39 protein-coding genes, 2 tRNA genes and 3 pseudogenes (1 of these 44 running past the window's edge) are annotated in these 57671 nt (G+C 64.0%); 33 read left to right on the top strand and 11 right to left on the bottom strand.

Features of this window, described 5'->3' with window-relative positions:
- The 8 genes and pseudogenes from AC6EUH_RS07470 to AC6EUH_RS07435 all read left to right on the top strand — a co-directional run.
- Positions 1–179: the end of a hypothetical protein gene (locus tag AC6EUH_RS07470; protein ID WP_499738250.1), read on the top strand. 724 nt of this gene lie to the left of the window's left edge; 179 of the gene's 903 nt are visible here — the last part of the coding sequence; its start codon lies beyond the left edge, outside the window; the stop codon is at positions 177–179.
- Between the two features lie 223 nt (positions 180–402).
- Positions 403–1680, top strand: a pseudogene (locus tag AC6EUH_RS07465) (ISL3 family transposase).
- A 633-nt stretch (positions 1681–2313) separates the two neighbouring features.
- Positions 2314–2385 (top strand) — tRNA-Gln (locus tag AC6EUH_RS07460).
- A 130-nt stretch (positions 2386–2515) separates the two neighbouring features.
- Positions 2516–2588 (top strand) — tRNA-Glu (locus AC6EUH_RS07455).
- Between the two features lie 351 nt (positions 2589–2939).
- Positions 2940–5807 (top strand): galactose oxidase family protein, encoded by a 2868-nt coding sequence (locus tag AC6EUH_RS07450; protein WP_499738249.1) that lies wholly within the window; start codon positions 2940–2942, stop codon positions 5805–5807.
- Between the two features lie 130 nt (positions 5808–5937).
- Entirely contained in the window at positions 5938–7722 is a 1785-nt protein-coding gene (locus tag AC6EUH_RS07445; RefSeq protein ID WP_499738248.1) for a dynamin family protein, read from the top strand.
- Positions 7719–9335: a GTPase gene (locus AC6EUH_RS07440; RefSeq protein ID WP_499738247.1), complete on the top strand. Its 1617-nt coding sequence runs from the start codon at positions 7719–7721 to the stop codon at positions 9333–9335. The genes AC6EUH_RS07445 and AC6EUH_RS07440 overlap by 4 nt, the downstream gene beginning before the upstream one ends.
- Before the next feature lie 173 nt (positions 9336–9508).
- On the top strand, positions 9509–11410 hold the full coding sequence (locus tag AC6EUH_RS07435) for a hypothetical protein (protein ID WP_499738323.1): 1902 nt from the start codon (positions 9509–9511) through the stop codon (positions 11408–11410).
- Positions 11411–11466: 56 nt separating this feature from the next.
- Here AC6EUH_RS07435 and AC6EUH_RS07430 read toward each other — a convergent pair.
- Positions 11467–11574: pseudogene (locus tag AC6EUH_RS07430) on the bottom strand (IS481 family transposase); the annotation flags it as partial.
- Between the two features lie 351 nt (positions 11575–11925).
- On the opposite strand from AC6EUH_RS07430, the gene AC6EUH_RS07425 reads away from it, so the two are divergent.
- Positions 11926–14706: a hypothetical protein gene (locus tag AC6EUH_RS07425; RefSeq protein WP_499738246.1), complete on the top strand. Its 2781-nt coding sequence runs from the start codon at positions 11926–11928 to the stop codon at positions 14704–14706.
- A 649-nt stretch (positions 14707–15355) separates the two neighbouring features.
- The gene (locus AC6EUH_RS07420) at positions 15356–18001 is read left to right on the top strand and encodes an FG-GAP-like repeat-containing protein (protein WP_499738245.1); all 2646 of its coding nucleotides are present in this window, start codon (positions 15356–15358) and stop codon (positions 17999–18001) included.
- A 27-nt stretch (positions 18002–18028) separates the two neighbouring features.
- Here AC6EUH_RS07420 and AC6EUH_RS07415 read toward each other — a convergent pair whose 3' ends face one another.
- Together AC6EUH_RS07415 and AC6EUH_RS07410 are read right to left on the bottom strand one after the other, a co-directional pair.
- The gene (locus tag AC6EUH_RS07415; RefSeq protein ID WP_499738244.1) at positions 18029–18565 is read right to left on the bottom strand and encodes a DUF1697 domain-containing protein; all 537 of its coding nucleotides are present in this window, start codon (positions 18563–18565) and stop codon (positions 18029–18031) included.
- A 17-nt stretch (positions 18566–18582) separates the two neighbouring features.
- Positions 18583–19302, bottom strand: a complete 720-nt coding sequence (locus tag AC6EUH_RS07410) for an IclR family transcriptional regulator (RefSeq protein ID WP_056426387.1) — start codon at positions 19300–19302, stop codon at positions 18583–18585.
- A 124-nt stretch (positions 19303–19426) separates the two neighbouring features.
- On the opposite strand from AC6EUH_RS07410, the gene leuC reads away from it, so the two are divergent.
- On the top strand, positions 19427–20881 hold the full coding sequence (gene leuC / locus AC6EUH_RS07405) for a 3-isopropylmalate dehydratase large subunit (RefSeq protein ID WP_499738243.1): 1455 nt from the start codon (positions 19427–19429) through the stop codon (positions 20879–20881).
- Positions 20882–20939: 58 nt separating this feature from the next.
- Positions 20940–21542, top strand: coding sequence for a 3-isopropylmalate dehydratase small subunit (gene leuD, locus AC6EUH_RS07400; RefSeq protein WP_499738242.1), 603 nt, complete (start codon positions 20940–20942; stop codon positions 21540–21542).
- A gap of 58 nt (positions 21543–21600) precedes the next feature.
- On the opposite strand, the gene AC6EUH_RS07395 is transcribed toward leuD, so the two are convergent.
- Entirely contained in the window at positions 21601–22512 is a 912-nt protein-coding gene (locus AC6EUH_RS07395; RefSeq protein ID WP_499738241.1) for a hypothetical protein, read from the bottom strand.
- A 200-nt stretch (positions 22513–22712) separates the two neighbouring features.
- On the opposite strand from AC6EUH_RS07395, the gene AC6EUH_RS07390 reads away from it, so the two are divergent.
- From AC6EUH_RS07390 to AC6EUH_RS07370, 5 genes are all read left to right on the top strand, one after another.
- Entirely contained in the window at positions 22713–23447 is a 735-nt protein-coding gene (locus tag AC6EUH_RS07390; protein ID WP_499738240.1) for a DUF6270 domain-containing protein, read from the top strand.
- Positions 23448–23574: 127 nt separating this feature from the next.
- Positions 23575–24900, top strand: coding sequence for a UDP-N-acetylglucosamine 1-carboxyvinyltransferase (murA, locus tag AC6EUH_RS07385; RefSeq protein ID WP_056426400.1), 1326 nt, complete (start codon positions 23575–23577; stop codon positions 24898–24900).
- 10 nt (positions 24901–24910) lie between these two features.
- Positions 24911–25735, top strand: a complete 825-nt coding sequence (locus AC6EUH_RS07380) for a lysophospholipid acyltransferase family protein (RefSeq protein WP_499738239.1) — start codon at positions 24911–24913, stop codon at positions 25733–25735.
- Entirely contained in the window at positions 25732–26784 is a 1053-nt protein-coding gene (locus AC6EUH_RS07375) for an NAD(P)H-dependent glycerol-3-phosphate dehydrogenase (protein ID WP_499738238.1), read from the top strand. The genes AC6EUH_RS07380 and AC6EUH_RS07375 overlap by 4 nt, the downstream gene beginning before the upstream one ends.
- Positions 26781–27926, top strand: a complete 1146-nt coding sequence (locus tag AC6EUH_RS07370; protein ID WP_499738317.1) for a D-alanine--D-alanine ligase family protein — start codon at positions 26781–26783, stop codon at positions 27924–27926. Before AC6EUH_RS07375 ends, AC6EUH_RS07370 begins: the two co-directional genes overlap by 4 nt.
- Positions 27927–27929: 3 nt before the next feature.
- Here the strand turns inward: AC6EUH_RS07370 and AC6EUH_RS07365 are convergent, their stop codons facing one another.
- Entirely contained in the window at positions 27930–28433 is a 504-nt protein-coding gene (locus AC6EUH_RS07365; protein ID WP_499738237.1) for a DUF3515 family protein, read from the bottom strand.
- Positions 28434–29167: 734 nt separating this feature from the next.
- Here AC6EUH_RS07365 and AC6EUH_RS07360 point away from each other — a divergent pair.
- From AC6EUH_RS07360 to AC6EUH_RS07325, 8 genes are all read left to right on the top strand, one after another.
- Positions 29168–29329 carry a hypothetical protein gene (locus tag AC6EUH_RS07360; protein WP_156367487.1) on the top strand — a complete coding sequence of 54 codons (162 nt, stop codon included), beginning with the start codon at positions 29168–29170 and terminating at the stop codon, positions 29327–29329.
- Between the two features lie 83 nt (positions 29330–29412).
- Positions 29413–31155 carry a glycosyltransferase family 4 protein gene (locus AC6EUH_RS07355; RefSeq protein ID WP_499738236.1) on the top strand — a complete coding sequence of 581 codons (1743 nt, stop codon included), beginning with the start codon at positions 29413–29415 and terminating at the stop codon, positions 31153–31155.
- A 44-nt stretch (positions 31156–31199) separates the two neighbouring features.
- Positions 31200–32048, top strand: a complete 849-nt coding sequence (locus AC6EUH_RS07350; RefSeq protein ID WP_499738235.1) for an ABC transporter permease — start codon at positions 31200–31202, stop codon at positions 32046–32048.
- Positions 32032–32922, top strand: a complete 891-nt coding sequence (locus AC6EUH_RS07345) for an ABC transporter ATP-binding protein (RefSeq protein ID WP_499738234.1) — start codon at positions 32032–32034, stop codon at positions 32920–32922. Before AC6EUH_RS07350 ends, AC6EUH_RS07345 begins: the two co-directional genes overlap by 17 nt.
- The gene (locus AC6EUH_RS07340) at positions 32919–34835 is read left to right on the top strand and encodes a CgeB family protein (protein ID WP_499738233.1); all 1917 of its coding nucleotides are present in this window, start codon (positions 32919–32921) and stop codon (positions 34833–34835) included. Before AC6EUH_RS07345 ends, AC6EUH_RS07340 begins: the two co-directional genes overlap by 4 nt.
- A gap of 13 nt (positions 34836–34848) precedes the next feature.
- Complete coding sequence (gene wecC / locus AC6EUH_RS07335; protein ID WP_499738232.1) at positions 34849–36096, top strand: UDP-N-acetyl-D-mannosamine dehydrogenase; 1248 nt, start codon at positions 34849–34851, stop codon at positions 36094–36096.
- 39 nt (positions 36097–36135) lie between these two features.
- Positions 36136–40539 (top strand): glycosyltransferase, encoded by a 4404-nt coding sequence (locus AC6EUH_RS07330; RefSeq protein ID WP_499738231.1) that lies wholly within the window; start codon positions 36136–36138, stop codon positions 40537–40539.
- Positions 40540–40798: 259 nt separating this feature from the next.
- Positions 40799–41932 carry a hypothetical protein gene (locus AC6EUH_RS07325; RefSeq protein WP_499738230.1) on the top strand — a complete coding sequence of 378 codons (1134 nt, stop codon included), beginning with the start codon at positions 40799–40801 and terminating at the stop codon, positions 41930–41932.
- Between the two features lie 448 nt (positions 41933–42380).
- Here the strand turns inward: AC6EUH_RS07325 and wecB are convergent, their stop codons facing one another.
- Positions 42381–43553 carry a non-hydrolyzing UDP-N-acetylglucosamine 2-epimerase gene (gene wecB, locus AC6EUH_RS07320; RefSeq protein ID WP_499738229.1) on the bottom strand — a complete coding sequence of 391 codons (1173 nt, stop codon included), beginning with the start codon at positions 43551–43553 and terminating at the stop codon, positions 42381–42383.
- A gap of 128 nt (positions 43554–43681) precedes the next feature.
- On the bottom strand, positions 43682–43954 hold the full coding sequence (locus AC6EUH_RS07315) for a hypothetical protein (protein ID WP_499738228.1): 273 nt from the start codon (positions 43952–43954) through the stop codon (positions 43682–43684).
- Between the two features lie 356 nt (positions 43955–44310).
- On the opposite strand from AC6EUH_RS07315, the gene AC6EUH_RS07310 reads away from it, so the two are divergent.
- Together AC6EUH_RS07310 and AC6EUH_RS07305 are read left to right on the top strand one after the other, a co-directional pair.
- Entirely contained in the window at positions 44311–45357 is a 1047-nt protein-coding gene (locus tag AC6EUH_RS07310; RefSeq protein ID WP_499738227.1) for an LCP family protein, read from the top strand.
- A 210-nt stretch (positions 45358–45567) separates the two neighbouring features.
- Entirely contained in the window at positions 45568–46770 is a 1203-nt protein-coding gene (locus AC6EUH_RS07305) for a glycosyltransferase family 4 protein (RefSeq protein WP_499738226.1), read from the top strand.
- On the opposite strand, the gene AC6EUH_RS07300 is transcribed toward AC6EUH_RS07305, so the two are convergent.
- The gene (locus tag AC6EUH_RS07300; protein WP_082492580.1) at positions 46761–47384 is read right to left on the bottom strand and encodes a YdcF family protein; all 624 of its coding nucleotides are present in this window, start codon (positions 47382–47384) and stop codon (positions 46761–46763) included. The two genes, AC6EUH_RS07305 and AC6EUH_RS07300, sit on opposite strands and share 10 nt — an antisense overlap.
- Positions 47385–47467: 83 nt before the next feature.
- Complete coding sequence (gene rfbA / locus AC6EUH_RS07295) at positions 47468–48325, bottom strand: glucose-1-phosphate thymidylyltransferase RfbA (RefSeq protein WP_499738225.1); 858 nt, start codon at positions 48323–48325, stop codon at positions 47468–47470.
- Positions 48326–48377: 52 nt separating this feature from the next.
- Between rfbA and rfbB the strand changes: the two genes are divergently transcribed.
- The 6 genes from rfbB (at position 48378) to rsmD (ending at position 55912) form a co-directional block, all read left to right on the top strand.
- Entirely contained in the window at positions 48378–49376 is a 999-nt protein-coding gene (gene rfbB, locus AC6EUH_RS07290; protein WP_499738224.1) for a dTDP-glucose 4,6-dehydratase, read from the top strand.
- Between the two features lie 3 nt (positions 49377–49379).
- On the top strand, positions 49380–50834 hold the full coding sequence (locus AC6EUH_RS07285) for a sugar nucleotide-binding protein (RefSeq protein ID WP_499738223.1): 1455 nt from the start codon (positions 49380–49382) through the stop codon (positions 50832–50834).
- Between the two features lie 81 nt (positions 50835–50915).
- Positions 50916–51926 (top strand): thiamine-phosphate kinase, encoded by a 1011-nt coding sequence (gene thiL / locus AC6EUH_RS07280; RefSeq protein ID WP_499738316.1) that lies wholly within the window; start codon positions 50916–50918, stop codon positions 51924–51926.
- Positions 51927–51948: 22 nt separating this feature from the next.
- Complete coding sequence (locus AC6EUH_RS07275; protein WP_499738315.1) at positions 51949–52968, top strand: DAK2 domain-containing protein; 1020 nt, start codon at positions 51949–51951, stop codon at positions 52966–52968.
- The gene (locus tag AC6EUH_RS07270) at positions 52958–55231 is read left to right on the top strand and encodes an ATP-dependent DNA helicase RecG (protein WP_499738222.1); all 2274 of its coding nucleotides are present in this window, start codon (positions 52958–52960) and stop codon (positions 55229–55231) included. Before AC6EUH_RS07275 ends, AC6EUH_RS07270 begins: the two co-directional genes overlap by 11 nt.
- A gap of 42 nt (positions 55232–55273) precedes the next feature.
- Positions 55274–55912: a 16S rRNA (guanine(966)-N(2))-methyltransferase RsmD gene (rsmD, locus tag AC6EUH_RS07265; protein WP_499738221.1), complete on the top strand. Its 639-nt coding sequence runs from the start codon at positions 55274–55276 to the stop codon at positions 55910–55912.
- Positions 55913–56015: 103 nt separating this feature from the next.
- Here rsmD and AC6EUH_RS07260 read toward each other — a convergent pair whose 3' ends face one another.
- On the bottom strand, positions 56016–57176 hold the full coding sequence (locus AC6EUH_RS07260) for a calcium:cation antiporter (RefSeq protein ID WP_056426810.1): 1161 nt from the start codon (positions 57174–57176) through the stop codon (positions 56016–56018).
- A gap of 206 nt (positions 57177–57382) precedes the next feature.
- A pseudogene (locus AC6EUH_RS07255) lies at positions 57383–57671 on the bottom strand (HNH endonuclease signature motif containing protein); the annotation flags it as partial.

Raw genomic sequence — 57671 nt, 5'->3', positions numbered from 1 at the left:
TGACCAGCCACTATGGACCTTTTAGAGAAGCCGCGGACTCCGGGCCTAACCGAACGAATATTCGTTACGAGTTCTATGAAGGACCACATGCCCATGTGGCCCAACCCGACGAGATCATCTCGAAGTCGTTGGTGGCCGCCGCGACCTGGGCAGCAACGGGCGAGTACACATACGAATAAGACCGCAACAGAGACCAAAATTCGAAGGGTGCTTTTCCTTGCCCTTTTAATTCTCGACCCACTTGGGAGCGCACACGATCGTAGCCTCGGCTGTCCGCCAACATATGGCTAAGACGGGTAACACGGCTCATCAATTTTAAGCGTGGTGTCCTTCAAATGAAGGGGCTCATAGCCCTGCGAGCATAGGTGTTGTCGAGACATCTATTGCTGAGGACTACGAGCCTTGTTACAGATTACGCAGACGTGCGATGCCGCGTCGATTCTGTTCAATTTGGAGGGCCATGTTGTGCTCTCCGCCGAGCGGGCCGGTGCTGGCCGGACGGTTGTTGTCGAGCCGGTCGAGCGAGAAGGGGCCTGTCCTGACTGCGGGGTGTTGTCGTCCCGGATCCAGGCCCGTCCTGTCCACCGCGTCCGGGATATCCAGTGCGGCGGAGAGCCCCTGGAAGTCAGGGTCCGGAAGCGGCGGCTGGCGTGTCTGGAACCGCAGTATCCGCGTCGGTCCTTCGTGCAGACCACCGATGAGATTCCGCTGCGTTCGAGGCTGACCAGCAGGCTCGTGGCCGGCATTGTCGCAGACCTGTCCGCGGAGCTTCGGGCCGTGTCCCGGGTTGCCGCGGCCTCGGGTGTGTCGTGGACGACCGCCATGCGTGTCATGGAGGACACTGCCGTCCTGGACGGCGGTGTGGACCGGCGCCTGGTCCGCCGGCTGGGCGTGGACGAACATCGCTTCCGACGGGTCCGCTACCTGAAAACCGAGGCCGGAAAAGTCACCAGGGTGGAGCCGTGGTCGATCGTTTTCACGGACCTGGACACCGGCGCGATCCTGGACATCGTGGACGGCCGCCGCGGCCAGGCGGTGCGTGACTGGATCGGCGCCAGACCGCGCTCGTGGCGTAACAAGGTGGAGATGGTGGCTATGGATATGTCCACCGAGTTCCGCCGGGCCATCCGCAAGGTCCTGCCCAAGGCAGCCATCACCGTGGACCACTGGCATGTGGTGGCCCGGGCGAACCAGATGGTCACCGAGGTCCGGCGGCGCCGCGCCCACGACCTCCACGGCAGGCGCGGCAGGGCCACTGATCCGGCCTGGAAGTACCGGAAATTGCTGACCTGCAACCAGGAAAACATGTCCTCCGCCCAGCGCGGACGGTTGCAGCAAATCATTGGCTCAGACCTTGAACTCGGTGTCGTCTGGGGCATCAAGGAACACGTCCGCCAGCTGCTGAAGACCGATCACATCGACGGTTTCCACCGAGCCTGGGCCGAGCTCGAGAATGCCGTGAAAGCCACCAGAATGCGCGAGGCGAAATCACTGTTCCTTACCCTGAAGATGTGGCGCAAGGAACTGCTCACGTTCTGACGGACCAGGGTCACGAACGCGCGCAGCGAAGCGGTGAACCTCAGCGCCAAGAACCTCAAACGAGCCGCCCGCGGATACTGGAATCATGAGCATTACAGGCTCCGGCTATTGTTGTACACGGCAGCCCGACAGGCATGCTGAAATCCCGCCGCCACGCTAAAAGTGGAAGAGCCGGTAACACCGGCCGCTCGACGGGCACGCACCTCCACGTCGTGATGCTCTCCAAACAGTCCAACTTCAACTCGGCCTCCTATGGCCGCAGTCACTCCACACATACTTCATTGAGGGCTCTGCTGCGCCGGGGTCTATGACACCTCAGCAGATGAATTGTCTGCAGCCGAAGTCAAGGACACCAAGGACATCATGTTGGTCAGACTGAACATGATGCTTGACCAGTTTCTTTGGTTTTGGGTTCTGATCCACCGGTAGCGCAGTCGTCGGTCGGGGCAGACTATCCGGCCTGATCTCCGGAGTCGCGCCCCTCCGCTAGACGCGCATCAGGTGGGAGGAAGTCCCATAGGACCTAAGGTAGTGCCAGCCGCATCGACCAGCGGTCCGCTGGGCTGCGTGATTCCTGTGTTCGTGAACGACCGTGGATCCGGAACGCCCGGGGACTGATCTGTCCGAACCCGCCCAGATAAGCGCCGATCGTGGAGCCGGTAGACCCGTCCCAACCCGATTTGTGCAGACGAAAACTCTCGGGTAAAGTAATTACTCGTGCTGAGGCGCCGGGAGCGAGGGTTTAGGCCCGCGGATCCGGCCCGAAAGTTCCATTGGGATATGGTGTAATTGGCAACACTACGGTTTCTGGTACCGTCATTCTAGGTTCGAGTCCTGGTATCCCAGCTCTGATAGTTCCGCGGATTTCCGCGGCTGGTCAGGGGTTTTGGATCGGTTCGCCGATTTGAAACACTTGCTGAGTGTATGAAACAATCGCTTAGCGCGAATGGCAGAAATGCTGTTCTGGAGAGTACGCGGCCCCATCGTATAGCGGCCTAGTACGCTGCCCTCTCACGGCGGTAACGCGGGTTCGAATCCCGCTGGGGTCACAGATGAAACGGTCCCGGGCATTAGCCCGGGGCCGTTTTGCGTTGCCCCGATCCGTGTCCAGGGTTGACCCTGTCCCGCCGTGCGCCTCCCGGACGGTGCGCCGTTCGCGCACCGCGAGTATTTCTGCTGGTCACCCAAGGTTTTCACAAGTCCCCCTCCCTAGTGTCGGTCCTATTACGACGGGTCGTGCCACGAGGGGGGCGCAGATGCATCGGTTTACTGGCACGGCGATCAGATTCCACGCGAGGCGGGAATCGGCCAGGGCTGTGCCGGCCGCGGTGCGGCGCCTTCGGTTTCGTCGATGGGTGGCTTTCCTGGTTGGATTCCTACTGGTCGCTGGATATGGGGCGGTGGTTCTGCCGAATTCCTTTGGCACGGCCGGTCTGCACGCGCATAACTCCGGGCAGGGCTCCTCGTCATCGGTCGGGCCGCACATTCACAACGCCGCGCTGCCCGCCGCGGCGACGGAGGCCGTTCCCGTTCTCCTGTCGCGGACCGGGTGGACGGCCACGGCCAGCGACGCCGAGACCGCCCGTATCAACGGCCGGGCCAGCAACGTGCTGGACGGAAAATCTTCCACGATGTGGCACAGCCGGTGGTCGCCGGCACCGGCGGCACCGCTGCCGCACAGCATCACGATCGACACCAAGGCCACGCGCAGCATCGGGGGTTTCCGTCTTCTCCCGCGGACGGACGGCGCGAACGGTCGCGTGGGCACCTTCGAAATCCGGGTGAGCACTACCGGCACTGACTGGACCGTCGTCTCAACCGGAACCATGCCGGACACCGCCTCCGAGAAGACGGTGTCCTTCACCGCGGTGAACGCCCGCTACGTCCGGCTGACCGCGAGGTCCGAGGCGGGAAACCGCGGCCCGTGGAGCAGCGCCGCCGAGATCAACTTGCTGGCCGGGCAGACGGCATCCCCGTCGGGGGTGCTGCCGCGCGCCGGATGGACTGCCACGGCCAGCGACGCCGAGACCTCCCGCATCAACGGCCGGGCCAGCAACGTGCTCGACGGCAGCACCGCCACGATCTGGCACAGCCGGTGGTCCCCGGCCCCGGCGGCACCGCTGCCGCACACCATCACCATCGACACCAAGGCCACACGCAGCATCGGGGGTCTCCGCTACCTTCCGCGCACGGATGGCGTGAACGGGCGCGTCGGCAACTACTCGATCAGGGTCAGCGCCGATGGCGCCAGCTGGAGCGACGTCGCCAGCGGCACCTGGCCGGACACCAGCGCGGAGAAGACGGTGTCATTCACGGCCGTGACTGCACGCTACGTCCGGCTGACCGCGAGCTCCGAGGCGGGGAAACGCGGTCCGTGGAGCAGCGCCGCCGAGATCAATCTGCTGGTAGGGCAAACTGTGTCCGCCTCGGGTGCATTGCCCCGCGTAGGGTGGACCGCGACGGCCAGCGACGCGGAGACCTCCCGCATCAACGGCAGGGCCAGCAATGTGCTCGACGGCAGTACCTCCACCATCTGGCACAGCAGGTGGTCCCCCGCCCCGGCCGCACCGCTGCCGCACACCATCACCATCGACACCAAGGCGGCGCGAACCATCGCGGGGCTCCGCTATCTCCCGCGAACGGACGGCACGAACGGGCGGGTCGGCACTTTCAAGATCGCGGTCAGCGACGACGGCACCACATGGAGCGACGCCGCGAGCGGCACCTGGCCGGACACCGGTGCGGAGAAGACGGTGAACTTCACCGCGGTCAGCGCCCGCTACGTCCGGCTGACCGCGACCACTGAGGCCGGCAACCGCGGTCCGTGGAGCAGCGCCGCCGAGATCAACCTCCTCGGTCCGTCCATTGGTTCCTGGGGTCCGACGATCAACTTCCCGCTGGTCCCGGCCGCGGCCGCGCTATTGCCGGGCAACCGGATGCTGACCTGGTCCGCGTATTCTCCCACCGCTTTTGGCGGCAGCAGGGGCTACACGCAGGCGTCCATCCTGAACCTGTCTACCGGTGTCGTGAGCCCGGCCCAGGTGGTCAACACCGGTCACGACATGTTCTGCCCCGGGACCTCGATGCTGCCGGACGGGAAAATCCTGATCAGCGGCGGCAGCAACAGCTCGAAAACCACTCTCTACAACCCTGCGACGAACGCCTGGTCCGCCGGGCCGGACATGATGATCCCCCGCGGCTACCAGAGCAATGTCACCACGTCCACCGGAGAGGTCTTTACCATCGGCGGTTCGTGGTCGGGCGGGTCGGGCAGCAAACACGGCGAGGTCTGGTCTGCGGAGGGCGGCTGGCGCCTCCTGCCGGACGTGCCGGTTGACAGCACCATGACCGCCGATCCCCGCGGCGCGTACCGGGCCGACAACCACACCTGGCTGTTTGCCGCCTCTGGCGGCCGGGTGTTCCAGGCCGGGCCCAGCCGCCAGATGAACTGGATCTCCACCACCGGCAACGGCAGCATCACCTCGGCCGGCAACCGCTCGGACAGCGCCGACGCCATGAACGGCGACGCCGTGATGTACGACGTCGGAAAGATCCTCACCGTGGGCGGGGCGCCGGCCTACGACGACTCTCCTGCCACGGCACGCGCCTACACCATCGACATCAACAACGGGGTCACCGCGGCCCGGACCGGCGACATGGCCGTCAGTCGGTCCTTCGCGAGCGGTGTCGCTCTGCCCGATGGGCAGGTTTTCGTCGCCGGCGGTCAGCCCATTCCGGTTCCGTTCAGCGATACCGACGCCAGGATGTCCCCGGAAATCTGGAACCCGGCCACGGGGGAGTGGACCACCCTGGCCCCCATGGCCATTCCCCGGACTTACCACAGCGTCGCACTGCTGCTCCCTGATGCCCGGATTTTCGTCGGCGGCGGCGGGCTCTGCGGCAACTGCACCACCAATCATCTGGACGGCGAGATTTTCACACCGCCCTACCTTCTGAACGACGACGGCAGCGAACGCTCCCGGCCGACGATCGTGACAGCACCGGCCACCGCGCCGGCCGGCAGCACGATTGCGGTGACCACCGGGGCGCCGGTCAGCAAGTTCTCCCTGATGCGGATGGGCACCGTCACCCACACCGTCAACACGGACCAGCGGCGGATCCCGGTCACCGCAACCGCGGCGTCCGGCAATACCGCAACGCTGAAACTGCCGGCCGACCGCGGCGTGCTGGTGCCGGGCACCTATCTGCTCTTCGCCATGGACTCCAAAGGCGTTCCCAGCGTCGCATCAACCATCACCATCAGCTGACGGTGATGACACATCCGGAGGCGGTCAGACCGGCCTCCCCGCAGCTGCAAAAGTCTGGGTGTTGCAACGACCGCTAGAACTCGCCCCAGCAGGCGGGGTCCTTTTGTATTGCCCGGCGATCGGCACTGCCATGAAATGGCATGATGATGCGGTGAGCTCCGAAGAAAACCACGGCCCGGCCGTTGACCTGCTGGAAGCCGTCCATCGCGACCTTGCGACGACTGCGCTGCCGCTGGCTCTGCCCGGCTCGGACGAGGCGCGGTTGGACATCCGCAACGCCCTGGCCCAGCTGGAGGACTATATCCTGCCGCGCTACCGGAGCCTGGACGCGCCGCTCCTCGCCGTCGTGGGCGGATCCACCGGCGCCGGGAAATCGACCCTGGTCAACGGCCTCGTGGGGCACGCCGTGACCCGCGCCGGGGCCATCCGGCCCACAACGCGCCAGCCCATCCTGCTGCACCACCCCGCCGACGGCCGGTGGTTCGAGGACCAGCGGGTCCTGCCGAGCCTGAGCCGGATCCGCGGAACGGTGAACCATGAACCCCGGCCCGCCAGCCAGGCCGGGCCCACGCCGGACGCCGCCGCGATCACCTCGCTGGTGCTGGTCGCCGACCCGGCCGTGCCGCAGGGGATCGCCTTGCTGGACGCTCCCGACGTCGACTCGGTGTCCGCTGACAACCGCCAGCTCGCCGGGCAGCTGCTGGCCGCCGCCGATTTGTGGGTGTTCGTCACCACCGCCAACCGCTATGCCGACGCCGTCCCCTGGCGCCTGCTGCTGGACGCCGCCTCCCGGGACATCATGGTGGCCGTGGTCCTGGACCGGGTCCCGCCGGCCGCCGAGGACGAGGTCAGTGCCGACCTGCAGTCCATGCTCAGCAGGGAAGGCCTGGGCGGGGCAAAACTGTTCGTCGTCCCCGAGGCGGCCCTGGACGGGATGGGGATGCTTCCGCCCGAAGCCGTGGAGCCGTTGCGCGTCTGGGTGCAGGAACTTGCCGCAGATGCTGCCGGCCGGGCAGACATCGCCCGGCGGACGCTCAACGGGACCGTCAAAGCCCTGGGAAGCCGGGTCGAGGCAGTGGCCAAGGCCGCCGGGGACCAGGAACACGCCGCCGACGTCCTCGCCGGGGACGCCCGGGACGCCTACCGGGACGCCGTGGCACGGATCCTTGAGGCCACCCGGGACGGCGCCCTCCTGCGGGGCGAGGTCCTGGCCCGCTGGCAGGACTTCGTGGGCACCGGCGAGTTCTTCCGGGCGGTGGAGCAGAACGTCGGCCGGTTCCGGGACCGGCTGGGTGCCTTCTTCCGCGGCGAACCGGCACCGGCGGTGCGGGTGGAGACGGCGATCGAGACCGGACTGCAGGCCGTCATCATCGATGAGGCCGCCAACGCGGCCGAAGACACGGACCGGCGCTGGCGTTCCGATCCGGCCGGCCGCCAACTGCTGGGCAGTGACGACCTCTCCGGGACCTCCGACGGCTTCGCCGAAAAGGCTGCCGCCGAGATCCGGGCCTGGCAGGGGAGCCTCATGGAATTGATCCGGACCGAGGGCCAGGGCAAGCGCACGCAGGCCCGCTGGCTGTCCTTCGGCATCAACGGACTCGGCGCCGCCCTGATGATTGTCGTGTTCTCCATGACGGCCGGGCTGACCGGCCTGGAGGTCGGCGTCGCCGGCGGAACCGCCGTCGTCGGACAGCGGCTGCTGGAAGCGGTGTTTGGCGAGGACGCCGTCCGCCGGCTCGCCAAGACCGCCCGCGAGGATCTCCACGCCCGCTGCCAGCGGCTGCTCGAGGCGGAACAAGAGCGCTTCCTGGCCCGGCTTGAGTTCACCGACGGGGTCGCTCCGGCGGTGCTCTCCGGGCATGCGGTACTCGCCGGCCACGCTGTGGCCTTGCGCCGGCTGGCGGCCTCCGCATGAGCCGCCATGGCGCCGCCGCGCAGGCTTCCCGGCTGGACCGCCGGCTGGAGGCCCTGAACGAGGCACGCGAACTGGCCGCGGGGGCGCTCCCGGACGACGTCCTGGACAGGGTGCTCCAGGTGCTGGACCGGGCCAGTTCCCGGCGGTCCCTCTCCGGCGACCACACGGTTGTCGGCTTCTTCGGGGCCACCGGCAGCGGGAAATCCTCCCTCTTCAACGCCGTCAGCGGCGAGGAAATCGCGACGGCGGCCGCCCGGCGGCCTACCACCTCCGAGCCGCTCGCCGGCATCTGGGGCGCCGAGGGCAGCGAGCCGCTGCTGGACTGGCTGGACGTCCGGAACCGGCACCATGGCGCGCCCGTGCCAGGTTTCGCCGACGAAGGCACTGGCCTGATCCTCCTGGACCTTCCCGACTTCGACTCCACCCGCGCCGCCAACCGCGAGATCGTGGAGCGGATGGTGGGGCTGGTGGACGTCCTGGTCTGGGTGCTCGATCCGCAGAAATACGCCGACGCCGCGGTCCACAACGACTTCCTCACCCCGCTGGCCTCCCACGGCGCCGTCACCCTGGTGGTGCTGAACCAGGTGGACCGGCTCCCGGAGCGGGACGTTGCCCCGGTCCTGGAATCACTCAAGGCCATCCTGGCCCGGGACGGGCTGGGCAAGGTGCAGGTCATTGGTGCCTCTGCCGTTGCAGGGACCGGCGTGGACAAGGTCCGCGCCGCCATCCGCCAGGTGGCCACGCAGCGGCAGGCCCAGTCCCAGCGCCTGGGCGCGGACGTTACGGCAGAGTCAGCCCGGCTGGGCGAGGCGTCCGGCAGCGGTGAGGCGGCCGGGGTCAGCGCAGCGTCGAAGGCGCGGCTGGCGGAGGAGCTGGCGGTTGCCGCCAACGTCCCGGTCGTGGTGGACGCGGTGGTCCGGTCGTACCGGCTGGAGGCGACCCGCCGCACCGGATGGCCGGTGACGCGCTGGCTGGTCCGCTTCCGGCCCGATCCGCTGCGGCGTCTCAACCTGCGCCGGGAGGGCGCCAAGCCCGAAGTGAACCGCACCTCGCTGCCGCCGGCCGGCGCCCCGGAGCGGGCCCGCACGGACGCCGCCGTCCGTGAATTTGCCGACGCCGCGTCCGACGGCGCCCCGGGGCCCTGGCGAGCCGTCATCCGCGGTGCCGCCCGCGAGGGCCGAGAGCAGCTTCCCGATGCCCTGGACCAGGCCATCGCGTCCACAGAGCTGAAGGCGGGCGGCACATCCTGGTGGTGGACGCCGTTCAACATCGTCCAGTGGTTTGCCCTGCTGACAGCCCTCGGCGGTTTCGCCTGGCTGGGAGTGCTTGCCGCGCTGGGCTATTTGCAGCTGCCCGTGCCGGAGGTTCCGCTGGTGGAGGGCTGGCCGGTGCCGACCGTCATGATCGCCGGCGGGGCGTTGCTGGGGATTGTGCTGGCCGTCCTGGCGAAGTTCATCGCCGGCGCAGCCGCCCGGGCACGCGGCGCGGCGGCCCGGAAACGGCTGAAAGGCTCCGTCGCGGCTGTGGCGGAAGACTTTGTGGTGGAGCCGGTGGCGCTTGAGGTGAGCCGGCTGGCGTCCTTTAACAAGGCACTTCAGGCGGCGGCCCGCTGACCAGTCGTACCAGAACAAATTCCAATTGGCTTCGAGACAATCTGAATTGAGGCTTTGAATTTACCAGCGGTGGATAATCTACTGAAAAACGGATACATAGAAGAGTTTTTCAAAATCAGATAGATGTATGCCAATTTCATTCATCGCAGCCAAGAAGGTGCTATAATTCCTAGGTGAATTCTTCTGAGCCGGCGTTGAAGTTATCAGCATCCAGTGTTCCGCCACCAAATGAACGGAATCCGGACCTATTAGCGTCATTGCGCGCTCCGGTAGTAGTGCTGGGTAACTCGAATCACCTCCCGGCAAGTATCCGCGTCGGGAAGACATTAGCTGTGTTTCACCCAGGGGCAGAGGGCGCCCGTAGAGGCAACAAGTTCTACCTACTCGATGGTGTAGGCATTACTGGCTCAACAACCGTCATTGATGGTGAGGGGGTTGCCGATTTCCTTGACCGAAGTTGCCAGCATGAATCTGCCGATGCTGTAGCCGACCGTTGGGGTAAGGGCGTCAAGAATCCCTGCGCCGCTTTTGTCATCGATTTGGACGCTCAACAAGTGCTTTGTTTGCCAGACCCACTGGGCGGGGCTCTCGCTTTTAGATATCTCTCAAACGGCGCACAAATTATTTCCACCGACATGGTTTCGCTGGCAAATGTAGTGACGGCAATGAGACTTCCGCTACGCAAGTCGGCTGACTTCCAACTGGAGCGGTTGATCCTCGGCAATGGAGGCTTGACGCCGTCTAGCTATGAAGACGTCGATCGGTTGGATCCTTTTGAGTACTGGCAGGTATCCAAGGATGGTGCAAGACGTGGCCGCTATGCTCCGGATGATTCTGAACCAACATACGTTGAGTCGGTTCAAGGGATTCGCGATGAGCTCATTGAGTCCGTTCTGGCTGTATCAAAGCTTCCGACAGATCGAAGAATTGCTCATATCACCGGCGGCTTCGATTCAAGGCTCGTCCTCGCCGCCGCTATGGCGGCCGGATGCGCCAAAGACTTCATGTACTTCTGTTCGGGACCGGCTGGCAGCACTGATAGAAAGATTGCCGACGGCTTGAGCCTCACTCTCGATTTACGTCGAAGCTCAGGCGGCGGTCTCGCGGCATCACCACTGACCGGTGTTCATCAGGAACTACTTGCGCCCCTGTATCATTCAGGTGGAATCACATCCTCGGGGCCCAACGGTGGGGAACTGAGGAGCAACGTCGTTGTAGCCGGCGGTGGTTATGGTGGCCTTCTCCGAAGCACATTTTCGTCGAGATTCAGCGCCATCGCACCCGAGGACGTGTCGCCGACCAGCCTTATGGACAAATTAGCGCCTCGCGCAGCCGGCAACGGGCACATCTTTGCAGAATCTACGCTGTCTTCTCTGGGGCAGAAGTTGTTCCAGGCGTGGCAAAATATACGCGAACTGGGGCATGAACATGATTCCGTCGGTGACGTGTTCTATTTGTCTGTAAGAAATCGCTACCACTTCGGCCAAAACTCAATGCTTTGGAGCCGCGTGGGCCGGAGATTTGATCCGCTGTACTCGGTTGCGGCAGCGACTGCAGCCACTCGCTTGCCGCTATATTCCCGCCAAACCAACGTCCTGGGTTTTGACGTCATGGAGAGCTTTGGTCTCAACATGGAGAAGTATCCCTTCGATACAAACAGATTCACCGATGCTTACAAGAACCTCAGACGGGCTCCCCGCCAACTCGAGTTTTCAAGCGCGGGTCCAGTCAGGTTCGATGACTCGCATCAGATTTCCTATGGTGGGAACGTGTCACTTCCATCGGCGCTAGAAGGGTTAGCTGTCGCCAGTCCGACATTGACTGGCGACCAGCGCAAGGCTGTCGTTGAAAAGGCCAACAAGATCGGGCTGAACTACTGGCACATCGCTAAATTGGAAACAGCACAAAAATCCCTGCGCGCGGGTTTGGACGAGTTTGGCTTGACCGCAATCGAGGGACTGGTCGACAGCGAGTACGCAAGGCATCTAGCGAAGGACCGCTTGACCAAACGAGCCGAAATCAGAGACTTATACTCAATGTATGGTCTCGTAGCTTGGCTCGGAGTCAACTCATAGAGAGTAAATGCCCTCACGACTGAGCTTCTGCAGTTGCTCCTAGTGAAATGTCTAATGACGTTGAACCTTTGGGCCGCGCGCCGAAGCGACCAGCCGTCACTCACGGCGCCGCGTGCCAGGCGAAGCCGCTCGGACTGTTCCAGAACCGCATTCGGGTACGGCACGAAGCCTCCTAGTGCTTGTGTTTGTACTCGAGAAACACCGCACAGCACCGGAGGTCTTCCTCATTGCGTCAAATCGCTCAACGTCTCACTAAGCTCCCGGCTCAATAGAGCTCTCCGCGGAAAGTCCTGCGGAAAACCTTGGACAATATTGACGTCGTGCTGCGGATTCAATACGGGCGCGATGATAGATTCTTGCTGTCGTGAGACGCCTCCGAATCACGGGCTGATTGGGCAACCCGGATTTCCCACGTGGAATCCATTTGGCGGGCGCTATTGCTATCCGGACACTAATGACAGGCACTATCCGTGACACAGGTCCCCAGAATCATCGGGCGAAGAAGCGTATTGTCCATGGCCGTCAGCATGGGGGCCGGGGCTGTGCTTTCCTCCTCCGCCACCGCCAATGCGGCGAGTGTGCCGGCGAACTCCTTGGCATCACTGAGCGCCGTCGATGTCCTGCTGAGCACTGTCGGTACGGAAGCCTCTACTGTCTTACGACGGTATAGCAAAGTCTTCAGCAGCGTCCCGGATCCCAGTGCGGTCTTCTACCGCAACCAAGCGGGCGTCCTCAAGCTGGCTGCCGGTTGCCACGGGCTTTCCGACCAGGTGCAGGTCTTCGATGCCGCCACTGGGAAACGGGAGATGTCAGCCACCCCTTTCCCGGAAGGCGGAGGAGGCGCTGGGAACGTTAGCTATGAACCGGTCTCACGCTCGATTCTTGCTTTCGGCAGCACGGTCAAGAAGGTCAGCATGACGGGGACCGTGACTAATGGGTTCGCCGCCGCGGCAGGGACGACGAACGTTTCATTTGCACGGGCAGCCGATTCGAAGAACAGGATTTGGTGTGGCAACTATCCTACGGGCAGTGCCACCCGCTTCGATCCTGCAACGAGTGCGACTATTCACACGCCGCGGGTACATGCCGGCGCGGAATATGTTCGCAGCCTGGCAGTCGATGCGAACGACAACGTCTATGCGGGGACCGGCGCGCAGAATCCACGAATTGTTACCTGGCACACCGACACCCCGACGAAATTACGGGAGATCGCACTTCCGACCGCGTCTGCCACAGGTTTTGTCCGCAGCATTTCAGCGCACTCCGGTTGGCTCTTCGTTTTCTTCGACGGTGCCGACGGCCCCCTGACTTTTGGGGCGTACGACACAGCAGCAGGCGCTTGGAAGGCGCTTCCATGGGCATGGGCACCGGCTGGCCGTGTCTCAGCAGGGTTGGGTGCCAGTGGCGACATCTATGCCGTCTGGAACACTGTCGGAACGCACAAACTAATGCGGATCAACTCCAAAACCATGGCTGCGGAGTTCGTCTGCTTGGTTCCTGATACTCCACGCGCCCTGAGCGTGGAAACCATTAATGGAGCAACTTTAGTAAACCTCCTTTGTGGGGAGGGTCATAACTACAAGTACGTCCAGGTTTCAGTGGCCGGAATGGTGATTACCCAGACGGTCGCTATTGCGTTTGCTACGGGGTCCTTCCAGGTTCAGACGCTGCTGCCGACTGCGTCCGGGTCCGTCATGTATTTGGGTGCCTTTATGGGCGACGGTATTGGTTCCGTGGATTTGGTAACGCGGGCGACTTGGCGCTCGTCCACCGACACGGGCATTGCCCAGGTCGAAGGGATGTTCCAGTACGACGACTCAAGCATTTACGTGGGTTCATACGGTGGGGGCCGCCTTTTCCGGTTCAATCCACAGACCAAGAGCGTAACGACCCTCATTGAGCTGGGCGAAAAGTATCTGCAGTCCCGGCCGTTCGCTTGGGCCCGCGCGGGCGGGCGGGTAGTAGCTGGAACCGTTGCGGAGTACGGCCACAACACGGGTGCACTGGTGAGTATCAACCCCCTAAATAACTCCGATATCAGCGTGACCAGTAGTCCCGTTCCGGGACAGTCTGTCCTCGGCCTTGTTGGCGAGGGGGACATTGTCTACGGCACGACCGGGATCAAGGGCGGTTACGGGTCAGTGAACGACACTAAGCCAGCGCATGTATTTGCCTGGAATGCCCGGCTGAAGCAGCTTGTTTGGAAGCGGGCCCTGACCGGCGAAGTCGAGATCAATAGCCCGATTTTGGTTTCAGGAATCCTTTACGTGAGCACCAACAACGGCGTTATTAGACTGAATAAGTCCAGTGGCAGCCTCGTGTTAAAGTACAAGCTCCTCAACCGTGACGCTCCTGCCGGCTACAAGACGAGCAGCATCAGCTACCTCCCGTCGGTGAAATCGATTTTGCATGAGTGCGGCGGGACAGTGACCGTTTTGGATATGGAGTCGCGGACCAAGAAGGAGATCCTGCGCGGAAGCTATTCCAACATGGTGGTTTCCAGCAAAGGTAAGCTTTATCTCACCGCGAACGGCACAGATGTGGTTGAGGTCGATACAGTACAAAAGCCGTCTATCCGGTCCGCGGCAGATCTCGTCACCGTGGGAACTGACGGCTGGCTTTATGTCACGCGGTCCCTCGGAGGCGGAAAGTTTGCGCCGCCGTTGCGGGCCGATTCGGGCTTCGCCACCTATGTCCGTTCCTGCCACGTGGTGGACTGGAACGGTGACGGGATATTCGATGTGGTCACCAACCATGGCGACGGGACACTACAGTTACACATCGGTCTGCGGGAGGGTGGCTTCGCCGCCGGCACGATCGTCGGTGCTAGCGGTTGGTTGGACAGGAAGTTGGCGATCGGCAAGTGGGGTACCACCCTGTCTGTGGTGGCGTCCGAGAACATCGGTGGAGCGCTTAGGGCCTGGCCGGTCCTATCGACGGGCAAGCTGGGCAATCCGGTCACGATCGGTTCGGGATGGAAGCGCAAGCAGATGGTCATGCTGGTACCTTCGCGATCGACTGCTGCCGCCCTGATTGTGAACGATGCCGGGTCCCTGTTCCGTTATGCCCGGACATCCACCGGCAAGGTCTCCACAGTGCCCGTACGGCTGAGCGTCGGCGGGTACACGGACATGACGGCGATGACCGGGGTCGTCAACCACAAAACCGGTCTCAACGGCATCGTTGGGGTCGATGCCGCGGGCGCGGTCAAATACTCGGATGTGGCGGCCAGCTCAGTCGGAACGCCCATTAAGTATTCCTTCCTGATGAAAAACTACAGGTTCGCCAGCAGCTAGGACGTCGGCCTTGGGCCCTTCAAGTCTGTGGCGATGCGGCGCGGAGCTTCGGTTTCCCGGTCGGCTTGCTAAACGGGCTGTGCAGCGTGCCACCGGTGGGCGCCAGCCACGCCAGAACTCCCGGACCCAGCGTAGTCCCCTGCACACACCAGAGCACTGCCAGCCCGTCTCGATATCCTTCTTGACGGCGCCCGGGAACAGCTCACTGGTGCGCACAACGTTTTCCCCTAGCCAGGAGCGACTGCACGCCCGAAAACGGACGCAACTTCAGGCGGGCTGCTAACGGACCCAATCACGGGCGTCCGTGAGTTCCTTCGCCATACCTGTATGCGCTCATGCCGGGAGTATGGCCGCGCCACGATCCTCGAGCTGCGCCTTGAAGCTCTAAAGGTTTTCCTAAGCCCCTCACGATAGCTTCGAAAAGGAAACAACCGGTTGTTCCTTTGTCGAGGACGGGCTGACCGTGATGTATCCACCAAGAGAAGTAGGGCGTCGCAGCATTCTCTCCCTTGCCGTGGGCTTGGGGGCTGGGGCGGCAATATCGGTCGGAAAAAGCACCGCCATCGCAAGCGTTCCCGCCGCGTCCCTGGATACAATCAACGGCACCATAGTCCCGCTCTCCACCATCGGAACTGAGCCGTCTGCGGTTTTGCGACGATACGCCAACATTTTTACGTGCAGCCCTAACCCGAGCGCGGTCTTCTTCCGAAATAAGGCCGGCGCCCTGAAGCTCGCCGCCGCCTGCCGAGGGCTGGCAGGACAAATTCAAGTCATTGACGTTGCAACTGGCACGCTCGAACTGTCGTCAACCCCTTTCCCGGGAGCAGGCGGCGGCGCGGGCGGGGTTGTCCACGAGCCATTGACAGACGCGGTTTTTGCCTTTGGTACTTCGGCGACGGTCAAGAGCGTGAGCCTTTCAGGGAAGGTTACTGACGCCTACGGCGCCGCGCCAGGTGCAACTAACGTTTCGTTTGCTCGGGCCGTCGATTCGAAAGGCAGGATTTGGAGCGGCAACTATCCAACGGGCAACGCCACTCGTTTCGATCCAGCCACGGGCGGGACCATCCATACGCCCCGTGTGCACGGAGACGCACAATACGTCCGAAGCTTGGCCATTGACGCCGACGATTACGTTTATGCAGGGACCGGCGCGCTGAACCCTCGAATCGTAGCCTGGCATACGGACAGTCCAGCCCAGTTGCGAGAGATCACGCTTCCGGATGCAGCGACCGAAGGATTCGTCTACAACATTGCGACCCATTCCGGCATGCTCTTTGTGTACTACCTAGGAGCACTCGGCAAGGAGCTTTTTAGGGTGTACGACGTGGCCGCCGCGACCTGGAAGTCGCCTCCTTGGACCTGGATCCCAGTGAAGCGCAGCTCAGCGGCTTTGCCGGCCGGTGGTGACCTCTACGCTGTGCGGTACGCGGCCGGCATCCATGAACTCATGGGAATCAATCCCAGCACGTTGGCGGCCGCGCCCGTTTGCACGATTCCTGGCGCGCCGAGCGCTCTGAGCGTCGAAATGTCGAACGGGCTCACGCTCGTGAACATTGCTTGTGGCTCTGGTCAGCAGCGCGAGTTCGTCCAAATCTCTGCTGCCGGGAAAAATGTCATCCAAGCTGTGAAACTTGACATTGCAGACACGCCCCTGAAGGTGCAGTCACTTGCAGCGTCGTTGTCCGGAGTCACCATGTATTTCGGAGGCTACATGGGGGACGGGATCGGATCAGTGGACCTGGTCTCGCGGGAACAATGGCGTTCTGCCGCCGATACAGGCATTGCCCAAATCGAGGGCATGTTCCAGTACGACGAAACAACCGTTTATGTTGGGTCCTACGGTGCCGGGCGGCTCTTTCGCTTTAATCCGCAGACGAGGAGCATCACCAAGATCATTGAACTCCGGCAGAGATATCTGCAATCCCGGCCCTTCGCCTGGACACGCGCTGCAGGCAAGGTGGTCGCGGGCACTGTTGCGGAGTACGGGTACAACAACGGCGCGCTGGCCATAATCAACCCCCTGAACGATGCAGATATCACCGTGATCAGTGGCCCGATCCCCGGGCAATCCGTCCTCGGCCTTGCCGGGGAAGGCGACATTGTCTACGGCACCACGGGCGTCAAGGGCGGCTATGGATCAGTCAATGACAGTAAGCCGGCACATGTCTTTGCCTGGAACGTCAGGGAAAGCCGCCTCGTGTGGAAGCGGTCATTGCCCGGGGAAGTCGAGATCAACAGCCCGCTCATTGTTCGGGGCGTCCTGTATGTGAGCACCATTAACGGTGTCATCAGAATCGACAAAGCTAACGGAGCGCCGGTATCCACGTACAAGCTGTTCAACCGGAGCGCGGCTGCAGGCTACCGAACCAGCAGTATCTGCTACCTCCCCCAGGCGAATTCAATCGTGCATCTCGCCGGCGGTACGGCGACTGTCTTGGACCCCGTTGGTAGAACCAGAAAAGAAATTCTCCGGGGCGCGTACACGGATATGGTGGTCACGAGTCGAAACCGGCTGTACTTCGCCGAAAACAACACAAATATCGTGGAAGTCGATTCGTCCCTGAAGCCGACTATTAGATCGGTAGCAGACCTCGTGACCGTCGGGTCCGATGGCTGGCTTCACGTGGCGCGGTCGCTTGGATCGGGTAAGTTCGCATGGCCCATCCGCGCCGATTCCGCGTTTGGTACAGACATCCGTTCCTGCCACGCGGTTGATTGGAACAAGGACGGCACACTGGACATCCTGGCCACCCGCGCTGACGGCAGGCTCCAACTCTTTAGGGGCCTTCGCGGGGGTGGCTTCAGTGCCCCGGTGACGCTAGGCGCGAGTGGTTGGCACAACAGAAGGATCGCGGTCGGAGCGTGGGGGTCACAGCTTACCGTAGTGTCGGCCGACAGAATCAGCGGGCAATTGCTTTCCTGGCCGAGTCTGTCGTCCGGCGCACTGGGCCAGCCAAAGGTAATTGGCTGGGGCTGGAGCAAGAAACCAATGGTGATGCTGATGCCGTCCAGGACCACTGCATCCGCATTGATAGTAAACGATGGAGGGTCTCTGTACCGCTATGCAAGGACTTCCAGCGGTGGAATATCTTCATCACCGGTTCGCCTCAGTACAGGCGGGTACTCTGGCATGACAGCCTTTTCGCCGGTTGTCGGCCACAAACCCGATCACAACGGAATTGTCGGAATAGATGCTGCCGGCGCCGTCGCATATACCGACGTGGCGGGCGGTACCGTGGGACGGCCCATCAGGTACGCCTTTCTGATGAAGGGCCACAAGCTGGCCAGTAGCTAAGGGGCGCCATCGACAGCATTCGGGCCCCTAAAGCAGTGCTGCGGCGTCCCGGACCTTGATCATGGTGCGCAGGTTGCGGGTGGTGGTGGACGCCTTGTACTTGGGTTTCGAGGACAGCTTGCTGAACGGGCTGTCCAGGGTTCCGCCGGTCGGCGCCAGCCAGGCCAGGGCTTCCGGGCCGAGCCGGGTCAGCTCAGTGCCGTCCAAAGCAGAGCCGGCCGAATACAGCTCAGCCAGCACTCCCGCGTCCGAGCCGAGGGTGAGGTAGGTGTGGGTGGAGGCGTCGTCCGCGGGGTAGGGGCACGCCGCCACGAGTTCACTCACCCGGTCCGCGCCCAGAACCACCACCCAGGCGTCGTAGCCGAAGGCCTCCCGCAGGCACGCTTCGAATTGCTCCTTGACCCCGGCGGGCGACAGCTTGCTCGCAAGCACAACGTTGCCGCTGGCCAGGAGCGTCTTCACGCCATTAAACGGACGGGACTTCAGGGCTTCCTTCAGGTCGGCCATCCTGATGGTGATGCCGCCGACATTGACTCCGCGCAGGAACACCGCATAGCTGCTCATGCGGACAGCCTATGCCGTCAGTCGTTGGTTTTGCGCAGCGCCTCGGTCAGTACGCGGGCCGCGTTGCAGACCACTTCGGCGTGCAGCCGGCCGGGCTGGCGGGTCAGGCGTTCGATGGGGCCGGAGATCGATACGGCAGCGATCACCCGGCCGGACGGGCCGCGCACAGGTGCCGAGACGGAGGCGACTCCCGGCTCGCGTTCGCCGAGGCTCTGGCCCCAGCCCCGGCGTCGTACTCCGGCCAGGACGGTGGGGGTGAAGCGGGCGGCCTGCAGGCCTTCCAGGAGGCGGTCGTGGTCCTCCCACGCGAGCAGCACCTGGGCGGCAGAGCCGGCCTTCATGGACAACTGGGTGCCGACGGGAATGGTGTCGCGCAGGCCGATGGGCCGTTCGGCGGAGGCCACGCAGACGCGCCAGTCGCCCTGCCGGCGGAAGATCTGGGCGCTTTCGCCGGTGGCGTCGCGGAGCTGCATCAGAACAGGGCCCGCGGAGGCGATGAGGCGGTCCTCGCCGGCGGCGGAGGCGAGCTCCACGAGACGACTGCCCAGAACAAAGCGGCCCTGGATGTCGCGGCTGACCAGCCGGTGATGGACCAGCGCCAGTGCCAGCCGGTGCACGGTGGGCCTCGCCAGTCCCGTGGCTGCTACAAGCTGCGCCAGGGTGGTAGGCCCGGCCTCAAGTGCGTCAAGCACATGGGCCGCTTTATCGATGACACCGACTCCACTAGAATTGTCCATGTAATGATATTGCCGTCTCATTATCTGAGATGCAAGTCAACGCGCTGGCGTATTACGCGGGAGTGCTGATTCAGTGGAGACAGCAAGCTGGCAAGTACGTAGACCGCAGTGAAGGGAGCAGGCCGTGGCAAAGACACTGGCCGAGAAAGTCTGGGACGCGCACGTGGTGCGCAAGGGCGACGGCGAAGGAGCCAACGCCCAGCCCGACCTTCTCTTTATCGACCTCCACCTGGTGCACGAAGTGACGTCGCCGCAGGCCTTTGAGGGCCTCCGCCTTGCCGGGCGCCCGCTGCGCCGGCCCGACCTCACCATCGCCACCGAGGACCACAACACTCCCACGCTGGACATCGACAAGCCAATTGCCGATCTCACCAGCCGCACGCAGATCCAGACCCTGCGCAACAACTGCCAGGAATTCGGCGTCCGCCTGCACTCTTTGGGCGACGCCGAGCAGGGCATCGTCCACGTCGTCGGCCCGCAGCTCGGCCTCACCCAGCCCGGCATGACTGTGGTCTGCGGCGACTCGCACACCTCCACCCATGGGGCGTTCGGCGCCCTGGCGATGGGCATCGGCACGTCCGAGGTGGAGCACGTGATGGCCACCCAGACGCTGTCCCTGAAGCCGTTCAAGACCATGGCCATCAACGTCGAGGGCACCCTGCGCCCCGGCGTGTCCGCCAAGGACATCATCCTGGCCGTCATCGCCAAGATCGGCACCGGCGGGGGACAGGGCTACATTCTGGAGTACCGCGGCTCCGCCATCCGGGCGCTGTCCATGGAAGCCCGGATGACCATCTGCAACATGTCCATCGAAGCCGGCGCCCGCGCCGGCCTCGTCGCCCCGGACCAGACCACCTACGACTACATGTTCGGCCGCCCGCACGCTCCGCAGGGCGCCGAGTGGGACGCCGCCGTCGAGTACTGGAACACGCTGCGCTCCGAGGATGACGCAACGTTCGACGTCGAGGTGGACCTTGATGCCGACACCCTGGAACCGTTCGTAACATGGGGGACCAACCCCGGCCAGGGGGTGTCCCTGTCCGCCAAGGTGCCGTCTCCCGAGGACTTCGGCGACGAGAACGCCAAGGCCGCGGCGGAGCGTGCGCTGCAGTACATGGGCCTGGAGGCCGGCACCCCGATGAAGGACATCCGGGTGGACACCGTCTTCCTGGGGTCCTGCACCAACTCCCGGATGGAAGACCTCCGCGCCGCGGCGGACATCATCCGCGGCCGCACCAAGGACCCCAACATCCGAATGCTCGTGGTCCCGGGATCCGCCCGCGTCCGCCTCGAAGCCGAGGCCGAGGGCCTGGACAAGGTCTTCAAGGACTTCGGCGCCGAGTGGCGCTTCGCCGGCTGCTCCATGTGCCTGGGCATGAACCCGGACCAGCTGGAACCGGGGGAGCGCTGCGCCTCCACCTCGAACCGCAACTTCGAGGGCCGCCAGGGCAAGGGCGGCCGCACCCATCTGGTCTCCCCGGTGGTGGCAGCGGCGACGGCGGTTCGCGGCACCCTGAGTTCTCCCTCGGACCTGGACCCCGCTCCGGAATCCGCTGCGCTCAGCACCGACGCCGCGTAGCGTCCCACAGTCCCTGATCCGCACAGCACTCGATCCACCCAGCACCGAAGGATCCGCCATGGAAAAGTTCACCACCCACACCGGCGTCGGCGTCCCGTTGCGCCAGAGCAACGTCGACACGGACCAGATCATCCCGGCCGTCTACCTTAAGCGCATCACCCGCACCGGCTTCGAGGATGCCTTGTTCGCGGCCTGGCGCAAGGACCCCGCGTTCATCCTGAACCAGGAACCGTTCAATGCCGGCTCCGTACTGGTGGCCGGCCCGGACTTCGGCACCGGGTCCTCCCGTGAGCACGCCGTCTGGGCGCTCAAGGACTACGGCTTCAAGACCGTCCTGTCCTCGCGCTTCGCGGACATCTTCCGCGGCAACTCCGGAAAGCAGGGACTGCTCGCCGCCGAGCTGGCCCAGGATGACATCGAACTCATCTGGAAGGAACTGGAGAACGCCCCCGGCACCGCGGTCACCGTGGACCTCGTCTCCAAGACCGTCCAGTGCGGCAACATCGTGGCGCCGTTCGAAATCGACGACTACACGCGCTGGCGCCTCCTGGAGGGCCTGGACGACATCGGCCTGACCCTCCAGCATGAGGAAGACATCACCGCGTTCGAGGCCACCCGGCCCAGCTTCAAGCCGAAGACACTGCCGGCCAAACTGTCCTGACCGGCACGGATTACCCGCAACGCGGGATCAATAACGGCCTCCAGCGCGGCCGAACCGGCTAGGAATGTGCGGGCAGGATCCTGCCGACGGGGCCCGATAGCGCCGATCCGGAAGTCCAGGCTGATTTCAGGGCATAGACCTTCACTGTCAGGGTCTGGAATGCCAGATCTGCAGAGGTCACCTTGTAGCTGGAACCGGTGGCGCCAGCAATCGGAATCGAGCGATCGCGGAGCCACTGATACCGGTAGGTGACGCCCTGCTGCGACCATGTTCCAGGGGTTGCCTTGAGGACCGAACCCACGACGGGTGCGCCGCTGAGCGATGGCAAGGTCCGGTTGAGCACTGTAGTGGATGACGGGGCGACGGACGAACCTCCCAGAATCAACTTGGTCAATGAAGTGAAGAGGGGTTTGGTTCCCGTGACCCGGACTGCGACCCGCTGGCCGCGATCCGCTTCCGTGAGCTTGTACGACCTTGCCGTGGCGCCCGCAATGACAGCGCCGTTACGGAGCCACCGGTATGTGTGCGATGTGCCGGCGGTCCAAGTGCCGGGAGCCACCGTCAGGACGGACCCCACCCGCCGGAGGCCGGATACGGTCGGGGTGCCGGGGGTCAGGGCGTACCCCTGGACCGGCGTTTCAGCCGTAAACGTTTCGGCGGCATCCTGGTAGTGGTCTGCCTCGCCGTACGACTCGAGTCCTATTGTCTTGCCGACATCGGCGTCGGTGAGCTTGTACGTCGCCGTGGTGGCACCCGGGACGGGCGTGCCGTTGCGCAACCATTGATACGTGATGAGTGTCCACCGCAGGTTATTAGGCCGCGCGACCGCCGTGAGGGTGGATCCGACCTGCATGGTGCCGGTTATCTGGGGGAGGTAGTAGTAAGGGGCGTCATTCAGTTCCCACGCCGGGCCCCACCAGCAATCCTGCTCCCCGGTGACTGGGTCGGTGCCCCCACAAAATAGATCCATGGGTGGCTCCTTGGCCCCGGTCGCGCTGGCCGAAATGCCAGCCGCAAGAACGCAGGTTAAGAGCATACGGAGCGTTTTGCGCGTGGCTGAAGACGACTTCAAGATTCCCCCAAGGATGATTCAATAACAGTGTGGCTGACTGTATCAGCGGCCAGGTCTTGGGGCGGGAAACGGGTAGTGTCTCTGTTAAGGTTCATACAATGCACAAGAACCTCATGATCTACGGAAGTTGTGTCTCGCGTGATGCCTTCCCGCTTCTGGAACCCGATTTTAAGCTGCTGAGCTATGTGGCGCGGCAATCGATGATCAGCGCAATGTCCAAGCCAACGGACCTGCTGCAGGGCGACGCGTTGGGCTCGGCCTTCCAGAACCGCTCGCTGGCCGGGGATATCCGGTCCAATCTTCTGCAGCTCATTCGACGGTACGCAAGCGACATTGACGTTCTGGCAATTGATCTGACCGACGAGCGGCTCGGTGTGGTCCGGCTCCCGGACGGCACTTACATCACCCGGTCGCATGAACTGGTCAGCTCCGGGCGCCTCAAGGCAGTGCACGGGAGGACTCAGGATATCGGAATCATGACCGAGCGGCACTGGACGTTGTGGGAGGCCGCAGCAACCCGCCTGTTTGGCGCACTGTCGCAAATGGGCTTGCGGGAAAAGACGATCATCCTGAATACTCCATGGGCAGAAAAGACTCCATCGGGTGATCCCGCACCGCCCTTCCGAAACTTCGATACGGCGGAAGTCAATGCCTACCTCAGCGAAGGGTGCGCCCTCATGCGAAGCCTCGGATTCAAGGTTGTGGACTTACCGGCGGACTCCCGCTACGCAGCCGCCGAGCACAAGTGGGGGGCCGCGCCATACCACTTCGGCGATTCAGCCATGGATTGGATCGCGGACCAGATTCGAGAAACCGCGGCGGCCGCTGCTTAGGCTGTTGTGAGGGCCCTGCGATGGGGTTCCCAGGAACCCCGTATTTCAGATCGGTAACGCAAGCTCCTATGCTTAGCAAGTGCCTTTGTAAGGATTTGGGGGCGAGTAGTCGTGAGGAAACCGGTATATGAGTAGTGTTCTGACAATCCGCGGAGGCGTCCCGCTAACTGGCCGCGTCACCGTGCGTGGGGCCAAGAATCTTGTCCCCAAGGCCATGGTGGCTGCCCTGCTGGGCAACGAGCCGTCCGTGCTGCGCAACGTCCCCGAAATCAAGGACGTCGAGGTTGTCACCAGCCTGCTCCAGCTCCACGGGGTCACCGTCGAGAAGGACCCCATCACGGGGGACCTCACCCTCGATCCGACCAACGCCAAGACGGCCTCCCACACGGCCATCGACGCGCACGCCGGCGACTCCCGCATCCCGATCCTGCTGTGCGGTCCCTTGATCCACGCGATCGGCGAGGCCTTCATCCCCGACCTGGGCGGCTGTAAAATCGGCGACCGCCCCATCGACTACCACCTGAACGTGCTGCGCCAGTTCGGCGCCGTGGTGGAGAAGCGTCCCGGCGGCATCCACATCTCCGCGCCCGGCGGCCTCAAGGGCGCCAAGATATCGCTGCCGTACCCGTCGGTCGGCGCCACCGAGCAGGTCCTGCTGAGCGCCACGCGAGCCGAGGGCATCACTGAGCTCTCCGGCGCGGCCACCGAACCGGAGATCGTCGACCTCATCGCGGTGTTGCAGAAAATGGGCGCCATCATCAGCGTCCAGACGGACCGCACCATCCGCATCGAGGGTGTCCCGGACCTCGGCGGCTACAACCACCGCGCCCTCTCGGACCGCAACGAGTCGGCGTCCTGGGCCTCCGCGGCGCTGGTCACCCGCGGCGACATCTTCGTCGAGGGCGCCACCCAGCGCGACATGATGACCTTCCTTAACACCTACCGCAAGGTGGGCGGCGGAATGGACATCGGCGACGACGGCATCCGCTTTTATCACAAGGGCGGCAAGCTCAACCCGCTGGTCCTCGAGACGGACGTGCACCCCGGGTTCATGACCGACTGGCAGCAGCCGCTGATCGTTGCCCTGACGCAGGCCGAGGGCGTGTCGATTGTCCACGAAACCGTGTACGAAAACCGGTTCGGCTTCACGGATGCCCTCATCCGGATGGGCGCCAACATCCAGGTGCACCGCGAATGCCTGGGCAGCGTCCCGTGCCGTTTCGGCCAGCGCAACTTCCTGCATTCAGCCGTGATTTCCGGCCCCGCCCAGCTGACCGGCACGGACATCGACGTTCCGGATCTGCGCGGCGGTTTCAGCCACCTGATCGCGGCACTGGCCGCCAGCGGCACGTCACGGGTCACCGGAATCGACATCATCAACCGCGGCTACGAGCGCTTTACGGAGAAGCTCGCCGGCCTGGGCGCCGATTTCGACATCACCTCGGCCGAGTAGCGGGGACCCGGTGAAGGAATCGGCCAAGAGCCACACCACGTTCGTCGTCGTTGCCGGGATCGTCCGGCCGATCATGAACCTCCTGATGCGCAAGCAATGGATGGGCCTGGAGAAGCTGCCTGCCGGTGGCTTCATCGCAGCACCCAACCACTGCACCGAAATCGATCCCCTGGTGGTGGGGCACATGCTCTACAACCAGAAGCGGATGCCGCGCTTCCTGGCTAAGGCGGGACTCTTCAAGGTGCCAGTGCTGGGCTTCGTGCTCCGCGCCACCAAGCAGGTCCCGGTGGAACGCTCGACGTCGGGAGCCAACCGCTCGTTGCAGATCGCCAAGGAAGTGGTGGACGAGGGCGGCGCCATCATCATCTACCCCGAGGGCACACTGACCCGGGACCCTGAGCTGTGGCCGATGAAGGGCCACACCGGTGCCGCGCGCATGGCGCTTGAAGGCGGGATCCCCGTGGTGCCGATTGCGCACTGGGGTGCCCACGAGGTCCTTCCGCGCTATGCCAAGCGGATGTATATCTTCCCGCGGAAGACTTCGCGCCTGGTGGTGGGCGACCCGGTGGATCTGAGCGCGTTCGCCGGACGTCCGCTGGACAAGGCCACCCTCACTGAGGCAACCAACGTGATCATGGAGGCCATCACCGAGCTCCTGGCGACCCTCCGCGGCGGACAGCCTCCGCTGGTCCGCTGGGACCCCACGGCCCACAACCAGTCCACGCACGGCCGCTTCATCGAACAGGGCGGCAAAGCCGGGGGAACCGCAAGCGGCACGCCCGACGCCGGAACGTCCGACGCGGGGACGGCTACCGGCGCGGACGGAGCCAAATGACGGCGGACTTCGGCGGGACAGGCACCGCCACTACGGTGGCCGTCCTCGGGGCAGGGTCCTGGGGGACCACCTTCGCAAAGATCCTGGCTGACGCCGCCACGGCCTCCGGCGTCGAGCGCGACATCCGGCTCTGGGGCCGGCGCGGCGAAGTTGTTGACCAGGTCAACCTGAAGCACCGCAACGAGCAGTACCTCAAGGACATCGCACTTCCGCCGAGCATCACCGCGTCCACCGACGTCGCGGAAGTGCTCGCGGGCGCCCAGCTGGTGGTCCTGGCCGTTCCGGCCCAGACCCTGAGGCCGCAACTGCGGGCATGGAAGAATCTGGTGGAACCGGGAGCCCTGGTGGTTTCCCTGATGAAGGGCCTCGAGCTGCACTCCGACGCCCGGATGAGCGAAGTCATCTCCGAGGAACTCGGCGTCCCCGCCAGCCGGATCGCCGTGGTCTCCGGACCCAACCTGGCCATGGAAATCGCCCGGGAGGAGCCCACTGCGTCCGTGGTGGCCTGCTCTGACCCGATTGCTGCCGGCTGGATCGCGCGCAGCTGCACCGCTCCCTACTTCCGCCCGTACACCACGGGCGACGTCGTCGGCGTCGAGATCGGCGGGATCGTCAAGAACATCATCGCGCTGGCCGTTGGCATCTGCGAGGGCAAACGGATGGGCGACAACACCAAGGCGTCGGTCATCACGCGCGGCCTCGCGGAAACCTCGCGGCTCTCGCTCGCCCTGGGCGGCGAAGTGCAGACGATGGCCGGCCTGGCCGGCCTCGGCGACCTCGTGGCGACGTGTTCCTCGCCGCTGTCCCGGAACCACACGGCCGGACGGCTGCTGGGCAAGGGCCTCACCCTGGACGAGGTGACGGCCGAAATGACGCAGACCGCCGAGGGGATCAAGTCCGCGCAGGCTGTCCATGAGCTGGCCGGCAAGCTTGGTGTCGAGATGCCCATCACCGCGGCGGTGGTCGCCGTGCTGACCGGAAAGCTGTCCGTCGACGAACTGGGACCGCTGCTGCTGTCCCGGGACCTGAAACCCGAAGGCGATTACTGAGCGTGACTGAACAAAACGTGAACCCAGAAGGCCAGGCTTCCCGGCCCCGCGTGGCAGTACTGTTCGGCGGCCGTTCCAGCGAACACGCGGTCAGCTGCGTGACGGCGGCCGGGGTCCTCGGCGCCATCGACCAGACGAAGTACGAGGTCATCCCGATCGGGATCGCCAAGACCGGCCAGTGGGTGCTGGCGTCGGGCGACACCCACGACTGGTCGCTCTCGGCCTCGTCCCTGCCCGAGGTTGCTGCCTCGGCCAAGACCGTGGCGCTGACCGAAATCGGTGGCGCACACCAGCTGATCGTGGCAGCCCCGAACGAGGTTCCGCAAGAACTCGGCGCCGTGGACGTTGTGTTCCCGCTGCTGCACGGCCCGTTCGGCGAGGACGGCACCATCCAGGGCTTCCTGGAGCTGTCCGACACCCGCTACGTAGGCGCTGGCGTCCTGGCCTCCGCTGTCGGCATGGACAAGCACTTCATGAAGGTGGTGTTTGAATCCGCCGGACTCCGGGTGGGCCCGTACATCGCCGTCACGGACCGGCAGTGGCGCAACGATCCCGAGACCGTCCGTAAGCGCGTGGACCAGCTCGGCTTCCCGGTCTTCGTCAAGCCCGCACGCGCCGGCTCGTCCATGGGCATCTCCAAGGTGGACTCCCTCGAAGGCCTCGACGCCGCGATCGAGGCCGCCCGCGAACATGATCCCAAGCTTGTTATCGAGGCCGGCATCGTGGGCCGTGAAATTGAATGCGCCGTACTGGAGGGCCGGGGGACCGACGCTCCCCGCACGTCCATGCCCGGCGAAATTTCCGTGGCCGGCGGCGGGCACGAGTTTTACGACTTCAACGCCAAATACGTGGACGACGCCGCGGCCCTCAGCTGCCCGGCCGACCTCCCGGACGAGGCCATCGCCCGGGTCCGCGAGCTGGCCGCCGTCGCGTTCGACGCCGTTGGCGCCGAGGGCCTGAGCCGGGTGGACTTCTTCTACACGCCCGAGGGCGAACTCATCATCAACGAGATCAACACCATGCCCGGGTTTACGCCGAAGAGCATGTACCCGCAGATGTGGAAGGCCTCCGGCCTGGGCTACGCCGAGCTGATCGACGAGCTGATCCACCTGGCGCTGCACCGCAGAACCGGCCTGCGGTAGGTCCTACTGGCTGGGCGGCAGGTTCTGCAGGTCCGCCTGGCCCACGCAGTTCCGCTCCGCAGGGACCTTTGCGGCCGCGGCGGCGAGGTCTGCGAGGACGGTGGCGGAGCTGATCTTGTCCGGGTCCATGAGGATCTCCGTGGCGGGTTCGCGTCCAAAGGTGGTCAGGGTCCACACCGGGTTGCCTTCCTTGATGACCCAGTCGACGCCGTTCACGCTGACGCAGCGGTCCGTCGTCGGCCCCGGAACGTTCACGCCGCAGCGCAGGATGACCAGGGACGGATCGCCCCAAGCCGCGGTAGCTTGGCTGTTGGTCTTGCGCAGCTTGGCGTCGCCGATCGCATCCGGGAGCGCCACCATCATGGGGGCACAGGCTGCGTTCGCCGCGTCCTTGGCGGGAGTGACGTCCACCACTGGAGAGCAGGCGCTGAGGAGGACCCCTGCCGTCGCCGCCGTGGCCAGAATGCGGAGCGGACGTGCGGAAGCCGGGAGACGGAAGAGCTGCATTGATTAAGCCTATCCCTGCCAAACATCCGCTGCTGCCAGCCCGGCCGCCCCGGGCAGCAAGTTGATTATCCGGCACCGTGCCGTCGAGTACACTTGGGTCGAACCGTGCAACTCTGGGGCGCTGCCGACAACGACGTTAGGTCTGGCCACAACCGCGCACATTGAATTCAATCTCGGACGTGGGGGAGGGCCTGTCGATGACGTCGCGCAGCCAGAAAATTAGATCAGCACGCGCTGGCGCGTGCGCACTCCTGCTTGCTCTCTGCGTGGGCGCAGCGGCCCCGGCGGCATACGCCGACGATGCCGCACTTACGGATCCGTTCACGGTCATTTCGCCTCCCGCGCCGGTTGAGCCCGCGCCGGTCGATCCCGCCCCTGTTGAGCCCGCACCGGTTGAGCCGGCGCCGGTGGAGCCCGCTCCCGTGGAGCCTGCCCCCGTCCAGCCTCCTGTTGTCCTGCCACCGGTGATCACCCCGGCTCCGGTTGTGACCCCGCCGGCGGCCTTCACGCCTCCGCCTGCTTTCGTGGCGCCCGGGGCTCCCCTTCCCGCTCGACAGGTTCCCGGTGTCGTGGTTGCGCCGCGGCCGGGCTCCCTGCCTGCCGTACAGCCGCCGGCAGAGCTTCCCTCCCAGGAAGCAAGTGCTACCGCAACGGCGACGCCCTCAGCTTCGCCGACGCCGAAACCCGCACGAACAACAGAACCTGCTGTAGCGGCCGCTCCGGCCGAGCCTCCGGTGATCGTCACGGCCGAAATCCAGGCGGCCGTGGCCACCGCCACCGGCAGCCCCCTGTCGATTCAGATCATCACAGTTCTTATTTTGCTGGGGCTCGGCTTTGCCTACTTCCGGTTTCTTGGCGGAAAGAGCCGCGGCCTGGCCGCCAGGGCAGGAAAGTAATTGATCGTGGTGCAAGAAGCAGTAGTTTGCCCGGCCCTGACCGGCCAGCCGGCGCCCGGTGGGCTGCGGTCTGCAGTATCCCTATGATCCAGCTTTTGACCAATGCGCGGCTCGCCGCGCATACCGTGCTGCAGCACCTGACGGACGATCCCATGGTGCTGTCCCTCCAGTTGTCCCGGCGTCTGCCTGCGTCAATCGTCCACCCGGCGGCACGGCTGGTGTGCGCAATCTCCCCGAAGAACTCCCTGTCCGTTCCGGTCTTGCTCGCCTCACTCACACTGGGTGACGAGGGCGACGTCACCCGGCGGCTCGGACTCGGCGCTGACCGTAAGGTCGCGGGCGTGCACGCAAGAAGACTCGCCGACATCGCAACCGTCGCGAATCTACCGGCGCTTTCGGATGCGCTGCTGGCCGGTGCGCAAGATTCACGGGGTTATCAGGCTGCACAAGCGCGGAGGCTCTGGCATGACGGCGCCATGACCGCCGCCGTGGCTGCCCTCGAAGGCTCCGGTGCGTCCGGACGGCGCCTGCAGGCCCGTTTGGCGGGCGAATTGGCGGTATTCCAAGGGACTGCGCCAGCACTGGCTCGGCGAGACTACACGCCGGTTCGCAACAGAGTTCTTCATTTGCTGACCAATTCCCTGCCCCACACGGCCAGCGGCTACGCCCAGCGGTCCCACTCGACCATGGCGGCACAGCAGCAGGAGGGCTGGGACGTCCTTGCGGTCACAAGGCTCGGCTATCCCGTGCAGGTGGGAAAGCTGCGCGCCCGCTCCAGCGACGTGGTGGACGGCGTGCGCTACCGGCGGCTCCTCCCCACTCACCTGGCCGCGACGCTGGACGCGCGTCTCCAGCAACAGGCCGAGGAACTGCTGAGCGTGGCGTTGGAGTTCAGGCCGAGCGTTCTTCATACCACCACACACTTCGTCAACGGCATGGTGGTCCGGGCCGTGGCAGAGGCACTGGACATCCCCTGGGTGTACGAAGTTCGTGGTCAGTTGGCGGACACCTGGGCATCCACCCGTGTTCCGGCGGCCCGCGACAGCGAAAAGTACCGGCTGTTCCAGCAACGCGAGGCCGAGGTCATGGCCGCGGCCGACCTGGTGGTGACACTCGGGGAGGCAATGAAGGCCGCCATCGTCGCCGCCGGAATCCCTACTGAGAAGATCCTGGTGACGCCAAACGCCGTTGGGGGGCGCTTCCTACTGGAGCCGTTGGAACCCTCCGTGGCCCGGCGTGACCTTGGTCTCGCCGAAGACGGGCAGTACATCGGAACTGTGAGCAGCTTGGTAGCCTATGAAGGCATCGATGACCTCATAGCAGCCTTCACGGAGTTGGCCGGCCGCCACCCAGACCTGCGGCTGCTCATCGTGGGAGACGGAGTGTCGCTCCCGGCGTTGCGGGAACAGGCCAAGCACTGTGGCTTTGGGGACCGTGTCATCTTCACAGGGCGCGTTTCGAAGGACGAAGCATTCCGCTACCATCAGGCGCTGGACATCTTTGTTGTTCCGCGTAAAGACTTCGAAGTCACCCGTTCGGTGACGCCGCTGAAACCGGTAGAAGCCCTAGCCACCTCTCGACCAGTCCTGGCAAGCAGGCTTCCTGCGCTCCAGGAAATCGTGAGGGACGGCACCAACGGGCTATTGGCTGACGCAGGCGACCCGCACGATGTGGCAAAAAAACTGGAAAGGTTGCTCGGTTCTCAGGAGCTTAGAAACCGCTTAGGACAGGCAGGAAGGCACGAAGTGCTGAAAAACCGCACATGGCAGGCGAATGCCGTGGCCCTCGATGCTGCCTACGGGCAATTGGTGGAGGCTCTTAGTTGAGCACGGATACTCCGACGGCCCCTGTGGGGCCACAACCTACCGCTGTGGCAACGTCCGTCAACCTGCGTGATCTGCGCCGTGTCGGTGCCCGACCGCCCTTCCTCGATTACCTCGTCTCGCTTTGGGACTACCGGCATTTCATCTATTACGACGCGCAGGCCCGTGTTCAAACCGGCAATGAGCAGGACCGGCTGGGACGTGCGTGGCTTGTACTGGGCCCGCTGCTGAACGGGCTGATGTTCTACCTGATCATGGGCGTACTGTTGAAGTCCGGCGGCGGAATTGAAAATTTCGTGGCGTTTCTGATCATCGGAGTTTTCCTGTTTCAGATGTCGACACGCTCCATTTCGACCTCGTCCAGGATCATCTCCGCAAATAAGAATGTCATTCATGCGTTTCAATTTCCCCGCGCCAGTCTGGTTGTGGCGGCTAACGTCCGGGAGTTGCTGTCTAATATTCCGGTCCTGATCACGATGCTCATCCTCGTGATACTCCTCCCGCCGGCCGAGGAGATATCGTGGCGATGGCTCATGCTCATTCCCATTGTGGCGCTTCAGTTTGTCTTTAACTTGGGGATCGGGCTGTTTCTCGCCCGGCTGGTGGCAATGTTCAATGACGTTAGCCAACTCATCACTTACGCCCTGCGACTTTGGATGTATGCGTCTTGCCTGTTCTTCTCCATTGACCGTTTCGACTCAATGCCTGCCGTTAAGTCACTGATGGAATACAACCCCCTTTACAACGTATTGCATTTGGCCCGTGAGTGTCTTCTGTACGGGAGTATCGGCACGTGGGAGCCCTGGACTATCCTCACGCTTTGGGCCGTAGCTGCCCTTGCCATGGGAACGGTCTTCTTCTGGAAAGGGGAGGAAACCTATGGGCGAGAACTCTGATCTGAACTTCATCCAGGGCACTCCGGCGGTGGTCATCGACAAGGTCAGCATGACTTACTGGACCAAGAGCCGCAGCCGGGACGTGTCGTCCTCCAGTACGATGCCGTGGACGCGGCTTAAGGACATGGGCAACCGCACCAAAACGGTGGAGGTGGAGGCGCTCAAGGAGTTGTCCCTCGTTGTGGAGCACGGTGAGTCGGTAGGAATCATCGGCAGGAACGGGTCCGGGAAGAGCACGCTGCTGAAACTCGTTGGCGGTCAGGTTCCCCCCACGTCGGGCGCTGTCTATGCGACGTCTACTCCGGTGATGCTCGGCGTCAATGCGGCGTTGCTTCCTGGCCTGTCAGGCGACCAGAACATCGTTCTTGGGTGCCTCGCCATGGGGATGACGCACCAGCAGATAGAAGAGAAATACGACGAGATCGTTGAATTGTCAGGCCTTGGCGAGGCAATAACCATGCCGATGAAGTCGTATTCAGCGGGAATGGGGTCGAGACTCCGGTTCGCAATTGCCGCCAGCATCGACCCGGAAATCCTCATCATTGACGAAGCACTGAATACTGGCGACGCACAGTTCAAAGACAAAACACGCAAGCGCATGTTGGAGCTGCTTGGCCAAGCCGGAACCGTCTTCTTGGTGAGCCACAGCATGCCGACGATCGCCGACCTCTGCAACAGAGCCATCTGGATCGACCAGGGAGAGTTGGTCTCCGACGGGGAGCCGGCCGAGGTCATCAAGTGGTATCGGATGTTTACGCAAAAGCTTGCGGCCGGAGACCGGTTCGGCGCCATGAAGCTCCGCAGGCGCATGATCCACGATCTGGAAGTAGCCGACGTAACCGACCGCAACTCCGCTAGGCGGTCAAAGGCGTGAAGGCGGATATCCGTTCGCTGCGGAAACTCCTTTGGCATTTCAGATCTGGTGGCCCGCAGCAGGTGCGTACATGGCTCGCAAGAGAAGCATTTGAGGCGGGTCACCGGAAGCTTGACACCGTCCGGGGCGCCGAAGGCGTCTGGGTTGGGCGCGGCAAGAACAGACGCCTTAAATTCCGGTCATCGACCATACCTTCGTCCCGCTCCGGGTCCGTGGCGGCGGTGCGGGCTGCTGTGGTGCTCGACGACTTTTCGGCGCTGGCCTTCGGTACGGAATGGGAGTGCACCCCGTTGTCGCCACGCTCGTGGCTGGAGCAGTTGTCGGATAGCCCCTTTGATCTCCTGCTCGTAGAGTCAGCCTGGAACGGGAACAAGGGGCAATGGGCCGGGAAGATCGTCGGCAAGGAACATGCAGAGTCATCACCATTGGCCCAGTTGACGGCGTGGTGCCGCGAACAGGGGATTCCGTCTGTCTTTTGGAACAAGGAGGATCCGCCCCACTACGATGACTTTCTCGCGGCGGCCAAGCTGTTTGACTTCGTGTTCACGAGCGACGCAAACAAGATCGTGGATTACTTCCATGACCTCGGTCATGACCGCGTGGCAGTGCTGCCGTTCGCTGCCCAGCCGCTGATTCATAATCCGGTCCGCCCGAAGTATGGTTGGCACGACCGTGATGTGGCCTTTGGCGGTATGTACTTCACCGAGAAATACCCTGAGCGCCGGGAGCAACTGGATCTGCTGCTCGCAGCGGCCGAATCTGCGTCGGACGCCATGGGGACGGGCCTCGAGATCTTTTCGCGGCAAATGGGCGGCGAACCGAAGTACCAGTTTCCGCAGCCCTTCGCTGAACGAGTGGTGGGTTCCCTTGACTACCCGGAGATGCTCACCGCTTACAAGGCTTACAAGACATTCCTGAACGTAAATTCTGTCGTGGATTCCCCATCCATGTGCTCACGGCGAATATTCGAGATCATCGCCAGCGGGTCCACCGTAGTGACCACACCCAGTGCTGCGATCGGGACTCATTTCAACCCTGATGAGATCTTCACGGTTGCCACAGAGAAGGAAGCCGAGCACCTCCTGCGAGCATTGCACCGGAACCCGGAACTGGGCGAGCGCCAACTCCACCGCGGCCAGCGGAGGATCTGGCAGGACCACACCTACCGGGTGAGGAGTCAGCAAATACTGGCCGCCGTCGCTCCAGGGCTGTCCCTGCAGGAGCGGCGCCCGACGGTGTCGATCCTGGTTTCGACGATTCGGCCCTGGCAGCTGGAGTATATCTTCCAGACGGTCGGAAGCCAGCGCGACGTCGACGCGGAGTTGGTGCTGCTGACCCACGGTTTCACAGCGGACGGCGCAAGGGTCCGTCTCCTGAAGGAGCAGTTCGGCGTTCCAGCTGTGACATTACTTACAGCGGAGGCCCACGTTTCCCTGGGGGAGTGCTTGAATATGTGCGTATCAGCGGCGGCCGGGCAAGTCCTGACAAAGATGGACGATGACGACTTTTACGCCGCCGATTACCTCAGCGACCAACTTTTCGCTTTGGACTATTCAGGCGCGGAGGTGGTGGGTAAACAGGCCCACTACATGTATCTCGCGGACCGGAACGCAACACTGCTTCGCTTTCCCGAGTGGGAGCACCGGTATACTCGGACGGTCATGGGCCCCACAATCATGGGATCCGCGGAAGTCTTCCGCAGCAGCCCTTTTGCCGCCATCGGCAGCGGAGAAGATACACGCTTTCTTCGTGACGTCGTTGCTGGCGGAGCCGCGGTCTACGCGTCCGACAGGTTCAACTACTGTCAACAACGTGCCTCCGCAGGCCACACCTGGCGGATTAGCGACGCGGAGTTGCTGGCCAGCGGTGTATTGAAATTTTTTGGAAATTACAGAGATCAAGTCTCTGTCTGAGTGGGGGTTCTCCTTGAATACCATTGAAACAGTAGCTGTCATCGGTTTGGGCTACATCGGCCTGCCCACCGCGGCGATTCTTGCCGGCAACGGCATCCACGTCATCGGCGTGGACGTTAATCCGGGCACCGTCGAATCGGTCAACCGCGGGGAAGTTCCCTTCGTCGAACCAGACCTCGCATCGTACGTAGCAGGCGCCGTGAGTCAGCATAAGCTCAGCGCATCCACCGAGACGCCCTCCGCCCAGGCGTACATCGTTGCCGTCCCCACGCCCTTTAACGCCGACCACACAGCTGACGTCACCTATATCAAGGCGGCAGCGCGGGGCATCGCACCCCGGCTTGTGGGTGGAGAGCTCGTCATTCTGGAGTCCACGTCACCTCCTGGAACCACGCAGCTCCTGGGCGACTACCTCGTCAGCCTACGACCTGACCTGAGTCTCGACGGAGCAGGCGGAAAGCCCTCCATCCACGTGGCCCACTGCCCCGAGCGTGTGCTGCCCGGCCGCATCATGATTGAGCTTGTTACCAATGACCGCATTGTCGGAGGCTTGACTCCGGAGGCAGCCCAGCTCGCCAAAGCACTGTACGCCGTCTTCTGCCAGGGCGAGATCCTCGTTACCGACGCAGCCACGGCGGAAATGGCCAAGCTCGTGGAGAACTCTTACCGGGACGTCAATATTGCCTTCGCGAACGAGCTTTCGGTGATCAGCGACAAGCTGGGCATCAACGTCTGGGAACTCATCAAACTGGCGAACCACCACCCCCGCGTCAACATTTTGCAGCCGGGTCCCGGCGTGGGCGGCCACTGCATTGCCGTCGATCCCTGGTTTATCGTGGCCGCTGCCCCGGAGGAAGCGCAGCTAATCCGGCAGGCTCGCGAGACCAACGACTCGAAACCCGACTGGGTGGTGAAGAAAGTGCAGGAGGCTGTCGGGGAGACCGTATCGCCGAAGATCGCTGTTTTGGGGCTCGCCTTCAAGGCGAACATTGATGACCTCCGCGAGTCACCCGCCGTTGCCATCGTGGAAAAGCTCAGTGCCAAGCTGGACGGCGCAGAACTCCTCGTAGTGGAACCGCATGTGGACGTTCTCCCGCGTCAGCTCAACAGTCTTTCCAATGTTTCGCTGCACGATCTGGACCTGGCCGTTGCCGGTGCGGACGCCGTCTTGCTCCTGGTCGACCACGACGATTTCAAGGAGATGGACCTCAGCGCCGTGGCTGGCAAACCGCTGATCGACACCCGCGGTATTTGGCAGTAGGAAGCGCGTCCAGACAGGGACAGGCGGGGTAGGGACTAGATGAAACATTCTGATGAAGTGGCGCAGACATCGGCCGTAAATCTGGCTAAACGTAAGCGCTACATGCAGGATATTGAAGCCTTGATTCAGGACTACGAACGGCTGGTTAAGCGCTCAACCCGCCAGCTGCAAAAAATCGACGACCTCGACAAACGCCTGCGCGCGATGCAGCGTGCACGGGATGAGTTCAAGAGGAAGTATTCGGCCTCCAGTCAGGAAAATGCCGAACTCAAGTCGACGCTGCAGAGGCTGCGGAAGTCCACAAGCCTTCGTGTGGGGAAACTCATCATCGGCCCAATGCGACCGCTCCGGCGACTTCCAGCACAACTAGCGTCGTCGATTCGTCCCACCGCAGGCCACGGTAGTCCCGAGCCTGCGGGCGCTGCCCCAAAGACGACTCAGCCAACTCCTGTTTCCTCTACACCGGATGCAGCTCGCACCTTTGAACAGCTTGAAACCGAGTTCAAAGATGCTCCCTCGCGTGGCGCCCTGCTCAAGCTGGTGTCGCATGAGTACTTCGTCCGGGGCGCCATCACGTCTCCAGCAGCCAGAATCCTGGCAAACGGCGAACTTCTCGCCGATGTTTCAGTGTCCGAACGGCGGATCCTGGACAACATACTCGGCCAGGACGCCCTCCTGCAATCGGGAATCAACTTGTCTCCGCGACAGCCCAACCCCGGGTATCTGGTTGAGCGCGGCCGGGTAATGTACTGCGCGCACAGCACCGGGCACTTCAACAGCAACGGCTATTCGACCAGGACAGCTGGCCTGGTCGGGGGTCTCAGTGCCGGCGGTGAGGACGTCGTCGTAGTAGCGAGACCGGGCTATCCCTGGGACTCGGCTACTGACGTTTCGGCCCCCGGACAGCACCGCCTGGAGCGGAATATCGCGGGCGTGCCGCACATTTTCAACCCCGGCCCCGATCTGAGTTCTGACCGTCTGGATCATTACTTGATGGACGCTGCGGACGTCTATGTGCGGGAAGCGCAACGGAACAGAGTGGCCGTCATCCATGCCGCGTCGAACAACGTAACAGCCCTCCCGGCGCTGATGGCCGCTCGCCGCCTTGGACTTCCTTTTGTCTACGAAGTCAGGGGGATATGGGAAATTACAGAGCTCTCCGACAAACCGTGGTGGGCGCAAAGCGATCGGTACCGACTGGCCGTCACGCTCGAGACCCTGGTGGTCGAGCAGGCGGATCAGGTACTCGCGATCACCGATCAGGTCCGCGACGAACTGGTCCGTCGCGGCGCCACAAAGTCAAACATTGGCCTCCTGCCGAACTCGGTCGACCCGAACAAGTTCAAGCCCATGCCGCCCTTGCGTGCCCTTCGAGACAAGCTTGGCCTGACGGATGAATCGATTGTGATCGGGTACGCCGGAAGTCTGGTTGCCTACGAAGGCATCGGCGATCTCCTGGCCGCCACAAAGACCCTGTTGAGCCGGGAGCTCGACGTGCGACTGGTGATCGTCGGGGACGGCAAACAGCTGCCCGAGCTCAAGAAGACGGCCCAAGAGCTTGGAATCGACGGACACGTTGTCTTCACGGGCAGAGTGCCAGCGAAGACTGTCGCAGACTACATGAGCCTATTCGACATCATGCCTTGCCCCCGTCGCCGTTTTCCGGTGACGGAAATGGTATCGCCGCTCAAGCCCCTCGAGGCGATGGCAAGTGGAAAAGCCGTCGTCCTCAGTGATTTGGGCCCCTCCCGTGACCTAGCCGGTGAAGGTCAGCAGCGGGCTCTGCTCTGCCAGCCCGGCAACCCCGACTCGTTGGCAGACACGCTGGCACGGCTCGTCGCGGACCCTGAACTTCGAACGGGGATGGGCCGCCGGGCGCGGCTTTGGACGTTGGAGCAGCGGACGTGGACGCTTACGGCGCAAACAGCCGCCGCCGCGCACCGGGCCGTCCAGGTCGACTCCCGAGCTGATGATACGCCAGAACTCAAGACCCAGACGATCGGCATCATTGCCGACCAGTTCACCCTCGAGAGCCTCCTCCCCGAAGCGAACTTCGTTGTCCTCAAACCTGAGACGTGGCGCGATCAGCTGAAAGCCCAACCGGTGGATGCGCTGTTTGTGGAGTCAGCATGGGAGGGCGTGGAAGGTCTGTGGCACCGAAAAGTCGGCTTTTACGGGGATGAACCGTTCGCAGTCCTCAAGTCGTTGCTCTCCCACTGCAACGCCCGGGGTGTGCCGACGATTTTCTGGAACAAGGAAGACCCTGTGCATTTCAACAGGTTCCGGGTCACAGCGAAGCACTTTGATCACGTCTTTACCACTGACGCCGGCTGCATCCGACAGTACTTGTCTGGCGCAGGCGACAGACTCAAGACAGCCGCTTCCTTGGCGTTTTATGCTCAGCCTCTGCTGCACAACATCCTGCCATCCAAGCGGCCCTACGAGCACGCCGTCACCTACGCCGGTTCGTACTATGGAGAAAAGTACCCCAAGCGCTCTGTCGAACTGTCCCGACTGTTGACCGCCGCCAAGGACTTCGGACTTGCAATCTACGACCGCCAACATCTGAATCCCGACAGTCCTTACCGATTCCCGGCTGCACTCGAAGGTTTTGTTCGGGGCGGGCTTAGCTATCCGGACATGGTGGACGCCTACAAAGCGCACCCCGTCCACGTCAACGTGAACTCGGTAGATGCATCTCCCACTATGTTCTCGCGAAGAGTCATGGAGATCGCGGCCTCAGGAGGTGCTGTTGTCAGTGGCACTGGCAGGGGAGTGGAAGAGGTCCTGAACGGTTTGGTCCCCGTCATCAAAGGGCAGGACGAAGCCGAACTTCTCATGAGTGAATGGATGGCCAACGAGGACATTCGGGCACGGGACGCCTGGCTGGCTTATAGGTTCATCCACCGCGCGCACACGGCAGCCCACCGTCTGGCCTACGTGCTCCGCACCGCCGGCTTGGTGGTTCGAGCGCCGGAAGCCCCCTCCTACGCCGTATTCCTCACCGAGGCCACGCCTGAGAAGCTCGACGCACTTAGGCTGCAGACCGTTCAGCCTAGCCTCGTCTTCAGTCCCGTGGATCCGACCGATTCCGGCACGGTCAGGAAAGTGGAAGACTTTGCCCACGCTCTTGAGCAGGCAACGGATGCCGGGATATCGTTCCTGGGCTCTTTCCCCTCCGTCCTCAACGATCGAACGGTCTTCGAAGATCTCCTTACGGCCGCTACGTTCGGGACTTGGAACAGCATCGGCTTTACCGAGGCCGAACTGAACTCGCGCGGGTTGGGACTGGCACAACATGCGCGCTCCGTAGAAGAGCTCCCACGGATCGAGGCCGTCAACCCGGCCCCTTCGGCATCAGATCTCACATTGCGCCGTCTACTAATGCGGGCTCGAGAGCCGAAATTGCAGACTGAAAGCGTTGCGCCCAGCAAGACGGTGTTGGTTGCTGGCCATGACTTGAAGTTTGCCAAGGGAATAATCGATGAGCTTGAGCGACGCGGACACAATGTCCTTATTGATCGCTGGCTAGACCACAATAAGCATGACGCGGAGCATAGCCGAGCCCTGCTCCAAGACGCTGATGTCGTCTTCTGTGAGTGGGCACTTGGAAATGCCCTGTGGTTCGCTTCCAACAAGCTTGCGCATCAACGGCTGGTGACGAGGGTGCACTCCCAGGAACTCTTCAGGCCCTTCTTAAAGGACATTCCCTACAAGAACGTCGATTCGGTGATTTTTGTTGGCCAGCACATCGCCGACATCGCGGTGCGCGACCACAGTGTGCCGCGAAACAAGTCAATCGTCGTGCCGAACCCCGTGGACACCGATGTGTCACAGGCCGCCAAGACCGATGATGTACGTTTCCATATCGGATTGGTGGGGATAGTGCCGGCGCAGAAGCATGTCGACCGGGCGCTGGATGTCCTCAAGGCGTTGCGAGCTGTGGAGCCTCGCTACCAGTTGTTCATAAAAGGTAAACGCCCGGAGGACTTCGCCTGGATGGCAAACCGCCCTGCGGAAATGCGGTACTACGAGCAGCAATACGACAGGATCAACTCCGATCCCGATCTGGCGGGCGCCGTCACCTTTGACCCACACGGTGACGACATGGCCGACTGGTACCAAAAGATCGGAATCGTGCTCTCCGTGAGCGACTTTGAATCGTTCCACCTGACCCTTGCGGATGGTGCGGCCGCGGGTGCCATGCCCGTCAGCCTTGCATGGCCGGGATCGGACCAGATCTACCCGACGTCTTGGCTGGCGGCCAGCGTCCCGGACATGGTGCAAAAGATCACTTCGGCTAACTCCTCTTCTGAGAGCTGGCGTGAAGCAGGCTTGCTGGCCAAGTCGTTTGTTGAAGGACGATTCAACAAACCGGAGGTCCTCGCGTCGCTCTGCGAAGCGATATTGGGAGCAGCGGCGGGAACTGACGGTGGACGCTAGCTTGGCAACGGAACACATCGTTGCCCAGAGCTTCCTGGCTCGTTCGTTTGAAGCAGCAGTACGAGAAGGGCTGGGTCCAGTCGCCAGCCTTGGGGAGACTGCCGGGCCGTCAGTGATAGCAGTCGAGAGGGGTAACGGCCTTTCCGTGGGTTGCCACGTTGCGTCGGAAGATCCCTGGGGGCTGAAGATTGCAGTACCCTCGGGAGTCCGAGTGGTGGCTCACGGACACAGCGTCGCCTTCTGGTGTGAGGCAGTGCAGGTGGCGGAACTGCACGTCCAATCGACGTTGGCTGCCACCGTCGCTGTTTCGGAGACGTCGCTACCCAGCCAGCGCATAGAACTCCGCGGGCGCGGTGGCGAGCTCAGGATTGACCTGAGATTCGAAAAATTCTTGTTGAAGGATCGGGGAGTGGGGCGGCCCGGTCTCGGCTGGCGCAGGCACGACTCCGAACGGTCCCTTAACTACATCTTGGACAGTCCTGTCACCGGTCAGTCTCCCAGAAAGCTCCTCGTCCTATTTTCAGCTATCGGGGCCGAGTATGACTTCACCTTCAACTACAGAGCCTCGGTTAAGGGCAATACAATAGCCAAGGCGTTCGTTGTGGATGACTTTGGCAGCCAGGGGTCCTACTACTGGCTGGACCGCGGGGACGATTCGATTTTCCATGAGACGCAGAGGTTGTTGGCCAAGTTGGTCGATGAGCTGGGCGTCGATTTGAACGACGTCATGTTTGCCGGGTCATCCAAAGGGGGCACAGCCGCCCTTCTGCACGGCGTAACGCTGGGCGTTGGACGAGTGCTGCTGGGCGCCCCGCAGTACCGGGTGGGCGACTATCTCTTCAAAGCAGCCCCTCGAATCCTGGATTTTATGGCTGGGAACGCGTCTGACGAGTCGAGACAGTCCCTAAACCACGGGGCCAAGGAAATTCTGGTCCGGGGGCAACGGCGGACTTCCATTCGAGTGGCGGTTGGTTCGAGGGATCACCACCTGAAATCCCACGTGCGTCCGCTCACGGAGGAGGCACGGGCAGCGGGATATTCGGTTTCAAGCCTGATCCTTCCCGGCGTACCCCACAGCAAGATCGGGTGGGTCTTCAAACATTTGTTGGCCGCGGAGGCGCTGGATCTTGAGAACGGCGCATGGCAGGAACCATTGCCCTACTCATTCACCCGCACGCGGGAGAAGGTAACGCTGCGTTGCTGGCCCGCAGAGGGCGAAAAACTCGCCGTTCACCTCTCTGGAAAGAAGTCAGTCCTCGAACGACGTCCGTACTCTGGGGAGGTGGAATTCTCGTTTGTGGTGTCCCCGAACGAAGGCCATGTGAGGGCCAGGGTTTTCCGCCGACAGGACGCGGACACTTCGATCGAGGCATTCACCACGCATTGGGCCTGAGTCTCTGTTCCCAATTCCAGAGCGGAAATTGCACGCCAATAGCGGCGACGTCGGCCTAGTGCCAGCGGCACTGTGGCTGGACTCAAAAGTGCTGTAGGGAACCAGCCCAACTCGTGTAATCGAGAAGCCCTAGTATTCGAGCGACTTAGTGTTCTTGCCTCCGCGAGCCTCAAACGGGATGCGTAGCCTGCGAACGCTTGTTTACCTCGGGGCGGCAGCCCGAAAGGTAGCTCTGGGTCCCAAAAAACTGGCCGCGGAGCGCTCGTCAACGAGATGGACTACCACGGCATGCGGGGAGGCACAGCAATCTGGTTACAGAGGGACACTTGGTTGTTGGCTTTTCAGTAGACGAACTTGCGCAGGTCACGGACAGCCGCTCGTCGCGGACACGATCGTTGCCCCACTCGACCTCGCTTATCAGGGCTGCGCGGGGCAACGGGCGCAAGTTTTAGACGTGCACGGCCATGTCGCTCGGCTCGACTTCACCGAACTCAGGAAGACGGCTGTCCAGGCCGAGCATATGCGCGATGGCGGCGACCGTGCGGGCCGCTGCCATGCCGTCACCGTAGGGGTTCACCGCGTTGGCCATCGAATCGAAGTGATTCTGGTCATTCAGCAGCCGGTCCACTTCCTTCACGATGCGCTCTTCGTCGGTACCGATCAGGGTCACCGTTCCGGCGTCGACTGCCTCGGGACGTTCGGTGTTGTCCCGCATCACCAAGACAGGCTTGCCGAGGCTCGGTGCCTCTTCCTGCACTCCGCCTGAATCGGTGAGTACGATGTGGGCGAGCGACAGCATACGCGTGAATTCGCCGTAAGCCAGGGGCTCCGTGACGATAACGTTCGTCTTGCCTTCCAAGGCCGGGAGCACTGCCTCCCGCACAACGGGGTTCTTGTGCGCCGGCAAGACAATCACCATGTCAGGTTCGGCGTCCGCGATTCGTGCCAACGCACGACCCACTCCGCGCATGGCATCGCCCTGGTTCTCGCGGCGGTGGGTGGTCACCAGCAGGATCTTCCGACCGCTACGTGCGAGCTCCTCAAGTTGAGGGTCGGTAAACGGGATCTGCTTACCTACGGTCGTCAGGAGGGCGTCGATAACCGAGTTGCCGGTGACCACGACGTCGCTGGCGTTGATGCCTTCCGCGAGCAAATTGGCCCGGCTGACACTGGTGGGAGCAAGGTGGAGGCTGGCAATCTGGCTCGTGATCTTGCGGTTGGCCTCCTCCGGGAACGGGGAGAAGAGGTCCCCGCTGCGAAGACCCGCTTCGACGTGCACGACGGGAATCCCGTGATAAAAAGCAGCGATTGCCCCGGCGGTCGACGTCGTGGTGTCGCCCTGCACAATCACGGCGTCAGGCTTCTTCTCGGCGAACAGCTTGTCTAACCCGTCAATGGTCCGGGTCAAGATGGCGGACAGTGACTGCCGCTGCTGCAGGATGTTCAGATCGTGGTCCGGCACGATGCCGAAGAGCTCGTTGACCTGGTCCAGCATCTCGCGGTGCTGGCCTGTGACGGTCACCACACAATCAAAGAGCTCAGACTCGTGCAGCGCGGCGACGATGGGAGCCATCTTGATGGCCTCGGGACGAGTGCCATAAATGGGCATGATGATGGGCATAGAGGTTCCCCCGAAAGATTTAGGCCGCGGACCCATGAATCCTATGCGACCCGCAGTCCGAACAGTAAATCCGGGTCGCTGCTGATGGCTCGCACCGGTGGCACCTACGAATGGGGCGGGCGCTAGCTTCAGCCGGCCAGTACAAGCGCCAGTATAAGCACCGGGATGGTCAGGGAAACTACCACCACGAGAGCCAGGGCCACTAGGCGCTTCCGCGCGTAACTGGATCGCGCTGGCTTGGCTGGGCGGTCGACCGCCTTCCGTGACGCTGGGCTGGCAGGAAAGGCTAGGGGCTCGGTACCCGGTACGAGGAGTTCGTCGGCGATCTCCTCATGCAGGAACCGCCTGCGCAGATGGCGCGGAGCGGCGATCAGCGGGGGAGCGTCGTTGGATTCGTTCACCGCGTACTCCTCCTCTTCTGATCGGGTTAAGTCGGTTGTCCTGCGTCAACCGGGTCACCGGAACGTCAGTCGCGTCCCTATCAATTCTTGCATCACTGCCCCCGTGCTGTGCATTTCGGACGCAGCGATGGATCATTTGGGCCCAGAATTCAGTGACCACCCCCCCCCCGCAGCCACTGTCCCGGCGCCAAGACCACGGCGCTCATCGGGAGAGGCGAGGCAACCGGCTGGACGACCGCCGTCGTACGCTGCTCCGCCAGCGGCGCAGCGCGGGTTAAGCTCGGCTCTCCAGAGCGGCCGTGACATACTGGGCCGAGCAATTTTTGTCCTCTGCTGGAAACGTTGGGAAGCATCACATGGTCTTTGTCGCCGAGAATCGGGCTCCTTCCGAGGAGCCGCAGCGGCCCCGGACTAAGAAGAAAAGAACCGCGCGGAACGTGCTCCTGGGCATCGTGGCGTTCTTTCTGGTCGTAGCGGTCGGTGCGGGGGTTTACGCCTTCAACCTGGCCAGCAGCTTCAACTCCAAGTCCCAGAAAATTGAACAGGCGTTCCCGGACGATGCCGGCCGGCCCGCGAAGGTCCAGGAAGGTGCCACCAACCTCCTGCTCCTGGGCAGCGACAGCCGCGCGGCGGCGTTGGGATCAGCGGAGGCCGGCGACTCCTCGGACCAGCGCTCGGACACCATGATGTGGGTCCACATCCCCGCGGACCGCAAGAACATCTACATGATGTCCATCATGCGCGACACGTGGGTGGAGATTCCCGGCCACGGCGAGGCCAAGATGAACTCCGCCATGGCCCTGGGCGGCATCCCGCTGGTGGTGCAGACCCTGGAAGGGATGTTCGACACCCGGCTGGACCACGTGGCCGTCATCGACTTCGAAGGCTTCAAGGCAATGACCGACGCCCTGGGCGGGGTCAACGTCAACGTGCCCATGGCGTTCAACACCAACGATTTTTCCTTCGCCGAGGGCAAGCAGCAGCTGACCGGCGAACAGGCGCTGGCCTTCGTCCGCGAACGCAAGGCGTTCAGCGACGGCGACTACCAGCGCGTCAAGAACCAGCAGGTATTCCTTAAAGCCCTCATGGCCAAGTTCCTCACGGCCGAGACGCTGACCAATCCCGGGAAAATCAGCAGCCTGGTAGACAACGTCTCGCCGTACATCAGCACCGACGAGTCGCTTGACGCCGCGGCCGCCGGTGGCCTGGCCCTCGGGCTCCGCGACGTCCGCGGCTCGGACGTGGTCAGCTTCACGCTGCCGACCCAAGGCATTGGCACCTCGACCGACGGCCAGTCGATTGTCTTGCGCGACGACGCCGCGATCGCCGGCATCAGCAAGGCCCTGGCCGACGATTCGTTCGGTTCCTACGTGCAGGACGCGGGGCTCACCAAAACGCCCTAACGCGGACAGAACCCGCATATGCCGTGCTGCGGCGCGCCATCCCGCGTGCGGCAACGTCCGGTCGAACATGTATGATTACGCGTTGGCGCCGCTGTCTCCTGGCGGTGCCCACGCAAAGGTTCGATGACGAACACCACGACGAACCGAACTGCACTTGCTTTGGGGGAGCTGTTGAAAACATCACATGGGGCGTTCCCCCGAGCCACACGGGTGACCCTGCTGGCACACTCCTACTGGCCTGAAAACAGCCCGCCGCAGCGCCGGTGGACCGCCCTGCTGAGGGAGTTCTGCGCCTACGGCTGGGAATTCGACGTGGTGACCCCGGTGGCGCACTTCCCGGTGGGCAAGCGTGAGCTTCCCGCCGACCTGGCAGGACGCGCCTTCCGGCGGCAAAAGGGCCAGTTCACCGAGCTGATCCGGCGGGTGCCATACCTGCCGCACGGCAACTCCCACCTGGCCAGACTGCTGGACCAGTGCTTCTCCGCCGCCATGTCCGTGCCCCTGGGCCTCCTGACGCGCCGGCCCGACGTGGTGATCGCCACGGCGCCCAGCCTGCCGATCCTCGCCGCGGGGTACCTGCTGGCCCGGCTTCGGGGCGTTCCCCTCATCGTTGAAATGCGCGACGCCTGGCCGGACCTGGCCCGGGACTCCCGCATGGTGCGCGGGCGCGTGAAGAGCGTCGTCGAAATGGCGGTGGAGTTCGTCCAGAAGCGTGCGGACCTGGTGGTCACGGTAACGGAGGGCTTCGCCGACACTTTGCGCACGCGCGGGCTGAAAAATGTCAAAACCGTGAGCAACGGCCTCCACGTTGACACCATTCCGTCCCTGGGATCCCCGGACCCGGAGCGGGATGTCTTCGAGGCGCTTTACCTTGGAAACCACGGCGAAAGCCAGCGGCTCGACGTCGTCATCCGCGCCAGCGCCCTAGTGGGCGATGCCATGCACCTGCATCTGGTGGGCCACGGCACCCAAAGCCCTGCCCTGGAAAAACTGGCCGCCGAACTCGGCGCCCCCGTCACGTTCCATCCGTCGCTGCACGGCCAGGACGTTATGGACCGCTATGCCTCGGCGGACACCTGCATTGTCTCGCTGCGCGATGACTGGAAGTCGTTCGAGACCACCGTCCCGTCCAAGACCTACGAGGTCCTGGCCCTCGGCCGCCACGTCACCGCAATCGTCAAAGGTGAGGCCGCACGCGTCATCGAGGATGCGGATGCCGGTGATATTGTGCCCAGCACCCCGGAGGCTGTGGCCGCCCTGTGGCGCGAACTGGCCGCGGACCGCTCACGGCTGGTCCGGTCCGATGCCAGCCGCCAGTGGGTCAAGGAGCACGCGGACTACACGCAGCTGGCGGAAAAGTACATGGAACTCATCTCAGAGCTCCTGGGCAAAGAACCTGTCACTCAGCGATAATTCGGCTCTTCCCCGACGGCGTCGCTCACGCTCTGATCCGTCTGATCCGCGCATTCCGGCCGCAGGGACACATCCAGCAGCCCGCCGGTCTCGATGACGAACCGCCGCAGCCACTGCCCCGCACTCAGCTGGGGGTGGGAGTTCACCATCTGAACGTCCGCCGTCGTGCATTGCTCCATCAGGCGCTCCGCCCGGGACAGGTGGTAGCTGGACGTCACCACCGTGATGGACTTCCATCCGTTCGCCCGGGCGATTTTGCCGATGGCCCGCGCCTCGCCGCGCGTGTCGTACTCATCGGGCTGGAAGCACAGGAGCTGGATACTCGGGAAGGCAGCCGAGTTGCAGGCAGTGTCGGCCGCAACATTGCCGGGCGTGTCCGTGTGGGACAGGACCAGGACGGGGATGTTGTAGTCACGCTGCATCTGCTGCGCCACCGGAAGCCGTTCGGAGGCCGCGCCGCCCAGCATGATCACGGCGTCGGTCCGGTGCACGGTCAGGGGATCCACGTTCACAAAGAGTTGAACCGCCAGAACCAGCCAGACCAGGGCGGCCCCGGAAATCCAGGCAACAATCCGAGCCGCCGGGGGACTCAAGGTTGGCAGCGGCAGGGGCATGAGTAAGAGTCTCGCACGCGGCCCGTTCCGCCGCGAAAACGGTTCGCCGAACATGCCCGACGGCGGCCGGGACCGGGATCCGCCTACAGCAGCCCGAGCAGATACGAGCCGTAGCCGCTTTTGGCCAGTGGCTCGGCCCGTGCCCGCAGCTCGTCATCACTGAGGAATCCCTGGCGCCACGCAACTTCCTCCGGCGCACCGATGATCAATCCTTGCCGCTTCTGGACGGTCCGGACAAAATTTGACGCGTCATTGAGGTCGTCGAACGTGCCCGTGTCCAGCCACGCCGTTCCCCGGGGGAGGATCTCGACGTGCAGCTTGTCCACGGCAAGATACGCCTTGTTGACGTCCGTGATTTCGAGTTCGCCGCGGGGTGACGGCTTCAGCTCGCCGGCGATCTCAACGACGTCGTTGTCGTAGAAATAGAGTCCGGGCACTGCGTAGTTGCTCTTCGGCAGCGCGGGCTTCTCGTCCAGCGTCAGCACGCGGCCGGAGTCGTCGAACTCGACCACGCCGTAGGCCCCGGGATCCTGCACCCAGTAGCCGAACACCGACCCCCCGTCCACGTCGACGTACTTGCCGAGCTGGGTACCCATTCCCGGGCCATAGAAGATGTTGTCGCCGAGGACGAGGGCCACGGAATCGCCGCCGATGTGTTCCTGGCCAAGGATGAAGGCCTGGGCGAGCCCGTCCGGCGACGGCTGGACTTTGTACGTGATGCAGACCCCGAATTGTGAGCCGTCACCCAGCAAGCGGCGGAAGGGGTCCGAGTCCCGCGGCGCCGTGATCACCAGGATGTCCCTGATTCCGGCCAGGATAAGGGTGGACAGCGGATAATAGATCATCGGTTTGTCATAGACCGGGACAAGCTGCTTGCTGATGCCGAAGGTAATCGGATGGAGCCGTGATCCTGTTCCCCCGGCCAGAATGATTCCGCGCATGGGCACATCCTTTATGTTTCTTGGGGCAAGCGCAACAGGTATGGTCTGAGTCATGCAGCGACTACTCGTCACAGGTGGCGCAGGCTTCATCGGCGCCAGTTTTGTCCACCATGTCATGACGCAGGGGCGGGACCATGTGACGGTCCTGGACAAGCTCACCTACGCCGGCAACCTCGAGTCGCTCACCGGCCTGCCGGGGGAGCGCTTCCGGTTCGTCCGGGGAGATATCTGCGACGCAGCCCTGGTGGACGGGTTGGTTGCTGACTGCGACGTCGTGGTCCACTACGCCGCGGAGTCCCACAATGACAACTCGCTGCACGATCCGCGCCCTTTCCTCGACACGAACATCATTGGTACGTACACGCTGATCGAGGCGGCCCGGAAGCACGGCAAGCGTTTCCACCACATCTCCACGGATGAGGTGTACGGCGACCTGGACCTGGACGATCCGGAGCGGTTCAGCGAGAGCACGCCGTACAACCCCTCAAGCCCGTACTCGTCCACCAAGGCGGGATCGGATCTGCTGGTCCGGGCCTGGGTGCGTTCCTTCGGGCTGCAGGCGACCATCAGCAACTGCTCCAATAACTACGGCCCGTACCAGCACGTGGAGAAGTTCATTCCGCGCCAGATCACCAACGTGATCGACGGCATCCGCCCGAAGCTGTATGGCAAGGGCGAGAACGTCCGCGACTGGATCCACGCGGACGACCACTCGTCCGCTGTCCTGGCCATCATCGCCAGGGGCCGGATCGGCGAGACTTACCTGATCGGCGCCGACGGCGAGAAGAACAACAAGGACGTCGTTGAACTGATCCTCAAGCACATGGGCGAGGCCCCCGACGCCTACGACCACGTCCTGGACCGGCCCGGCCACGACCTGCGTTACGCCATTGATTCCACGAAGCTCCGCAGGGAGCTCGGCTGGGAGCCGCGCTTCTCCAACTTCGACGCCGGCCTGGAGGCCACCATCGCCTGGTACCGGGACAACGAGGACTGGTGGCGCCCGCAGAAGGCTGCCACGGAAGCCAAGTACACGGAACAGGGCCAGTAGACGATGGGAACCGAGTTCTCGAAAAAGCTCGCAGCGCACACAACACCAATTCCCGGCGTCGTCCTCTACGATCTTCCGGTCCACGGCGACAACCGCGGCTGGTTCAAGGAGAACTGGCAGCGCGAGAAGATGATGGCCCTCGGCCTGCCGGACTTCCGGCCGGTGCAAAACAACGTTTCATTCAACGAGAAGGCCGGCACCACGCGCGGGATTCACGCGGAGCCCTGGGACAAGTTCATCTCCGTCGCCACGGGCAGGATCTTCGGGGCGTGGGTTGACCTGCGCGAAGGGCCGTCCTTCGGTGCCGTGTTCACCGCGGAACTGGACCCCGGCCAGGCCATTTTCATCCCCCGCGGCGTCGGCAACGCGTTCCAGACGCTGGAGGACAACACGGCCTACACCTACCTGGTGAACGACCACTGGTCCGCCGACGCCCAGGGACAGTACACCTTCCTGAACCTCGCGGACGAGACGGCCTCCATCGCCTGGCCGATCCCGCTGGAACTGGCTGAGCTCTCCGACAAGGACAAAGCCCATCCCCGCCTCGCCGACGTGGTCCCGATGCCCCCCAGGAGAGTCCTGGTGGTGGGCGCGGACGGCCAGCTCGGCAAGGCCCTGCGGAACCTGTACGACGGCGATTCCGCGGTCGAGTTCGCCGGCCGGGCGGAGTTCGACCTGGGCAGCGACGCCTCCTTCGGCGCCCGGAACTGGCAGAACTACTCCACCATCATCAACGCAGCGGCCTATACCGCCGTCGACGCCGCCGAGACCCCCGACGGACGCAGGACGGCCTGGGCAGTCAACGTCACCGCCGTCGCCCGGCTGGCCCGGGCCGCCGTCGAGCACAACCTGATCCTGGTGCACGTCTCCTCCGACTATGTCTTCGACGGCACCCGCGCCACACACGAGGAGTCCGAGCCCGTCTCACCGCTGGGCGTATACGGCCAGACCAAAGCCGCGGGAGACGCCGTCGTCAGCGTGGTGCCCCGGCACTACATCCTGCGCACCAGCTGGGTCATCGGTGACGGCAGCAACTTCGTCCGGACCATGGCCTCCCTGGCGGAGCGCGGGGTGGAGCCATCGGTGGTCAACGACCAGGTCGGACGGCTCAGCTTCACGGAGGACATCGCCGCCGGCATCCGCCACCTGCTCACAACGGGCGCACCCTTTGGCACGTACAACCTCAGCAACGACGGCGAACCCCAGTCCTGGGCGGACATCGCAGCGGAGGTGTACGAACTCACCGGGGGAGCCCGGACGGCGGTGACCGGTGTCAGCACGGCGGAGTACTTCAAGGACAAGTCCGCGGCCCCCAGGCCGCAGACCAGCACGCTCGAACTGGGAAAGATCGCGGCCCAGGGATTCCACCCGCCGTCGGCCGGCACCAGACTCCGCGACTACCTTGGGCGGGACGTGCGCACGCACCCGGAGGACGCCGGCGTCGGACCGTCGCGGTAGCGTGGGGCTGTGCCTGAACGACTGAACGAACCGCCCCTGAACGAGCAACCACAGCCCGCCTCACCGCAGACTGCCCCGCCCTTGACCGTCGCTGAGCTCTCCGAATCCCAGCTCCTGAAACGGATCTTCCCGCGCCTGCACTACGGCCAGGAACACAACCCGGCGCTGATCCTGGGCCCGGGGGACGACGCCGCGATCGTGGCCGCCCCGGACGGCCGGGCGGTCCTCAGCATCGACACCCAGGTGGCGGACCAGGACTTCCGGCTCGAGTGGAACAACGGCTACCGGACCACCGGCTACGACGTCGGCTGGAAAGCCGCCGCGCAGAACCTCAGCGACATCAACGCCATGGGCGCCCGCGCCACCTCGCTCGTCGTCAGCCTCACCATGCCCCCGGAAACCCGGGTCGCCTGGGTGGAAGACTTCGCCGACGGGCTCTCGGAGGCCATCCGCGACCTGGGCGCCCCCCACTGCGCCGTGGCCGGCGGCGACCTCGGCAGGGGCCGCGAACTGGCCGTCAGCGTGGCGATCCTCGGCACCCTCGACGGCCGCGCGGCGGTGCTGCGCTCCGGCGCCCGGCCGGGGGACACTCTGGCGATTGCCGGCACCGTGGGCCGCGCCGCGGCGGGTCTCGCGCTGCTGGAGTCGGACGCTCCCGTCGAGGCCCTGAGCCGGGAGCAGCGCGGGCTGCTGGACACTCAGTGCAGGCCCATGCCCCCGCTCGCGGCCGGACCCCTGGCCCGGGACTCCGGGGCGACGGCACTGATGGACATTTCCGACGGGCTGGTCCGCGACGGCCAACGGATGGCGTCCGCCAGCCACGCCGTCCTCAACCTGGACCCGGCAGCGTTGAAGGACCTCGCGGTTCCGCTCCAGCCGGCCGCCGACCTGCTGAGCATGGATCCCATGACCTGGGTCCTGGGCGGCGGGGAGGACCACGGACTGCTCGCCGCATTTCCCGCGGGCGTTCAGCTGCCTCACGGTTTCACTGCGATAGGCTCGGTAGAAGCCCCTGCACCAACGGACAGCACGGGCGTCAAGATAGCGGGCAGGCCCGCTGACACTGTGGGATGGGATCACTTTGCAGACTAAAATTACCGCCAACGCGCAAGCGATGAAGCGGTGGTTGAGCAAGGCAGAAACGACGCTTGGAAACCACAGCGACCGCCTGAACGCCATCAACATCTTCCCCGTGGCCGACGGCGACACGGGCACCAACATGTACCTGACGGTGCGCGCGGCCGCCCGGGTCCTCCAGAGCCTCGATACCTCCGCGTTGCCGCAGATCAGCGCAGATTCGACAGTGCATTCGTTCGGCACGCCGGATCCGGCCCTGAACGACGTCGGCGCCGTCCTGGCCCAGGCCGGCGAGGCCGCCATGGAGCAGGCCCGCGGCAACTCCGGCACCCTGTTCGCCGTGTTCCTCTGCGCCGCGGCCGAGCCTCTCGCCGGCCACCACCGGTTGACCGCGTCGCTGCTGGCCGCCGCCTTGAACCGTGCCCAGATCCGGGCTTGGTCGGCGTTGAGCGATCCGGTTCCCGGCACCATGCTGTCCGTGATGGAGGCCTGCGCACGCGCGGCGGCCGCCGTGGACTCCGCGCACGACGGCGACGACAGCAACCACACGCTCGGCCTGGCACTTGACGCCACCGTGAACGCCGCCGTCGCCGCAGTGGTCCGCACCGAAGACCAACTGGAGGCGCTGCACGCCGCCCACGTAGTGGACGCCGGCGGCGTCGGGATGCTGCTGATCCTCGACTGCCTGCGCTCCGCCGTCCTGGGCGAGGAACTCCAGGACCAACTCCTGGACGGCCTGCACGGCTACGACGTCCAGGACCCCCACATCCACGCCGCCATGCCGCGGGACGAGGGGGTGGAAGTCATGTGCACCATCACGCTGTCACCGCTCGACGCCGCCATGATGCGCCAGCGGCTCGACGAAATGGGCGACTCCGTCATCATGAGCCAGGTGGGCGGGGCCCCTGACGCGTCCGGCGCCTACCGCTGGCGTGTCCACGTTCACGTGCCGGACGCCGGGCCCGCCGTCACCCTGATCCGTTCCCTCGGCGAGCCCTCGGATATCAGCGTGAGCGAGCTTGCCACGCCGCGGAACCCGGACGGGCATGGAAGCTGAACTGCACAGCGCTGCGCATGGCGGTGGAGAAGTAGGCGGCGCCGAAATGCACCTCGGCCTGGAACGCCGGATCGGCAAGCGTTCCGCGGCCGTCATTGAAAAGCACCTGGGCATCACCACCGTGGGCGGGCTGCTGAACTACTTCCCCCGCCGCTACCTGAACCGCGGCGAACTCACCCCCATCAGCGAGGTCCCGCTCGACGAGGAAGTCACCCTGATTGCCCGGGTGGTCTCCAACAGCACCCGGGCCATGCGCGCCCGCCGCGGTTCGCTGACCGACGTCGTCATTTCCGACGACGCCGGGACCGGGCTTCCCGGCACCCTGAAGGTCAGCTTCTTCAACGGCTTCCGGGCCAAGGCCGAGCTGCAGCCGGGCCGCCGCGCCATGTTCTCCGGAAAGGTCACCCGGTACGGCGGCGCCCTGGGGCTGACCAACCCCGACTTCCTGCTGCTTGACGAGGACCCGGAGACCCCGGGCATGGACCCGGAGAAGCTCGCCGCCATGCCCATCCCGGTGTATCCGGCCACCGCCAAGCTGACCAGCTGGTCCATCCAGAAGGTCATCGCGACGCTGCTGGACACCGTGGACCTGGAGGTACTGCCGGACCCGCTGCCGGCGGAGATCTCAGGCCGGGAGAAGTTCCTGCCGGTCGCGGACGCCTACCGGCTCATCCACGCCCCGCAGACCGCTCCGGACTGGCAGCGCGCCCGGGACCGGTTCCGTTACCAGGAAGCCCTGGTGCTCCAGTCGGCCCTCGCCCGGCGCCGCGCCCTGCTGGCCGCCGAGGAGGCCACCGCCCGCCGGCCCGCCGCGGACGGTCTCCTGACCGCGTTCGACCGGCAGCTGCCCTTCACGCTGACCGCCGGCCAGGCCGCCGTCGGCAAGACCCTGGCCGCGGAGCTCGCGCAGGACTCTCCGATGAACCGCCTGCTCCAAGGCGAAGTCGGCTCGGGCAAGACGATCGTGGCGTTGCGCGCCATGCTGCAGGTGGTGGACGCCGGGGGACAGGCCGCGCTGCTGGCCCCCACCGAGGTCCTCGCCGCGCAGCACTTCGACTCGATCCGCCGCACGCTGGGGCCGCTGTCCCGGGACGGGCTGCTGGGCGGCTTCGGCCCCGACGCGGTCCAGGTCACGCTGCTCACCGGCTCCATGCCCACCGCGGCCCGGAAACAGGCCATGCTGGACGCCGCATCCGGCACCGCCGGGATAGTGATCGGCACCCACGCCCTGCTCAGCGACAACGTTTCCTTCTACGACCTCGGCCTGATCGTGGTGGACGAACAGCACCGCTTCGGCGTCGAACAGCGCGATGTGCTCCGGTCCAAGGCCAGCAAACCCCCGCACCTGCTGGTTATGACCGCCACCCCCATTCCCCGGACAGTGGCCATGACCGTGTTCGGTGACCTGGAGACCTCCATCCTGGACGAGCTCCCGGCCGGCCGTGCCCCGATCACCACCCACGTGGTGGGGCTGGCCGAGCACCCCGCCTGGCTCGGCCGGCTCTGGAGCCGGTCCCGGGAAGAAATCGACGCCGGCCACCAGGTCTACATCGTCTGTCCCAAGATCGGCACCGACGACGACGGCGACTTCAGTCCCGGCGAGGCGGAACCCTCCGCCGCGGACCTCGAGGGGGAGAACGGGGCGCGCGAACTGGCGTCGGTGACCGCCGTCGTCGAACAGCTCCGGGACGAACCAGCGCTGGCCGGGGTGCCCGTCGCGCCGCTGCACGGGCGGCAGGACCCCGCCCTGAAGTCCGACACCATGGCCTCGTTCACGGCCAACCAGACCAAGGTCCTGGTCTCCACCACGGTGATCGAGGTGGGCGTGGACGTGCACAACGCTACGCTGATGGTGATCCTGGACGCGGATCGCTTCGGCATCTCGCAGCTCCACCAGCTCCGCGGCCGGGTGGGTCGCGGCGGGCTGCCGGGCACGTGCCTGCTGGTGACCACGCTGGAGCCGGGCCACCCGAGCCGCCGCCGGCTCGAGGCAGTGGCTGCCACCACCGACGGGTTCGAGCTCTCCCAGGAGGACCTCAAACTGCGCCGGGAAGGCGACATCCTGGGGGCCTCCCAGTCCGGCGGCCGGTCCACGCTGAAGCTGCTGCGGGTCCTGGAACACGAGGACGTGATTGCCCGGGCACGGCAGGACGCCTGGCAGATCGTCGGCGCCGACCCGTCCCTGGGCGCGAACCCCGACCTGGCCGGGGCGATCGACGAATACCTCAATCCTGAAAAGGAGGCGTTCCTTGAACGCGGCTAACAGAATCCAGGCATCCGTGCATGTGTCCCAGGCGGCACGCCCATGAGCCGCATCATTTCCGGCGCCGCCGGCGGAACCACCCTGGTCAGCGTCCCCGGATCCCTGACCCGCCCCACCACGGACCGGGTCAAGGAAGCGCTCTTCTCCCGGCTGGACGCTTTCGAGGTCATCGCCGACGCCCGCGTGCTGGATCTCTACGCCGGCTCCGGGTCGCTCGGCGTGGAAAGCGCCAGCCGCGGCGCGGAGTCCGTGGATCTGGTGGAATCCGACGGCAAGGCCAGCGAGGTCTGCCAGCGCAATGCGGACCTGGTCAACACGGTGGCGCGGCGCAAGGTGGTCTCCGTGCACCGGTCCAAGGTGGAATCGTTCCTGGAGCGGACCCAGGCCGCTGTCCGCTGGGACCTCGTCTTCCTCGATCCTCCGTACCCCCTGGACGAGCCCGCGTTGGCCGGGGTGCTGGCCAAGCTGCTCCCGCACCTGGCCGAGGGCGCCGTCGTCGTTGTGGAGCGCTCGTCCCGGGCCCCGGAACCGTCCTGGCCGGAAGGTATGGAGCGGTTCGCGGAACGGAAGTACGGGGAGACCAAACTCTGGTTCGCCGAACCCGGCGTTGAAGAAGGGCCGGCGGACGACCTCTTGGCGGACGAAAGCCGGGACGCCGGCGCTGCGGACGACGCCGACTAGTCAACGTCGTACCCACCGGTCGCCCTGGCTCGGGAATGAGAACGCGTGCTACGTAGACACGCCCAGCTAAACATGGCCAGGGCGAAAAGCCTCGCCGCGGGGTTTATGAAAAGACAGCGATGCCGTAGACCGCGAAGACCACGAGATGGGCTGCGCCGTGCATGGCAGTGACCTTCTTGGAGGCAAGCGTTGTCACCGACAGCATCAAAGTGACGCCGAGGAACAAGAGGTTGGCCGGCGACTCGCCCAATACGACGGCCTGTCCGGTGAGGGCGCCGATGATGAGTACGGCGGGAATCGTCAGGCCGACTGTGGAGACCAGGGCTCCATGGCACAGATTGCTGACTCGCTGGATCTCACCCTGCAAGGCTGCACGCACTGATGTGATCGACTCGGGCAGGAAAACAATCATGGCGATCAGGATGCCCGAAAGCGCCACCGGCGCACCGACGCGGTCAAGCCCGTCGTCCAGGAGCGTGGCCATGTCATGCGAGAGCAGCACGATGGGCACGACGGTCACGATAAGCAGCGTGATCCGCAGCAATATCTCGGTGCGGTGCTCTGCGATGACCTGGGTGACGTTTCGGCGGCTCTGAACGGCGGCGCCGCTGCCGCGCGTCGCAGTATCGGCGGCGAAGCGTTGATCGACTTCGCGGAAGTCGTCGGCCTGCCTGCCCATCTGCCGGTACAGGAAGAAGGCATACAGGGCAAGTGTCAGCACGACGATAGGGATCGCCTGCCCGGGTGTGAAGGAGCCGTCACGCCCGATCAGGGTCGGGAGGGCGAAGGCCAGCGAGACGAGCACGACTATCAGGGCGAGATACGAGGAAGTGCCGGTGCGGTTATGGCCCAGGTTGCCGTGCTTGATCGCCCCGACGAGGACAGAGAGCCCGATCACGGCGTTGAGAATGATCATTGATACGGCCATCACGGAGTCGCGTGCGATGGTGGTGTGCTCGCCAGGCCCAAGCATGACGGCGGAAATGAGCACCACCTCGATCAGCACAATCGAAAGTGTGAGCACCAGGGAGCCATACGGATCACCAAGCCGGTGGGCGAGATGTTCAGCCTCATGGACCACCCCGAAGGCGCAGACCAGAACGACTCCGACGATGAGCACGAGTGCAGCAATAAGCAGCAGGGTGGGAACAGGCGGTTCAAGCAGGGGTCCGGCAAACACCAATCCGAGAACGGCGCCCCAACCGACCACGACGCGGACTGTGGCGGCGGGCGTGATAACGGATCGTGCAGTAGAGGAAACCAAGGGTTGACCCCCATTCCACGAGGCCGTCCCCGTGCCGATCGAAACGAACGGGCCGTCCCGTCCGCAGCGCTGGTGTCACACTCTGCCGTTCATGCTACTGCAGAGCAACCAGGGCCCCGCGAAACCGCAATTCTGAACGAGGCGGCGCACCCCTCTCCTTGGAGGATGTGGTCCCCGTTGATACTGCGGTCGCCGGACAGGTGGACTCAAGCAGCATTGACATTCCCAAGTGCATGCGCGGCCGCGAACACGTGCCACTCCGGGAACGGGTCTATGGGCAGTTCCAGGTCGGGGTCGCAGCCGGGATCAGGGGGAATGCCCTGGTTGGGCCAGTGGGGTGGTTCCCAGTCCTGGTGTTCGCTGGGGTAGGTCCGGCCGGACGGTGAGATCCATCCCGGCGGTTCGTCCTTGGTGGCCATGGTGGGGGTCCAGGCGGATCCGTGTTTGAGGCGGTGGTGTTTGCGGCAGGGCTGTCCCAGGTTCGAGATGCCGGTG

The organism is Arthrobacter sp. 001422645, assembly GCF_059816125.1.
The sequence above is the reverse complement of the archived record's forward strand: the minus strand, read 5'-3'. Positions and strand labels throughout refer to the sequence as shown.

Bases quoted from the DNA above. Each gene is read 5' to 3' on its own strand.
- AC6EUH_RS07445 (WP_499738248.1), top strand. From the start codon at position 5,938: ATGAAATGGCATGATGATGCGGTGAGCTCCGAAGAAAACCACGGCCCG.
- AC6EUH_RS07410 (WP_056426387.1), bottom strand. From the start codon at position 19,302: ATGGACAATTCTAGTGGAGTCGGTGTCATCGATAAAGCGGCCCATGTG.
- murA (WP_056426400.1), top strand. From the start codon at position 23,575: ATGAGTAGTGTTCTGACAATCCGCGGAGGCGTCCCGCTAACTGGCCGC.
- AC6EUH_RS07390 (WP_499738240.1), top strand. From the start codon at position 22,713: ATGCACAAGAACCTCATGATCTACGGAAGTTGTGTCTCGCGTGATGCC.
- AC6EUH_RS07310 (WP_499738227.1), top strand. From the start codon at position 44,311: ATGGTCTTTGTCGCCGAGAATCGGGCTCCTTCCGAGGAGCCGCAGCGG.
- AC6EUH_RS07300 (WP_082492580.1), bottom strand. From the start codon at position 47,384: ATGCCCCTGCCGCTGCCAACCTTGAGTCCCCCGGCGGCTCGGATTGTT.
- AC6EUH_RS07395 (WP_499738241.1), bottom strand. From the start codon at position 22,512: ATGGATCTATTTTGTGGGGGCACCGACCCAGTCACCGGGGAGCAGGAT.
- AC6EUH_RS07285 (WP_499738223.1), top strand. From the start codon at position 49,380: ATGGGAACCGAGTTCTCGAAAAAGCTCGCAGCGCACACAACACCAATT.
- AC6EUH_RS07425 (WP_499738246.1), top strand. From the start codon at position 11,926: ATGGCCGTCAGCATGGGGGCCGGGGCTGTGCTTTCCTCCTCCGCCACC.
- AC6EUH_RS07375 (WP_499738238.1), top strand. From the start codon at position 25,732: ATGACGGCGGACTTCGGCGGGACAGGCACCGCCACTACGGTGGCCGTC.
- rfbB (WP_499738224.1), top strand. From the start codon at position 48,378: ATGCAGCGACTACTCGTCACAGGTGGCGCAGGCTTCATCGGCGCCAGT.
- AC6EUH_RS07440 (WP_499738247.1), top strand. From the start codon at position 7,719: ATGAGCCGCCATGGCGCCGCCGCGCAGGCTTCCCGGCTGGACCGCCGG.
- AC6EUH_RS07415 (WP_499738244.1), bottom strand. From the start codon at position 18,565: ATGAGCAGCTATGCGGTGTTCCTGCGCGGAGTCAATGTCGGCGGCATC.
- leuD (WP_499738242.1), top strand. From the start codon at position 20,940: ATGGAAAAGTTCACCACCCACACCGGCGTCGGCGTCCCGTTGCGCCAG.
- wecB (WP_499738229.1), bottom strand. From the start codon at position 43,553: ATGCCCATCATCATGCCCATTTATGGCACTCGTCCCGAGGCCATCAAG.
- rfbA (WP_499738225.1), bottom strand. From the start codon at position 48,325: ATGCGCGGAATCATTCTGGCCGGGGGAACAGGATCACGGCTCCATCCG.
- AC6EUH_RS07345 (WP_499738234.1), top strand. From the start codon at position 32,032: ATGGGCGAGAACTCTGATCTGAACTTCATCCAGGGCACTCCGGCGGTG.
- AC6EUH_RS07365 (WP_499738237.1), bottom strand. From the start codon at position 28,433: ATGCAGCTCTTCCGTCTCCCGGCTTCCGCACGTCCGCTCCGCATTCTG.
- AC6EUH_RS07330 (WP_499738231.1), top strand. From the start codon at position 36,136: ATGAAACATTCTGATGAAGTGGCGCAGACATCGGCCGTAAATCTGGCT.
- AC6EUH_RS07355 (WP_499738236.1), top strand. From the start codon at position 29,413: ATGATCCAGCTTTTGACCAATGCGCGGCTCGCCGCGCATACCGTGCTG.
- rsmD (WP_499738221.1), top strand. From the start codon at position 55,274: ATGAGCCGCATCATTTCCGGCGCCGCCGGCGGAACCACCCTGGTCAGC.
- AC6EUH_RS07270 (WP_499738222.1), top strand. From the start codon at position 52,958: ATGGAAGCTGAACTGCACAGCGCTGCGCATGGCGGTGGAGAAGTAGGC.
- AC6EUH_RS07275 (WP_499738315.1), top strand. From the start codon at position 51,949: ATGAAGCGGTGGTTGAGCAAGGCAGAAACGACGCTTGGAAACCACAGC.